This is a genomic window from Acidobacteriota bacterium, assembly GCA_039683095.1.
Classification (GTDB): Bacteria; Acidobacteriota; Aminicenantia; order Aminicenantales; family Saccharicenantaceae; genus RBG-16-66-30.
Genome location: JBDKSB010000012.1, coordinates 54,309 through 110,934, shown reverse-complemented (window position 1 = coordinate 110,934; position 56,626 = coordinate 54,309). Strand labels below are relative to the sequence as shown.

Annotated in this window: 51 protein-coding genes and 1 tRNA gene (1 of these 52 running past the window's edge); 28 read left to right on the top strand and 24 right to left on the bottom strand. The window is 67.8% G+C overall.

The features are described 5' to 3' along the window. Positions 1–41: 41 nt before the first annotated feature. The gene (locus ABFD52_08385) at positions 42–788 is read left to right on the top strand and encodes a SagB/ThcOx family dehydrogenase (protein MEN6560775.1); all 747 of its coding nucleotides are present in this window, start codon (positions 42–44) and stop codon (positions 786–788) included. 46 nt (positions 789–834) lie between these two features. Here the strand turns inward: ABFD52_08385 and ABFD52_08380 are convergent, their stop codons facing one another. The 4 genes from ABFD52_08380 to ABFD52_08365 are packed head-to-tail and all read right to left on the bottom strand — an operon-like array spanning position 835 to position 5,246. Further along, positions 835–2,064: an ABC transporter permease gene (locus tag ABFD52_08380; GenBank protein MEN6560774.1), complete on the bottom strand. Its 1,230-nt coding sequence runs from the start codon at positions 2,062–2,064 to the stop codon at positions 835–837. Then, on the bottom strand, positions 2,061–2,798 hold the full coding sequence (locus ABFD52_08375; GenBank protein MEN6560773.1) for an ABC transporter ATP-binding protein: 738 nt from the start codon (positions 2,796–2,798) through the stop codon (positions 2,061–2,063). Before ABFD52_08375 ends, ABFD52_08380 begins: the two co-directional genes overlap by 4 nt. Position 2,799: 1 nt before the next feature. After that, the gene (locus ABFD52_08370) at positions 2,800–3,954 is read right to left on the bottom strand and encodes an efflux RND transporter periplasmic adaptor subunit (protein ID MEN6560772.1); all 1,155 of its coding nucleotides are present in this window, start codon (positions 3,952–3,954) and stop codon (positions 2,800–2,802) included. After that, positions 3,951–5,246, bottom strand: coding sequence for a TolC family protein (locus tag ABFD52_08365; protein MEN6560771.1), 1,296 nt, complete (start codon positions 5,244–5,246; stop codon positions 3,951–3,953). Before ABFD52_08365 ends, ABFD52_08370 begins: the two co-directional genes overlap by 4 nt. Before the next feature lie 329 nt (positions 5,247–5,575). Between ABFD52_08365 and ABFD52_08360 the strand changes: the two genes are divergently transcribed. After that, the gene (locus ABFD52_08360) at positions 5,576–7,807 is read left to right on the top strand and encodes an NADP-dependent isocitrate dehydrogenase (protein ID MEN6560770.1); all 2,232 of its coding nucleotides are present in this window, start codon (positions 5,576–5,578) and stop codon (positions 7,805–7,807) included. A gap of 211 nt (positions 7,808–8,018) precedes the next feature. Here ABFD52_08360 and ABFD52_08355 read toward each other — a convergent pair whose 3' ends face one another. Beyond that, positions 8,019–8,306 (bottom strand): RNA-binding protein, encoded by a 288-nt coding sequence (locus ABFD52_08355; GenBank protein ID MEN6560769.1) that lies wholly within the window; start codon positions 8,304–8,306, stop codon positions 8,019–8,021. Between the two features lie 332 nt (positions 8,307–8,638). On the opposite strand from ABFD52_08355, the gene ABFD52_08350 reads away from it, so the two are divergent. Then, positions 8,639–9,826, top strand: coding sequence for a transglutaminase domain-containing protein (locus tag ABFD52_08350; protein ID MEN6560768.1), 1,188 nt, complete (start codon positions 8,639–8,641; stop codon positions 9,824–9,826). A gap of 255 nt (positions 9,827–10,081) precedes the next feature. Here the strand turns inward: ABFD52_08350 and ABFD52_08345 are convergent, their stop codons facing one another. From ABFD52_08345 to ABFD52_08330, 4 genes are all read right to left on the bottom strand, one after another. Next, on the bottom strand, positions 10,082–10,648 hold the full coding sequence (locus tag ABFD52_08345) for a nitroreductase (GenBank protein MEN6560767.1): 567 nt from the start codon (positions 10,646–10,648) through the stop codon (positions 10,082–10,084). Between the two features lie 98 nt (positions 10,649–10,746). Continuing rightward, complete coding sequence (locus tag ABFD52_08340; GenBank protein ID MEN6560766.1) at positions 10,747–10,902, bottom strand: hypothetical protein; 156 nt, start codon at positions 10,900–10,902, stop codon at positions 10,747–10,749. A gap of 113 nt (positions 10,903–11,015) precedes the next feature. Next, positions 11,016–12,050 (bottom strand): S41 family peptidase, encoded by a 1,035-nt coding sequence (locus tag ABFD52_08335; GenBank protein MEN6560765.1) that lies wholly within the window; start codon positions 12,048–12,050, stop codon positions 11,016–11,018. A gap of 394 nt (positions 12,051–12,444) precedes the next feature. After that, complete coding sequence (locus tag ABFD52_08330) at positions 12,445–12,720, bottom strand: M23 family metallopeptidase (protein MEN6560764.1); 276 nt, start codon at positions 12,718–12,720, stop codon at positions 12,445–12,447. 115 nt (positions 12,721–12,835) lie between these two features. On the opposite strand from ABFD52_08330, the gene ABFD52_08325 reads away from it, so the two are divergent. From ABFD52_08325 to ABFD52_08305, 5 genes are all read left to right on the top strand, one after another. Then, entirely contained in the window at positions 12,836–13,663 is an 828-nt protein-coding gene (locus ABFD52_08325) for a hypothetical protein (GenBank protein ID MEN6560763.1), read from the top strand. Between the two features lie 41 nt (positions 13,664–13,704). Beyond that, positions 13,705–14,322, top strand: coding sequence for a transcriptional repressor LexA (gene lexA, locus ABFD52_08320; GenBank protein MEN6560762.1), 618 nt, complete (start codon positions 13,705–13,707; stop codon positions 14,320–14,322). 83 nt (positions 14,323–14,405) lie between these two features. Continuing rightward, entirely contained in the window at positions 14,406–15,647 is a 1,242-nt protein-coding gene (dinB, locus tag ABFD52_08315; GenBank protein MEN6560761.1) for a DNA polymerase IV, read from the top strand. 19 nt (positions 15,648–15,666) lie between these two features. After that, on the top strand, positions 15,667–18,708 hold the full coding sequence (locus tag ABFD52_08310) for a PHP domain-containing protein (GenBank protein ID MEN6560760.1): 3,042 nt from the start codon (positions 15,667–15,669) through the stop codon (positions 18,706–18,708). Positions 18,709–18,862: 154 nt separating this feature from the next. Continuing rightward, on the top strand, positions 18,863–19,081 hold the full coding sequence (locus tag ABFD52_08305) for a type II toxin-antitoxin system HicB family antitoxin (protein ID MEN6560759.1): 219 nt from the start codon (positions 18,863–18,865) through the stop codon (positions 19,079–19,081). Between the two features lie 46 nt (positions 19,082–19,127). On the opposite strand, the gene ABFD52_08300 is transcribed toward ABFD52_08305, so the two are convergent. Then, entirely contained in the window at positions 19,128–21,359 is a 2,232-nt protein-coding gene (locus ABFD52_08300) for a glycoside hydrolase domain-containing protein (GenBank protein ID MEN6560758.1), read from the bottom strand. A gap of 76 nt (positions 21,360–21,435) precedes the next feature. Beyond that, positions 21,436–21,810: a hypothetical protein gene (locus ABFD52_08295; protein ID MEN6560757.1), complete on the bottom strand. Its 375-nt coding sequence runs from the start codon at positions 21,808–21,810 to the stop codon at positions 21,436–21,438. A 253-nt stretch (positions 21,811–22,063) separates the two neighbouring features. Between ABFD52_08295 and ABFD52_08290 the strand changes: the two genes are divergently transcribed. Genes ABFD52_08290 through ABFD52_08275 form a run of 4 tightly spaced genes read left to right on the top strand, consistent with a single transcriptional unit; the run spans position 22,064 to position 24,732 of the window. Continuing rightward, on the top strand, positions 22,064–22,552 hold the full coding sequence (locus tag ABFD52_08290) for a sigma-70 family RNA polymerase sigma factor (protein MEN6560756.1): 489 nt from the start codon (positions 22,064–22,066) through the stop codon (positions 22,550–22,552). Beyond that, on the top strand, positions 22,549–23,028 hold the full coding sequence (locus ABFD52_08285) for a hypothetical protein (protein ID MEN6560755.1): 480 nt from the start codon (positions 22,549–22,551) through the stop codon (positions 23,026–23,028). Before ABFD52_08290 ends, ABFD52_08285 begins: the two co-directional genes overlap by 4 nt. After that, complete coding sequence (locus tag ABFD52_08280; GenBank protein ID MEN6560754.1) at positions 23,003–24,385, top strand: hypothetical protein; 1,383 nt, start codon at positions 23,003–23,005, stop codon at positions 24,383–24,385. Before ABFD52_08285 ends, ABFD52_08280 begins: the two co-directional genes overlap by 26 nt. Beyond that, the gene (locus ABFD52_08275) at positions 24,382–24,732 is read left to right on the top strand and encodes a DHCW motif cupin fold protein (protein ID MEN6560753.1); all 351 of its coding nucleotides are present in this window, start codon (positions 24,382–24,384) and stop codon (positions 24,730–24,732) included. The genes ABFD52_08280 and ABFD52_08275 overlap by 4 nt, the downstream gene beginning before the upstream one ends. A gap of 70 nt (positions 24,733–24,802) precedes the next feature. Here the strand turns inward: ABFD52_08275 and ABFD52_08270 are convergent, their stop codons facing one another. Next, complete coding sequence (locus ABFD52_08270; protein MEN6560752.1) at positions 24,803–25,918, bottom strand: uroporphyrinogen decarboxylase family protein; 1,116 nt, start codon at positions 25,916–25,918, stop codon at positions 24,803–24,805. A 131-nt stretch (positions 25,919–26,049) separates the two neighbouring features. Here ABFD52_08270 and ABFD52_08265 point away from each other — a divergent pair, with 131 nt between their 5' ends. Further along, a complete protein-coding gene (locus ABFD52_08265) occupies positions 26,050–26,517 on the top strand; it encodes a redoxin domain-containing protein (GenBank protein ID MEN6560751.1) in 468 nt (155 codons plus the stop codon). 39 nt (positions 26,518–26,556) lie between these two features. Here ABFD52_08265 and lysA read toward each other — a convergent pair whose 3' ends face one another. Together lysA and ABFD52_08255 are read right to left on the bottom strand one after the other, a co-directional pair. Continuing rightward, the gene (gene lysA, locus ABFD52_08260; protein ID MEN6560750.1) at positions 26,557–27,798 is read right to left on the bottom strand and encodes a diaminopimelate decarboxylase; all 1,242 of its coding nucleotides are present in this window, start codon (positions 27,796–27,798) and stop codon (positions 26,557–26,559) included. Continuing rightward, a complete protein-coding gene (locus ABFD52_08255) occupies positions 27,795–28,727 on the bottom strand; it encodes a DUF72 domain-containing protein (protein MEN6560749.1) in 933 nt (310 codons plus the stop codon). The genes lysA and ABFD52_08255 overlap by 4 nt, the downstream gene beginning before the upstream one ends. A 186-nt stretch (positions 28,728–28,913) precedes the next feature. Here ABFD52_08255 and ABFD52_08250 point away from each other — a divergent pair, with 186 nt between their 5' ends. Then, entirely contained in the window at positions 28,914–29,891 is a 978-nt protein-coding gene (locus ABFD52_08250; GenBank protein ID MEN6560748.1) for a threonine/serine dehydratase, read from the top strand. 19 nt (positions 29,892–29,910) lie between these two features. Here ABFD52_08250 and ABFD52_08245 read toward each other — a convergent pair whose 3' ends face one another. Further along, positions 29,911–30,717, bottom strand: a complete 807-nt coding sequence (locus ABFD52_08245) for a hydroxymethylpyrimidine/phosphomethylpyrimidine kinase (protein MEN6560747.1) — start codon at positions 30,715–30,717, stop codon at positions 29,911–29,913. A 90-nt stretch (positions 30,718–30,807) separates the two neighbouring features. Here ABFD52_08245 and ABFD52_08240 point away from each other — a divergent pair, with 90 nt between their 5' ends. Next, on the top strand, positions 30,808–31,101 hold the full coding sequence (locus ABFD52_08240; protein ID MEN6560746.1) for an acylphosphatase: 294 nt from the start codon (positions 30,808–30,810) through the stop codon (positions 31,099–31,101). Positions 31,102–31,128: 27 nt separating this feature from the next. On the opposite strand, the gene ABFD52_08235 is transcribed toward ABFD52_08240, so the two are convergent. After that, a complete protein-coding gene (locus ABFD52_08235; GenBank protein MEN6560745.1) occupies positions 31,129–31,389 on the bottom strand; it encodes a transcriptional regulator in 261 nt (86 codons plus the stop codon). Continuing rightward, positions 31,383–32,486 carry a ketoacyl-ACP synthase III gene (locus ABFD52_08230; protein MEN6560744.1) on the bottom strand — a complete coding sequence of 368 codons (1,104 nt, stop codon included), beginning with the start codon at positions 32,484–32,486 and terminating at the stop codon, positions 31,383–31,385. Before ABFD52_08230 ends, ABFD52_08235 begins: the two co-directional genes overlap by 7 nt. A 166-nt stretch (positions 32,487–32,652) precedes the next feature. On the opposite strand from ABFD52_08230, the gene ABFD52_08225 reads away from it, so the two are divergent. The 3 genes from ABFD52_08225 to ABFD52_08215 are packed head-to-tail and all read left to right on the top strand — an operon-like array spanning position 32,653 to position 35,429. Then, positions 32,653–33,822 carry a CaiB/BaiF CoA-transferase family protein gene (locus tag ABFD52_08225; GenBank protein MEN6560743.1) on the top strand — a complete coding sequence of 390 codons (1,170 nt, stop codon included), beginning with the start codon at positions 32,653–32,655 and terminating at the stop codon, positions 33,820–33,822. 12 nt (positions 33,823–33,834) lie between these two features. Next, on the top strand, positions 33,835–34,461 hold the full coding sequence (locus ABFD52_08220; protein ID MEN6560742.1) for a hypothetical protein: 627 nt from the start codon (positions 33,835–33,837) through the stop codon (positions 34,459–34,461). Further along, on the top strand, positions 34,458–35,429 hold the full coding sequence (locus ABFD52_08215; GenBank protein ID MEN6560741.1) for an NGG1p interacting factor NIF3: 972 nt from the start codon (positions 34,458–34,460) through the stop codon (positions 35,427–35,429). The genes ABFD52_08220 and ABFD52_08215 overlap by 4 nt, the downstream gene beginning before the upstream one ends. Positions 35,430–35,459: 30 nt before the next feature. Here ABFD52_08215 and ABFD52_08210 read toward each other — a convergent pair whose 3' ends face one another. The 4 genes from ABFD52_08210 to ABFD52_08195 form a co-directional block, all read right to left on the bottom strand. Beyond that, a complete protein-coding gene (locus tag ABFD52_08210; GenBank protein MEN6560740.1) occupies positions 35,460–35,978 on the bottom strand; it encodes a flavodoxin family protein in 519 nt (172 codons plus the stop codon). 67 nt (positions 35,979–36,045) lie between these two features. After that, positions 36,046–39,906 (bottom strand): ATP-binding protein, encoded by a 3,861-nt coding sequence (locus tag ABFD52_08205; protein MEN6560739.1) that lies wholly within the window; start codon positions 39,904–39,906, stop codon positions 36,046–36,048. Then, entirely contained in the window at positions 39,906–40,352 is a 447-nt protein-coding gene (locus tag ABFD52_08200; protein MEN6560738.1) for a hypothetical protein, read from the bottom strand. The genes ABFD52_08205 and ABFD52_08200 overlap by 1 nt, the downstream gene beginning before the upstream one ends. A gap of 81 nt (positions 40,353–40,433) precedes the next feature. After that, a complete protein-coding gene (locus ABFD52_08195; GenBank protein ID MEN6560737.1) occupies positions 40,434–40,667 on the bottom strand; it encodes a hypothetical protein in 234 nt (77 codons plus the stop codon). 162 nt (positions 40,668–40,829) lie between these two features. On the opposite strand from ABFD52_08195, the gene ABFD52_08190 reads away from it, so the two are divergent. Genes ABFD52_08190 through ABFD52_08180 form a run of 3 tightly spaced genes read left to right on the top strand, consistent with a single transcriptional unit; the run spans position 40,830 to position 43,713 of the window. Next, complete coding sequence (locus ABFD52_08190; GenBank protein ID MEN6560736.1) at positions 40,830–41,423, top strand: HAD-IA family hydrolase; 594 nt, start codon at positions 40,830–40,832, stop codon at positions 41,421–41,423. Between the two features lie 54 nt (positions 41,424–41,477). Beyond that, positions 41,478–42,623: an alanine--glyoxylate aminotransferase family protein gene (locus ABFD52_08185; protein ID MEN6560735.1), complete on the top strand. Its 1,146-nt coding sequence runs from the start codon at positions 41,478–41,480 to the stop codon at positions 42,621–42,623. Between the two features lie 16 nt (positions 42,624–42,639). Further along, entirely contained in the window at positions 42,640–43,713 is a 1,074-nt protein-coding gene (locus ABFD52_08180; GenBank protein MEN6560734.1) for a DUF362 domain-containing protein, read from the top strand. Positions 43,714–43,727: 14 nt separating this feature from the next. Here the strand turns inward: ABFD52_08180 and ABFD52_08175 are convergent, their stop codons facing one another. The 3 genes from ABFD52_08175 to ABFD52_08165 form a co-directional block, all read right to left on the bottom strand. Next, entirely contained in the window at positions 43,728–44,975 is a 1,248-nt protein-coding gene (locus ABFD52_08175) for an MFS transporter (protein MEN6560733.1), read from the bottom strand. A gap of 4 nt (positions 44,976–44,979) precedes the next feature. Next, positions 44,980–45,339, bottom strand: a complete 360-nt coding sequence (locus ABFD52_08170; GenBank protein ID MEN6560732.1) for a cupin domain-containing protein — start codon at positions 45,337–45,339, stop codon at positions 44,980–44,982. Positions 45,340–45,360: 21 nt separating this feature from the next. Further along, a tRNA-Pro gene (locus ABFD52_08165) sits at positions 45,361–45,435 on the bottom strand. A 141-nt stretch (positions 45,436–45,576) separates the two neighbouring features. On the opposite strand from ABFD52_08165, the gene ABFD52_08160 reads away from it, so the two are divergent. The 7 genes from ABFD52_08160 to ABFD52_08130 all read left to right on the top strand — a co-directional run. Further along, a complete protein-coding gene (locus ABFD52_08160) occupies positions 45,577–48,276 on the top strand; it encodes a calcium-translocating P-type ATPase, SERCA-type (protein MEN6560731.1) in 2,700 nt (899 codons plus the stop codon). 36 nt (positions 48,277–48,312) lie between these two features. Then, complete coding sequence (locus tag ABFD52_08155) at positions 48,313–50,472, top strand: S46 family peptidase (GenBank protein ID MEN6560730.1); 2,160 nt, start codon at positions 48,313–48,315, stop codon at positions 50,470–50,472. Further along, positions 50,469–52,037: an ADP-ribosylglycohydrolase family protein gene (locus tag ABFD52_08150; GenBank protein ID MEN6560729.1), complete on the top strand. Its 1,569-nt coding sequence runs from the start codon at positions 50,469–50,471 to the stop codon at positions 52,035–52,037. Before ABFD52_08155 ends, ABFD52_08150 begins: the two co-directional genes overlap by 4 nt. Positions 52,038–52,135: 98 nt before the next feature. Continuing rightward, positions 52,136–53,506: an aminotransferase class V-fold PLP-dependent enzyme gene (locus ABFD52_08145; GenBank protein ID MEN6560728.1), complete on the top strand. Its 1,371-nt coding sequence runs from the start codon at positions 52,136–52,138 to the stop codon at positions 53,504–53,506. A 22-nt stretch (positions 53,507–53,528) separates the two neighbouring features. After that, entirely contained in the window at positions 53,529–53,951 is a 423-nt protein-coding gene (locus ABFD52_08140; protein ID MEN6560727.1) for a hypothetical protein, read from the top strand. A gap of 55 nt (positions 53,952–54,006) precedes the next feature. Continuing rightward, positions 54,007–55,893, top strand: a complete 1,887-nt coding sequence (locus tag ABFD52_08135; protein MEN6560726.1) for an ABC-F family ATP-binding cassette domain-containing protein — start codon at positions 54,007–54,009, stop codon at positions 55,891–55,893. Positions 55,894–55,971: 78 nt separating this feature from the next. After that, positions 55,972–56,626 carry the 5' portion of a phosphate ABC transporter substrate-binding protein gene (locus ABFD52_08130; protein MEN6560725.1) on the top strand. Its footprint extends 143 nt past the window's final position, so the window shows 655 of its 798 coding nt (coding positions 1–655); its start codon is at positions 55,972–55,974; its stop codon lies off the right edge, out of view.

Here is a 56,626-nt window from a genome sequence, read left to right as displayed (position 1 = left end):
CGTTGTTATAACGAAGCGATAATGGATATGGAGGGAACCTCATGAAAAACCTGTCTCTGACGGCTTCCCTGGCGGCCGTCCTGCTCCTTGTCCCCGTCCTGGTCCGGGGACAGGCCCAGGAGGCGCGGGCGATCAAGCTCAACGAGCCCAACAAGACGCGCGGGCTGCCGGTCATGGAAGCCCTGTCCGTCAGGGCCTCGGTCCGGGATTGGTCCGACAAGGACCTCAATTTGCAGGACCTGTCCGACCTGCTCTGGGCGGCCAACGGCGTCAACCGGCCGGACGGGAAGAGGACGGCCTCTTCGGCCATGAACGCTCAGGACGTAGACATCTATGTCTTCATGAAGGACGGGGCCTATCTATATGACGCCGCCGCCCAGGCCTTGAAACCGGTCCTGGCCGGCGACCACCGGGAGGAGATCATGATGATGAGGCCCGGCGGCCCCGGCCCGAAGCCCGGCCCGAAGCCGGGCGAGAAGCAGCAGGCCCCGCCGCCCGGCGCCAAGCCCGGACCGGGAGGCCCCGGCGGACCCCAAACGCCGGCGCCGGTCCAACTCATCCTCGTCTCGGACATCTCCCGCTTCCGGATGGGGGAGACGTCCCTGAAGCTCGAGTGGGCGGCCATCGACACCGGCCTCGTCTCGCAGAACATCTCCCTTTTCTGCGCGGCGACGGGCCTCGGCACGCGGCCGCGGGCCTCGATCGACAAGGCCAGGATCAAGGAGATCCTCAGGCTGGGCGAGACGCAGTATCCTCTGCTCAACCACCCGGTCGGCTACAAGAAGTGACCCCCGGACCAGCGTTCCCCGGGGAAGGCGGGGACCGAAGGCCCGCTCACTCGTAGTGCAGGGCCAGGATCGGATCGAGGAGCGAGGCCTTGTAGGCCGGATAATAGCCGAAGAAGATCCCGACGATCGCCGAGAAGCCGAAGGCCAGGATGACCGAGGAGGCGGAGATCACGGTCGACCAGCCGGCCAGGGCCGTGATGATCTTCGAGACGGCGACGCCGGCGAGGATCCCGGCGATCCCGCCGATCATCGACAGCGTTAGCGCCTCGGCGATGAACTGCTTGCGGATGGCCCGCGTCTTGGCGCCGACGGCCATGCGGATGCCGATCTCGCGCGTCCGCTCCGTCACCGAGACCAGCATGATGTTCATGATGCCGATCCCGCCCACGAGCAGCGAGACCGAGGCGATGGCGCCGAGCAGGAGGGTCATGACCCGGGACGATTGCTCGGCCGCCTGAAGGAACTGGGTCATGTTCCGGACGGAGAAGTCGTCCTCCTGCCGCGTCCCGATGTGATGGCGCTGCCGGAGGAGAAGGAGGATCTGCTGCTCGGCGGCGGGCATCTGCCCGAGGTCCCGGGCTTCGACCATGATCGTCCGGACCATGCCCGGGAAGCTCGTCCCGAAGACGCGCTTCTGGGCCGTCGTGACGGGGATGAAGGCCGTGTCGTCCTGGTCCTGCCCCACGGCCGATTGGCCCTTGGGGGCCAGGACGCCGACGACCTTGAACGGTATGTTCTTGATCCGGACCACGGCCCCGACGGGGTCCTGGGTCCCGAACAGGTTGTCGACGACCGTCTGGCCGAGCAGGCAGACCTTGCTGGCGCTCCGGATGTCCTGGTCGGTGAAGGGGCGCCCGCTCGAGAGCGGCCAGTTCCTGACCTGCAGCACGTCCGGGGTCGAGCCCTGCACCCCCGTCGACCAGTTGGCGTGGCCGAAGACGACCTGGGCCGCCCCGCCCAGCATCGGCGCGGCGTAAGCGACGGCCGGGCATTCCTTCTTGACCGCTTCCGCGTCGCGCAGGGTCAGGGTCGGCTGCGTCCCGGCGCCCATGCGGGCCCCGCCCGAGGTCGTCGACCCCGGCAGGATGATCAGGAGGTTGCTGCCGACGCTTTGGATCTGCTCGGCGATCCTCCGGCTGGCCCCCGTCCCGACGGCCAGCATGGCGATGACCGCCCCGACGCCGATGATGACGCCGAGCATGGTCAGGGCCGACCTCATCTTGTTCGACTGCAGGGACCGGGCCGCGATCCTGAGCGTCCACAGGAAGTCGATCATCGCGGCGCCTCCCCGGCCCAGGCGGCCTTGGTGCGTTCGTCCCTCGTGCCCTTCGCCGTCTCGTCGCTCCGGATCCGGCCGTCCCGGAAGCGGATGATCCGGCCGGCGAAGGCGGCGATGTCCGGCTCGTGGGTCACGACGATGAGCGTGATCCGCGAGTTCTCGTTCAGACGGGCCAGGAGATCCATGATCTCGACGCTCGTCCGGGTGTCGAGGTTCCCGGTGGGCTCGTCCGCCAGGACGATCGGGGCGCCCTTGACCAGGGCCCGGGCGATGGCCACGCGCTGCTGCTCGCCGCCCGAGAGCTGGTTCGGGTGGTGGGATTCCCGCCCGGCCAGCCCGACGTCCCGCAGGGCGGCCGCGGCCTTGGGGCCGCGCTGGCGCGGCGGGACGCCGTCGTAGAGCATGGGCAGCTCGACGTTCTCGATCGCCGTGGCCCGCGGCAGGAGATTGAACCCCTGGAAAACGAAGCCGATCTTGCGGTTCCGGATGTCGGCCCGCTCGTCGCGGCCGAGGGCGCTGACGTCCAGGCCGTCCAGGAGATAGGCGCCGCTCGTCGGCTTGTCCAGGCAGCCCAGGAGGTTCATGAACGTCGATTTCCCCGACCCGGACGGCCCCATGATGGCCACGAACTCGGACCGCTCGACCGACACGGTCACGCCGTCCAGGGCCCGAACCTGGACATCGCCGACATCGTAGATCTTGACGATGTCCCGGACCTCGATCAGCGCCATCTCAGAACATCCTGAAACCCGGAGTCGCCTGGCTCGTCTTGGCCGCCGATCCGGTGATCACGGGCTGGCCCTCCTTGAGATCGCCGGCGACGAGCTCGGTGAACGTCCCGTCGCTCGACCCGATCCTGACCGGCACGCGCTTGGGCTGGCCGTTCTCCTCGACCCAGACCGCCGAACCCCGGGCGGCGGCGGCCGCCGCCTGGCCCTTGGCCGCGGGCTTGAACCTCAGCGCGGTGTTGGGAACCCGCAGGACGTTCTTGGCCCGCGACGTGATGATCGAGACGTCGGCGGTCATGCCTGGCTTGAGCTTCAGGTCCCGGTTGTCGACCGTCACGACGACGTCGTAGGTGACGACGTTCTGGACCGTGACGGCGGCGTTGCGGACCTGGAAGACCCAGCCCTTGAACGTTTCGTCGGGATAGGCGTCGACGGCGAACTCGACGTCCTGGCCGACCTTGACCGTGCTGATGTCGGCCTCGTCCACCGTCGTGTCGATCTGCATCTTGGTCAGGTCCGCGGCGATGACGAAGAGGGTCGGGGTCTGGAAGCTCGCCGCTACGGTCTGGCCGACATCGACGCTCCGGGAGATGACGACGCCGTCGACCGGGGAGAGGATCTTCGTGTAGTAGAGGTTCGTCCCGGCCAGCCGGAGGGCGGCCGAGGTCTGGTCGACCTGGGTCTGGGCGGCCAGGGTCGAGGCATGGGCCGTCAGGTAGGCCGTTTCCGCCGCGTCCATCTGGCTCCTGGCCGCCAGGTCGCGCCCGAAGAGGTTCTTATAGCGGTCCCAGGTGCGCCTGGCGTCGGTTTCCGTGGCCTGCGCTTTTTCGAGGTTGGCCCTGGCGTTGGCCAGGTTCGCCCGGGCCTGGTCGACCTGGGCCTGGAAAAGGGACGGGTCGATCAGGGCGATGACCTGCCCCTTCGTGACCGGGGAGTTGAAGTCCGCGAAGAGCGTCGTGACCCGGCCCGAGACCTGGGTCCCGACATTGACGCTGGTGACGGCGTTGACCGTCCCCGCCGCCGTGACGGCGGTGGTGATGTCGCCGCGCGTGACGTTCTCCGTCACCAGCTTCTCCCCGTTGCCCTTGCAGGCGGCGGACCAGGCGGCCGCCAGAACCAGGGCCCCGGCGATCGTCATCCTTGAAGCTTGTTTGTTCATCTCAGCCCCATGGCCAGCTCGAGGCTGGCGCGGTAAACCTTGCAGTCGGCAAGGGCCTGGATATAGGCGGTTTTCGCGCTGATCAGCGCGGCGCTCGCGTCGGCGACCTGGATCGGGTCTCCGACGCCCTCCTTGTAGCTTCCGCTGGCGATATCGTAGTTCTCCTGTGCGGCGGTCACGTTGAGCTCGGCCACGGGGACCACCTCCTCGGCCTGCTTGAGATCGAGATAGGCCTTCTGGACCGCCAGATAGACGGCTTGGCGCCCGGCCTCCTCGCCGGCCCGGAGGACCTCGATGTTCGCCCGGGCCTCGTCGACCTGGGCCTTCGTCTGGAAGCCGCTGAAGAGCGAGAGCCCCAGGTTCAGGGACAGGCTCCAGCCGCGCGAGAGCGGAAAGGCGTTGCCGGAGTAATCGTAGGACGCCGCGCCGCTCAGGGCCGGGAAGAACCCCGCCCGGACCCGGGCGACGGCCTTCTCGGCTGCCTCGCGCCGGGTGGCCAGGGCGGCCAGGTCGGGCCTGTTCTTGTAGGCCTGGGCCAGCGCCTCCTCGAGGGTCAGGCCGTAGGCCGCGAAGGCGAGATCGCCCTCGACGCCGTAATCGATATGGCCGGTGAGGCCCATGGCGCCGTTCAGCGCCGCCAGGGCCAGCCGGACGGCGTTCCGGGCATTGATCAGGCTGACCCTGGCGTTCCCGAGATCCACGGAGGCCTTGGTGACGTCGTATTTCGGCTGCAGCCCGACCTCGAAGAGGCCCCGGGCCTGCTCGAGGCGGAGCTCGTATTGCCTGACCGCCTCCTCCGCGACGTCCCTGTTCCGCTCGGCCTGGAGGACCCCGTAGAAGCTCTGCTTGACGTCGAAGACGGCCTGCTGGGAAGCGGTCTCGACGTCCGCGAGCGCGGCGCTGTAGCTCAGCTTGTCGATGCGCACCTGGCCCGAGGTCCTCCCGAAATCGTAGATGTTCTGGCTGAGCGTGAGGCCCGTCGAATAGGAATTATAGGTCACCGCGTCCGTCTGGATGCCGAGCGAGGTCCTGGGCCCGACCGAGGCCCGGCCGATCGAGGCGGACCAGCCGACCTGGGGATAAAAGGCCGACTCGGCCTCGCGAACGACGTTGCGATCCACTTCGGCCGCGGCCCGGGCGGCCAGGATCGCGGGCAGGCGCTCCAGGGCGATCTGGACGCACCGGTCCAGGCTTAGCTTCTCGCCGTGACGGACGATGTCCTGGGCAGTTGCGGCCTGGAACGACAGGAGGACGAGCGCCGCGGCCAAGCCGGCGGCCGCGCCCGCGGACAAGCTCCATTTCCGCTTTGGGGATCGGATCTTGCACCTCCCTTTCATCAAGACTCATTTCAAGAAGCATGCCAAACCCCGCCTTCCCGCTCTCCCCCCGATGCGAGGCCTCTCCGGCAGGCGCATGCCCGTCCAAGGGCAGGATGCATTCAGCGCCACAGGAAGGCGTCCTGAAAAAGAGGATGGCCGCACGTTGACACCCCAGGTCCATTTCGGTTACCTTACCCTCCCCTCCAGGCGACGGGCCTTGACGCCGTCCCTGCGGACGTCGCGCATCAGGCCGTATCGCCCGGCTGGGAAAGCAGAGATTCGCCCGAATCCAAGGAGGAGCCATGACCGCCCGCAAGATCTACTGGACGGAAACCGACGAAGCGCCGTACCTGGCCACCTATTCGCTTTTTCCGATCATCCGGGGATTCACCAAGGGGACGGGGATCGAGGTCGAAAAGAGCGACATCTCGCTCGCCGGCCGCATCATCGCCAACTTCCCCGACTGCCTGACCGAGGCCCAGCGCCTGCCCGACAACCTGGCCTTCCTGGGCGAGCTGGCCCTGAAGCCCGAGGCCAACATCATCAAGCTGCCGAACATCAGCGCTTCGCTGCCCCAGTTGCTGGAGGCCGTCGCCGAGCTCCAGTCGCAGGGCTACAAGGTTCCCGACTATCCCGAGATCCCCAAGACCGAGGCTGAGAAGGAGATCCAGGCCCGCTACGCCAAGGTCCTGGGCAGCGCCGTCAACCCGGTCCTGCGCCAGGGGAACTCCGACCGGAGGGCCCCCGTTTCGGTCAAAAAGTATGCCCAGAAGAACCCCGCGAAGATGCTCCCCCTCGGCCCCTGGACCCAGGAGTCCAAGGCCCACGTCGCCCACATGACCGGCGGCGACTTCTACGGCAACGAGAAGTCCGTGACCGTGGGCCAGGGCGTCGGTTTCCGGATCGAGATCCAGGGCCGTGACGGCGGGGTCAAGGTCCTCAAGGACGAACTGACCGCGCTCGACGGCGAGATCCTGTCCGGGACCTTCATGAGCAAGAAAGCCCTGCGGGCCTTCTACGCCTCCCAGATCGAGGACGCCAGGGCCGGGGGCCTGCTGCTGTCGCTCCACCTCAAGGCGACCATGATGAAGGTTTCCGATCCCATCCTCTTCGGCCACGCCGTTTCGGTCTTCTTCGAGCCGGCCCTGACCAAGCACGCCGCTGCGCTCAGGGAGTGCGGCTTCAATCCCAACAACGGCCTCGGCGACCTCTACGCCAAGATCAAGGCCCTGCCCGAGGCCAAGCAGGCCGAGATCGAGGCCGACATCAAGGCCGTCTATGCCGCGCGGCCCCCGCTGGCCATGGTCGATTCCGACCACGGGATCACCAACCTGCACGTCCCGAGCGACGTCATCGTCGACGCCTCCATGCCGGTCGTCGTCCGCGAGTCGGGGCGGATGTGGGGCCCGGACGGGAAGCTCCATGAGACCAAGGCCATGATCCCGGACCGCTGCTACTCGACGATCTACAAGACGATCATCGAGGACTGCCGGCAGCACGGCGCTTTCGACCGGGCCTCCATGGGCAGCGTCCCGAACGTCGGGCTGATGGCGCAACAGGCCGAGGAATACGGCTCCCACCCGACGACCTTCGAGATCCCCTTCGACGGCACGGTCCGGGTGGTCGCCGCCGGCGGCCGGGTCCTCATGGAGCACGCGGTCGAAGCCGGCGACGTCTGGCGCCTGTCCCGGGCCAAGGACATCCCGATCCGGGACTGGGTCGGGCTGGCGGTCAAAAGGGCCAGGGCGACCGGCGCCCCGGCGGTCTTCTGGCTGGACCGCGGCCGGGCCCACGACGTCCAGGTCATCGCCAAGGTCGAGGAGTATCTCAAGGGCCACGATACGACGGGGCTGACGATCAAGATCATGCCGCCTGTCGAGGCCATGAAGTACTCCCTCGAGCGCATCCGCAAGGGCCAGGACACCATCTCGGTCACCGGGAACGTCCTGCGCGACTACCTGACCGATCTCTTCCCGATCCTCGAGATCGGCGCCAGCGCCTACATGCTGTCGATCGTGCCCCTGCTGGCCAGCGGCGGGCTTTTCGAGACGGGCGCTGGCGGCTCGGCGCCGAAGCACGTCCAGCAGTTCAAGAAGGAGAATTACCTGCGCTGGGACTCGCTCGGGGAGTTCTCGGCCTTTGCCGCCTCGCTCGAGTACCTGGCCGGCGCGTTCAAGAACGACAAGGCCAAGGTCCTGGCCGAGGCCCTCGACGCGGCCATCGGCAAGTTCCTGGACAACGGCAAGTCGCCGGCCCGCAAGGTCGGCCAGATCGACAACCGGGGCAGCCACTTCTACCTGGCCCTCTACTGGGCCGAGGCCCTGGCCGCCCAGGACAAGGACCAGGAGCTCAGGGCCCGGTTCGCGCCGGTGGCCAGGGCCCTGGGAGAGAAGGCGGCCGAGATCGACGCCGGCCTGATCGCGGTCCAGGGCAAGCCTGTCGACATGGGCGGCTACTACCACCCGGACCAAGAAAAGCTCGCGGCGGCCATGCGGCCGTGCGCGGCGTTGAACGCGATCATCGACGCGCTCTAAGACACGGCGTTTTCGCCGGACGTCTGCCGTCGGGGGATAATGGGGACGTTTCTGTTTTTCCCAAAACCCCGATCCGGAAAAAATGGAAACGTCCCCATTTTCCCGGCTCGAAAATATCCCTAAATCGGGAGAAGAATAAAAAAAGGGAGCGGCCGGATGGCCGCTCCCTTTGTGGAGTCGTATGTTTGCGACCCCGGACTCTCCGGGGGTCTTAGTACCGCCGGGCGCCGAAACCGCCGCCGGACCGCGTCGAGCTCGTCCGGGGCTTGGCCTCGTTGACCTTGGCCGCGCGGCCCTTCAGGTCCTTGCCGTTGACCATGGAGATGGCCTTATCGGCCTCGTCCTTGTTCGGCATCTCGACGAAGCCGAAGCCGCGGGATTCCCCGCTGAACTTGTCCTTGATGACGGCGGCCGTCGAGACCGCGCCGAACGCCTGGAAGACTTCCCTCAGGTCGTTCTCGTTGACGGTGGTGGATAGGTTACCCACATAGATGTTCATTCTCGTCTCCTTTCGACGATGGAAAGACTCTCCCGAGCCTTCCCGGTTCTTAAAGATGTTTGAACGCCGTAAAGGAGAGGAGTACGAAACCGATCAGGGCCTCTGGCCCCTTCCTTTAGTCATTCAGGTGTTGATAGCTGAGGTTTCCCTTTGCTAATGAACAGCACCATTATACCACAGTTTCGGGGGCTTAGCCCGGCTTGGCCGGGCCAGGAGCCGCAACTTGCTGATTACAATGATATAAATAGATTTGATAATATCTCGCGGCTTTCCTTCGACAACCTTTTATGGCTGTTCTTCGTTCATAAAGGAGTACCCTTAGAGGAGGTCCCATGCGCCTCGTCGAAAAAATGATCGCAGTTGGCCTGATGTCCGCCTGCCTCTGCCTGGCCGCCGCCGGGCAGGCGTCCCTGGAGGACCAGTTCCGGTCCACGAACGAAGAGCTGGCCCGATGCGTCAAAGCGGGGAACTGGAGCGGGGCCCTTAACGTCCTGGAACGTCAGATGGGTCTCGCGGCGAGCGCCGGGGACCCTCTGATCAAGGCCGGCATCCTTTACAATAAAGCCTGCGTCCTTGCGCTCTCCGGTGAGAAATCGCGCGCCATCGCGGCCGCCCGCGAGGCCGTCGGAGCCGGATACACGGATTACGATAAGTATGCCGCGGATTCCGATCTGGATTCCCTGCGCGCGGATCCGGAATTCAAGGCCTTCCTCGCCGACCTGAAATCCCGATTCGGCCCCCGTCCGCTGGCCTGGGACGAAACTCAGACGCCACCGCCGTTCGATCTGACGTTCGACGGTCCGGAGACCCCGGAATTCGCGGCGATGCGGAAGGAATTCTCGATCGACGCGGTCATCGCCGGTTCCAAGGACGATTACGAGAGACTGCGCCGCCTGACGGCATGGGTCAGCACGCGGTGGGAACACAGCTCGGACCAGACAGCCTCGAAAACCGACCCGCTGACGATCCTCCGGGAGGCCAAGGCAGGCGGCCGTTTCATCTGCCGGGACTACGCCGTCGTCCTGGCCGGAGTCGCCAAGGCCTACGGGATGCCCGCGCGGGTGCTCAACCTGCTCCCCCGGGACGTGGAAACACGGAGCGAGGCCCATTCCGCCGTCGAGGTCTGGCTGGAGCAATTCCATAAATGGGTCCTGGCCGACGCCCAATACGGAACGATCGGAGAGCTCGACGGCGTCCCTCTCAGCGGCCTCGAGCTGCAGGCGGCCTTCGCCGCCGACAAGCCCGTCCGATGCGTTCCGGAAACGGCCGTCTGCGCCGAATGGAAGCCGTTCATCCTGCGGAACGCTTTTTACTTCAAGATCGGCGACGACCAGCGTTCCTACCGCCGCGACTTCAAGCGACAGCTTGTCCTGGTCCCCAAGGGCGCGGCCGAGCCCCATAAATTCGCCGGCGGCAACGAAGGGGTTTTTGAAGGCGCCGTTTATACGTCCAATCCCGGAACCTTCTACGCCCCTCCGAATCGAAGGGTCTTGAAATATTCCGGCGCCCTGACCGAATAAGCGGCCGGCCCCGGAATCTCCGGTCAGGGTCGGGCGGCTTGCTTCGCCGCGAGGCGGAGGCGGCGGCCGCAGTAGGGCTGAGCGTAGGCTTCGAAGTCGGCGCGCGACAGGGTCTCGGCGATTTTCGGAACGCCGTCCCAGACGGATTGCGCCTTTTCGAGGGCCGGGCACAATTCCGGGCCGCATTCGGCGTTTCCCGTCCGGACGCGGATAGATGTCAACACCGGTCTTGGCACCGGTCCGTGCCATCGGCGGCTATTTCCAGAAGATCATCGCCGGGGGATTCCTGGCCTTGGTCGTGAACTCGACGGCCGGATAGCCGGCGGCGATCGCCGCCACGACCTGGTGGTCCTCCGGGATGCCGAAACGCTTCTTGGCCTCGTCGGTCTTGAGGTATGTTCCCACGAAGCCCATCCAGCACGTGCCGAGACCGAGGCTGCGGGCCGCGAGCATCAGGTTCTCGGCGGCCAGGGCGCAGTCGATGTCGGCCGTCGGGCTTGGATTCTGCGTCGAACGGCAGATGAGGACCAGCACGGGCGCGCCGTAGAGGACGTTGAACTCAGGGCTCTCGAACGTCTCCCGGTACCTCGCGAGCGGCGGCACCTGGTCGATCAGGCCGAGCATGTGGGCTTTCGTCCGGCCGGACAGGTCGGCCAGGATCCCGCGGTCCTGGATGACGGCGAACTTCCAGGGCTCGATGCCCATGCCGCACGGCGCCTGCACGGCGGCCTCGATCACCTGCTGGATCAGGCCGCGGTCGACGGGCTTGCTCTCATAGGCCCGGATGGATCGGCGGGTGTAGATGACGTCCTTGATGTCCATGGTCTTCTCGTCTCCTGTGGCGGGGATTGGCGAACAGTCGGAATGTAGCCGATAGCCGGCGGAGAAGTCAAGATGTCGGTTTCGTTGCGGCCCGAGGATCAGAGGACGCGTTTGATCCCGGGGACATGGGTGAGCAGCCAAGCGAGCCCGAACGAGCCGGCCACCGCGGGCGGCGCCACGAAGAGGAACTTGAGCTTCGGAGCGATCGGCAACGGCTGGGCCCGACGCGCGATCGCGCCGGCCACCGGGGTCATCTGCTGAGCCCCCTTCCGGCAAAACTCCGGAAAGCGCGTCCGGACATGCCGCCGTACCGCGTCGTAGGATCGGACATATCCGTGATGTTCCCGCAGCATCGGCTGCAATGTCATTATTTTCGAATCGCGGCGCGTTTATTTGCGTTTAAAAATGCTATTGCCAGGTCAAGAACCCTCTCATGTCCGCCGGCAATATCTTCTTGTGAAATCGTTTGATGAAGATCTGCCGGAATCCCTATTCCTTCCCAACAAAAGCCCGCGGCGTCTTCAATAAGGTTATATGGACACCTAAATGTCCAGCCGTTAGGAAGAATATCCTTATCAACATCAGCAAAAACACCTGAAGTCGCATCCCCAATAACCGTAACCTGAGGCAATGCGCGCATGGCCAAAGTGAAAACCTCGGCTTCACTGACAGAGAAACGATTGATGAGAAGGATCACAGGCTTGGTGTATTGAATAGGTCCTTCCGGTTCCACATACCATTTTTGAGGCGGGCCAAAGTCATTATGCCCATTGCCATTCTTGCAACGCTTCAGCATATACAAACGCTTTTTGTCGGCGAAACGATCGGCGATTGTCTTGCCGACCTCGTCGTCGCCTCCGTAGTTTTCGCGAACATCGATAACAATTCCTTTTGCATCCTTAAACTCATAAAGAATTTGGTCGATGACATCGGAGCTCTGTTCCACGTTCTCAAAATACTGGATATGAAAATAACCGATGGAATCTGTTAACCAACCGGAAAACATGCCAGCAGCACGATCTTTGTACCCATGAAGATATTTGGTTTTGATGAGAGGAAAGAAATCATCCATCGGTGGCATCGCACCCAAAACGCCCGACCGGAAAGAACGATTTGGAGACTCTAACCGGACGTGATTGTCATTCAAGTGGCTAAGCAAGGCGGCCATAATGTCAAAGAGTTCAGTTTCTGAAGTCTGAGAGGATATCTTTGGCCGATAAATCCTGTACAACGCATCCCAGTCAACTCTCTTGGGGACAAATAGAGCATACTTTTTATCGAATGTGTTCCATAAATATTCAAAGTTTATTTCCTGGCTGCTGATCTCTTGTGCTATGGCGGCATCATAAATGGAAGCACTTATCAGGATCCCGAAAATAGCCAAGCAGAGGTTCTTATTCATTTTAGTAACCCTCACTCCGTTTCTTTGGCTAGCCTTCATGCAACCTGCGGCCTCATCCTCTCGGCGCCCTGGCCCAGGCAGGTGATCTGAGAGCCGGCATCGACGCCGGCGACGCCGTCGTTGACGTGGCCGAACAGCATCGCCTCGTGAACCAGATCACGCGGCGTTTCGACGAGATCGTCTTCCTTTCTCCGCTCAGCCCGGATGGATAAGCGGATGTCGATGACATCCTTGATGTCCAGGGCTCTCTGCTCTCCTGTGGCGGGGATTAGCGATGGCCGGAATGTAGCCGATAGCCGGCGGAGAAGTCAAGGCCGTGATTTCCCGGAAAACGTTCAGGCCGCCAGATCACGAATCAAAGACGCCGACGGGTCCCGGTTCGGTCATGGCCGCATCATCTCGTCTTGAGCTCGACGTTGTCGCGGATCCAGTGGGCATCCCACCATTCCACGGGATTGACGAACGTCCCGTGGACGAGCATGGCGAAATGGAGATGGTCGCCGCCGGCCAGGCCCGTGGACCCCGAAAGCCCGAGCGTTTCGCCCCGCGTCACGCCCTGGGACAACGCGACATCGATCCGGCTCAAATGACAATACATACTGAACAACCCCAGGCCATGATCCACGACGACCGTCAGGCCGTGGATGCCCAGCGGGCCGGCGAACACCACCCGGCGCGGCGCGACGCCGGGGAATACCGTTTTCGTGTTCGACGACCGCGGCCGGTCCGTGCGCTCATTTTGCCCTATCGGCCAGGGGCCCGGAGAGGTGCAGAATCCCCGGTTCATGCGGCTGAATGCCGGGGGAGAGATCCCTGTGGTCAGCCTGGGCGGCCGGAAGGTCCTGTTCTTCAATGCGGAGGGGACGGTGGTTCGCGCGGTCGCCCTGCCGGACCTCCTTTTTCCCTTTCCGCACGGCTTCCTGCCGCTCGCCAACGGGGATTATGTCATTGCCTATGTGCGGGTGAAACCGGAGACTCTCGAATTTTCCTCATACGGCGTCGGCCTGTTCGGTCCGGATTTTTCCAGGCGGCGAGAGCTGAAGGCGTATCCCGTTCCGGCCGAGGACGAGCTCAAGACCCCCTTCATCGATTTTCCCCTGGTCGCGGTTTCGCGAACCTCCTTTTTCTTGACGTCCATGGCCTCGAGTCGCGAGATCGAAGTCTATGACTTGAGCGGCCGCCTGATCCGCAAGATCCTGGCGGACTATCCGGCGATCGACGTCCCTCACGGATTCCGTGAGGCCTCCATTCGCTCCCCCCGGACCACCCGTTCTGGAGGAACCTCGCCTTCCCAAGAACATTCCCGCCGTTCCTGGCCCTCCTGGCAGACGATCATGACCGGCTCTGTGCCGTCGGATACGGGCAAAACCAGGCGACAGGCGCCGGCGTCTGCGACATGTTCTCGCCGGGCGGCGTTCGCGTCCTCAGAACAGCCCTGGGCTATCAGAGGCTCCAGCTCGGGCCACCCCTGCGGGACGTCATTATCAAGAACGACCGCCTCTATTGCGTCCGGGAGAAGCCCAGCGGCTTCCCTGAGGTCCTGGCCTTTTCGCTACAATGGACGCTTGACTGATCCCGGGGCATTCTTTCCCTTTCGTTCGATTTCCTCTTGACAAACGCCCGCGGCAGGCTTATTTTTTAAAAGGTGAACAAAATGGTAAACACGCTGAGACGCGAGCTGACCGTCCGGCAGGCCAAGGTCCTCGAGGCCGTCGAGGAGTTCGTCCTCGGGCACGGCTACGCCCCGACCATCCGCCAGCTGGGGGCGGCCCTGAAGATCCCCAGCCCCTCGGCCGTCCTCAAGCACCTCCAGAGCCTGGAGCGCAAGGGCTACATCAGCCGCGAGGACGGCGAGATCCGGGTGAAGGGCCTCCCGGCCCTGGTCGAGAGCCAGGTCCGGGTGCCGGTGGCCGGGCTCGTCCCCGCCGGCGGGCCGCGCGAGTCGTTCGACACGACCGGCGAGGCCATGGACGTGCCGGGCTGGATGGTCGGCCGCCGCCGGGGCAACGTCTTCTGCATCCGGGTCGACGGCAAGAGCATGATCGACGCCTACATCGACGACGGCGACCACGTCCTGCTCGAGCGGACCAACATGGCCAACTCGGGCGAGATGGTCGTGGCCATGCTCGACGACGGCTCGGTCACGCTCAAACGCCTGCGCCGGGCCGACGGCCGGGTCTTCCTCGTCCCGGAGAACCCGGCCTTCCAGCCGATCGAGGCGCCCTCGGCCAGGATCCTGGGCCGGGTCATCGGCGTCATGAGAAAGTACTGAACGGGGGAGACCCCCGAGATCACGCTCCCCTTCGCGGAAGGGGAGAAAAAGGGAATCGGACCGTGCGAGAAAGGGAAGCAGAGGTGTCTTTGTCGAAAGAACGGCCGCGGCGCTACATCGTCCACGTCGACATCGACGCCTTTTTCGCCTCCGTCGAGGTCCTGCTCGACCCCTCGCTCGCGGGCAAGCCGGTCATCGTCGGCGGCCTGGCCCACGAACGGGGCGTGGCCTCGACCTGCTCCTACGAGGCCCGCAAGTTCGGCGTCCACTCCGGCATGCCCCTCCGCGAATGCTATAAGCTCTGCCCCGAGGGCGTCTTCCTCCGCGGCAACTACCAGGTCTACCAAGCCTTCTCCGAGCGCTTCTTCCGCGTCCTCCACGCCGCCACCCCGGACGTCGAGGAGGCCTCGCTCGACGAGGCCTACCTGGACCTCGCCCGCTGCGGCCACATCTACCCCTCGTTCGTGGACGCGGCCCGCGAGCTCAAGCGGCGGGTCGAGGGCGAGATCGGGGTCACGGTCTCGGCCGGGGCGGCGCCGAACAAGATCCTGGCCAAGCTGGCCACCCGCCGGGCCAAGCCGGCCGGCTTCTTCGAGATCCGCGAAGGCGAGGAGCGGGACTACCTCCGCGACCTCGGCATCGAGGCCCTGCCCGGCATCGGCCCCAAGGCCCAGGTCGTCCTGCGGCTGATGAGCGTCCACACGATCGGCCAGCTCTGGGAGCTGCCGCGGGGGACCCTGCACACGCTCTTCGGCGAGGCCGGCGACGACATCTACCTCCAGTCGCGCGGCATCGACAGCCGGCCCCTGGTCGCGCCGACCCTGCCCAAGTCGGTCTCGCGCGAGACGACCTTCCTCGAGGACCTCTGGGACCGCCGCCTGCTCCTGGCCCACCTGGCCTACCTTTGCGACCGGCTGACACTGGCCCTGCGCGAGGACCGGCTCTACGCCCACGTCATCGAGGTCAAGGCCCGCTACGCCGACTTCAAGACCGAGATCAAGCGCCGCCTGATGCTCTCGCCGCTCCAGGAGATGGGCAAGATCTACAAGGTCGCCGAGGAGCTGTTCCTCGAGCTCGTCGAGGGCTCGCGGCTGGCCCTGCGCCTGGTCGGGGTCAAGGCCGCGGACCTGGTGCGCGTCCGGCCCCTGGCCCTTTTCGAGCCCTACTCGGAACGGCCGGAGCGGCTGGGCGGGGCCATCGACAAGGTCCGCGACAAGTACGGCTTCGGCGCGGTGCTGACGGCCCGGGAGAAGATGCTCGACGGCGTCTACGCCTTCGACCCGCGGCGGGGCTACGTCCTCAAGACGGCGTCGCTGACGAAATGAGAGGAGCGGGGGACGCGCCATGTTCACGCCGCTCCGCCTTCATTCGGTCTACAGCCGGGGGAAGGGCAGCGTCACGCTCGAGGAGGCGGCCGCCTGGGCCCGCGGCAAGCGGCTCGCGGCCGCGGCCCTTGCCGATATCGGCAACATCTACGGCTGGGGCAAGTGGAAGCGCATCGCCCCGGCGGCCGGGTTCAGGCCCGTCTTCGGCTGCGAGCTCGAGATCGGGGGGCGGCGGTTCGTCTTCATGGTCAAGGAGCGCGAGGGCTACTCGAACCTCATGGAGATCTTCAACCGCCGGGAGGTCCGCGACGCGTCGGGGCTCATCGCGATCTACGTCCCGGAGGGGGACGCGGGGAACGGGGACGCCGAGGCCGCCATGCTGGCCGACCTGCGCGAGAAACTCGCCCCGGGCGATCTGTACATCGGGGCGGACTTCGGGAACTTCGAGCGGATCCTGGAGAACGGGGGACCGGAAAATGGGGGACACGTCCCCCATTTCCCTTCGCCTTTCGCCGATCTGCCCGTCGTCTGGGCCAACCCGGTCAAGTACCTGACCAGCCCGGAGCGCCTCATCCTTCTCCACGCCATCGAGGACAAGGTCCCGTTCCCGCCGGAACGCGACCGGCTCCTGGGCCAGGTCAGTCTCTTCGGCCCGGACCAGGACGCCCTGGCCGCGCGCCGCTTCGGCGAGGCCGCCAAGGAGGCCCTGGCCCGGACGTTCGAGGTCACCGGGAAATGCTCGTTCGTCTTCGAGAACGTCGTCCCCAGCCTGCCGGCCGATCTCTTTTCCCGGACCCTGCGCCAGGCCGTCACGGAGCGGCTGGCCGCCGCGCCGAGCCTGACCTGGAAGGAGCGCCAGCGGGCCCGGCGCGAGCTGGCGGCGGTCGAGCAGTCGGGCTTCGGGCCGTACTTCCTCGTCGTCCACGACATCGTCGAGTTCGCCCGCCGCCGCGGCATCCTCCACAACCTGCGGGGCTCGGGGGCCTCGTCCTTCCTGGCCTGGCTCCTCGGCATCTCCCACGTCAACCCCCTGGAGTTCGACCTCTATTTCGAGCGCTTCCTCAACCGCGGCCGGCCCGATCCGCCCGATATCGACATCGACTTCGACTCGCGGCGCCGCGACGAGGTCCTGGCCTACGTCCTCGAGCGCTACGGCGCGGGCCGGACCGGCGCGGCCTACGTCTGCTCGCTGAAGGATTTCGGGGGCCGCTCGGCCATCTACGAGACGCTCCGGGCCTTCGGCGCGCCGCCCGAGGAGGCCCGGAGCCAGTCGAAGCGCGTGCCGTATTTCGCCGAGCCGTCGAGCCTGCGGCTGGCCGCCCCGGCCCCGGGCCGGCTCGAGGCCTGGAAGCTGGCCGCGGAGCTCCAGGACGTCTACCACGAGATCTCGCTCCACGTCGGCGGCGTCATCCTGACCCCCGGGCCGGTCGAGCGCTACCTGCCCCTCGAAACCTCGGCCAAGGGCCTGCGCATGACCCACTTCGACAAGGACGCGGTCGAGGACCTGCGGCTTATCAAGCTCGATCTCCTCTCGGTGCGGGGCCTGGCGGCCATCTCGGAGACGAAGGAGAAGCTCCGGCTGGGGAGCCTGCCGCCGGACGACCCGGCGACGTACGCGGCCCTGCGGGCGGCCCGGACGGTCGGCTGTTTCCAGGTCGAAAGCCCGGCCATGATGAACCTGCTGCGGCGCATGAAGCCGGCGGACATCCACGAGATCACCCAGGCCCTGGCCCTGGTCCGGCCGGGGCCGACCGAGAGCGGCATGAAGGAAGCTCTCCTGCGGCGGCGCGGCGGGCGGGGAGCCGCGAGACCCGGGAGTGCTCCCCAGGGCTCCGCGTCCCCGCCGAACGGGCCCTGGCCCGGCGACGACGCCTTCCTGGCCCGCATCCTGCCCGAGACCGGCGGCATCCTTCTATACGAGGAGCAGGTCATGCAGATCGCCGAGCGGGTGGCCGGCCTGCCCCCTGAGGAAGGCGACCTGCTGCGGCGGAGCCTGAAGAAACGGCGGGGCGGCGACCCGGCGCTCCGGGCGAAGTTCGCCCGCGAGGCCGGCGAGCGCGGCTACGCCGCGCCTGACGTCGAGCGGCTGTGGAAGACCATGGAGAAGTTCTCCTCTTACTCCTTCAACAAGGCCCACAGCGCCTCGTACGCCGCCATGGCCTACCAGGCCGTCTATCTCAAGGTCCATCGGCCGGCGGCCTATTTCGCGGCCGTGCTCAACGCCGGCGGCGGCTACTACGAGCTCGCGGAGTACGTCGCCGAGGCCAAGCGGAACGGCCTGCGCATCCTCGGGCCCGACGCCAACCGTAGCGCCGCCGGCTTCGAGGTCGAGAACGGCGCCATCCGCGTCGGCCTGGCTTCGATCAAGGGACTGGGCCTCAAGACGATCGAGCGCCTCCTCGACGAGCGGGCGGCGGGCGGCGAGTACCTGTCGATCGAGGACGTCCTGGCCCGGACGAAGCCCGGCAAGGCCGAGCTCCTGACGCTCATCAAGGCCGGCGTCTTCGACTCGCTCGAGCCGCGGCGGACGCGCCAGGTCCTGCGCTACTTCCGGGGTCTCGAGCACATGGAGGAGGTGGCCGACATCGCCTCGGACGAGAAGCGACGCATGCTCTTCGAGTCCCTCGGCTTCCTGCCGGACGGGGACGACCTCGATCTCTATCAGGGCAAGCGGCCGGACCTCCGGGTCAAGGACCTCAAGGACTGCGCCGGGGCCATGGTCGAGCTTGTCGTCCGGGTCGTCGACGCCCGCCAGCGGCTGACCTACCACCCCCAGCCCGGGGGCAACGGCGGCAGCGGCTGCGGCGCGTCCGGCGGAAATGGATGGGGGACCGGCCGGCACGGCGGCGACGGGGAGCCGGGGCCGGGAGGCTACGGGAGCCAGGGCGGTGCAAAGTATTTTTACATGTTCGAGGACGAGACGGGCCTGCTAGAGGGCGTCGGGGAGACCGGCTGCGTCACCTATGGGACGCCGCCCGTCTGCTTTTTGCGCGGCGAGGTCCGCAAGGACGGGGAGGGAGTCCCCAAGATCACCAGATGCGCTTTCCTGAGGTCCTTCTGATGAGGAGCGGGGCCGCTTTCCCGAGGAACTGGGTCCGGCCCCGGACCAGGGCGTCGGCGGAGGTGAGGAAATGGCACAAAACCGGCACTTTACCGGATCGGACGACAATGAACGCTCGCCAAGACCAGCGGGGACGAGCGGCACGGAGGCCGAGATGAGCGCTTACCGTTTTTCGGCATACGTCATTCGCGACACGGAGGGCTGGGTCGCCTGCTGTCCGGAATTCCCGGACTGCCGGGCCCGCGGCGAGACCTACGAGCTGGCCCTGGGCAACCTCCGCGAGGCCATCCGGATCTGCGTCGAGGACGGCCTCGGCGACGACGAGGCGCCGCCGCAGCACGCCGACCCGTCGTTCACGACGCTCAGCCTCTGAGCCCGGCCGTCAGCCCGTCCCGTTCCCGGCCGTCGCTATAAATCCTTTATCGCCCTGACGCTGTCAGCCTTTCGATGGCCGCGGCGACCCTTTCCCGGCAGCGCAGCAGGTCGAGCGGGTCCTTCGTGTACTCCTGGCCGCTGGTGAAGAGGGCCGGCGGGAAATCGAGCAGCTTGGCGGCCTCGGCAGCCGCGGCCTTGAGCCCGGGCTTGCCCTTGGCCGCCGCGACCGCCTTCTCGAGCAGCACGAAGTATTCGTAATCCTCGATGCCCTCGCGCAGGACCTCCCAGCGGACGGAATCGACCGGACCGCAGAGGTACTTGGTCTTATCCAAGGCCGGATCGCGGTTGGGGGGATAGAGGAAACGGCCGTCGCCGTTTCCCCAGTGGCTGACCTGGCCGAACGGGGTGCCGTAGCCGACCGTGTAGGACATCGGGTCCTGCCACGGGTTCTGGAGGATGCCCGGCGGGAACAGGGTCGGGCTGTTCCAATAGTCGGCCCGCCAGACGAGGATGCCCTTGAGCCCCCAGGCGTAGGACATCCACAGCCACATCCTCATGTTGACCGCCGGGTGGTCGATGAAGAGCGTCACCCAGGGCGCCTTGGGGCCGGTGCAGAGGTAGGACCAGAACTCCCGTCCCTTCGGCGCCAGCTCGGCCACGGCCTTGGGATCGACCCGGTGGAAGATGGTGCAGCCGATCTCCGAGACGTCCATGATCTCCGGCCCGGGCCGGTGCTCGGTGATGAAGCGGGTCAGGCGTGGCGCGTTCCGCCGGATGTCGAGCATGCCCTTGCGGACGAACGGATAGTCCTTGGGATCCGGCTCGTCGAACCAGTAGACGTACTCGCGGCCGAGCCAGCCCTTCGCGGCCAGGTGCTCCTCGACGATCCGGAGATATTGGCTGATGAGCCGGTCGTATTCCGGCGTCCCCTGGCGGAAGCCGCAGAACATCCCTTCCCGGCGGCTGTGGAACGATCCGCTCCCCAGCCCTTCGAGATGGAGGTCATAGGCGTTGAAACCGAGCTCGTCGAGGCCCCTGCGGGCGCCCCGGTCGAACTCGGCGAAATCGACCGCGATCCTGATCCCGTCGAGCGGCATCTCGAGATCGCCGCCCTCCAGGAGGTTTCCGGGATCAGCCGCGGCCGTCTTCGCCGCGCTCCGGAGAACGATGTCGTCGAACCAGGCCGTCCCTTTCATTGTGCCGGCTTCGTCGCGGAAAGTGGGGAAGAGGCTCAGCCGGACGGTCGCGGCATCGCCGGGGAGGGCCGGGATCGCGACCGTCTCCGCCTTCCAGCCCGTCGACCCGTCGAAAACCCGGACCAGGTTCGCGCCTGCGATCCACGTTCCCTCGGGAGTGTCGAACTCGCAGAGGACCGTGTATTTCTGGCCGGCTTCGGCCGTCCGGGCCCAGAAGGCGAGCTCGAGGGGCGCGCGGCCGGCCACGGGGACGGGCGCGTCATACTCGGCGGCGACGTTCTCCGACACGGTGTCGTCCGTGATCCGGAGGGCCCGGCGGCCGCCATGGACGCCCTCGCTGACGAATTCCCCGCCCTTCCAGAAGAGCCCGGTCGTCGCGACCTTCATCGGGTAGAGCTCGAAAGGATCAGTCGGGGCGACGCGGTGCTCGCGCAGGTCCTGGTAATAGAGATCGACGACCTTCTCCAGCTCCTCGCGAGTCTCCAGGTTGTGGTAGGCCTTGATGTCCCCGGTCGGCAGCCCGAACGACGACCGGACGGAGGGCTTCTCCGGCAGGGTGAAGCCCCGGACCGTGAGCTCGACCGGGACCCGGCAAGACCAGCCTCCCGCCGAGAGCCTGACCTCGCCCTTGTAGAGCCCCGGCGCGGCGTCCTTGGGGACGCGGACCGTGATCCAAAGGGGATGGTTCTCGCCTCCGGCCGCCGCAAAGGGCCCGCCGTACGGCGGCAGCGGGTCCGGCCACCAGCCCGCCTTTCCGGCCGAGTCCGTCGGCGTCGTCACCTTGACGTACTCGACGTGGCGGACGGAGATGTCCGCGGCGGCGATGGCCGCGCCCTTATCGCCGGCCAGGGGACCGGCCGCGACGCGGACATCGTCCATCCGGACCGGCGGCCTGAGGACGAGAAGGAACGGCTCGTACTCGTTCCGGGCCGCGGCGATGCGGACGACGCCCTGGATCGCGGCCGGGACCGGATCGTCGCGCATGACCTTGTAAGCGCCTTCGGCCCACCAGACGGCGCACGGCCGGCCTCCCTGGACGAGGTAGCCGTAGCCGGCGTCGCCCGCCTCGGCTGGGAGCACGGAAGCGATCAAACCAAGGAGCAAGCCTGCTAGAGCGACGGCTCCCATGCGAGCGCGAAGAATCATGACATCCTCCTCAATCCAGCTTTTTGACCCGCCGGGCGATGGCTTTCCGCATCTTCTCATTAGCGGGAGGCGGCCCCATGCGGATGGACTTGCCGTCGACGAAGATGGCGTCCGGTTCGCCCCATTCCTCGAAAACGTTCCTGTCGGAAGCATCGACCGCCCTGAATTCGACGCTGTCGCCGAATTCCGCCGCGGCGCGCCTGGCCCGCTCGAAGGCCATGTTCATCCCCGGGCACCAGCCGTTGACGAGCGCGGTGACGGTCACCTTTCCCGGTTCCGCCCCCGGCGCCTTCTTGCCGCGGATCCGGCGGGGCGGCTCGGCGTCATCCGCGAGGCAGACGCAGAATTCGGATTCGCGTTCGGGGGACAAGGAAACGATCTGCATAGCCTACTCCCGTGGCGTCGGCAGCCGCGGAGATCGGGCGCGCATGAAGCCCTTTTTCGCGCGACAGGGCCACATTAGAGAACGCGGCAGGGGATTGTCAAGGGGCCCAGCCCGCGGCGGAACGAATCTGGATGCCAGAGGGCGGCGAAAGTCGTATCATGGGCCCGATCCGGAGGCGGAGGGAAAATTTCCCATGTTCAGACAAATCGGGCCGCCGGCCGGGTCCTTATAGGCGAGATCGAAAAGGCGATCGTTGAACCTCGACGAGCTGTATGAACGCCATGGAGAGAGCCTCTACCGCTATCTTCTCTTCAAGCTCGGATCGGCCGAGGACGCCGAGGACGTGCTCCAGGAGGCCTTCTGCCGCTTTGCGCGCTGCGACTTGCGCTGGCGGCTCGTCCGGGACAAGCGGGCCTTTGTCTTCCGCGTCGCCCGCAACGAAGCCCGCCGGTTCCTCAGGCGCAAGATCGTCCGCCGGCAGGGGGAGAGGATGATCATGAATGGCGGCGCCGGCGTTTTCGCTTCCGTTATGGCTGCTCCCGAGGAGACGGACTCGGTCCTGCTTGTCCGGTGCGCCGAGACGCTGCCGGCCGAGCAAAAGGAGGCCGTCTTCCTGAAGATCTTCGACGGGCTCACGTTCCGGGAGATCGCCTCCGTCTGCGGCGTATCGGCCAACACGGCGGCCAGCCGCTACCGCTACGGGATCGGGAAGCTGCGCGAGGCAGTCGGGGGGAAGACGTGAAGGATGGAAGGATAAGGACGGCCGGGCCGGGCTCGGGCTCGCCGGAAATCGAGCGGGAACTGCGGCGCCTCGCGACAGGCCCCGTGCCGCCGGGGCTGCGCCAGCGGGTCCTAAAGCGCGCCGCCGAAGCCCGGCGGAGGACGGCCCTGGCTCCGTGGATGCGGTTGGTCGCGGCCGGCTGCTCGATCCTGATCGCGGCCGTCCTCCTGGCCGATCCGCCGGCCCGCCGGCATGAAGCGGCCCGCCTGGCCGCCTTGCTCGACGGCCGGACGGCCCCCATGACGGCGGACGGTGAGGCCGGCGTCGTGGCCGAGGCCGTTGGGGGAAGCGAGGGGGCGGCGGAAGCTGCCCGGGCGGTTCGGCTCGGGAACCTGGCCGCGGCCGCGTCACGAAGGGAACAGGAACGTCAGGTCATCGAGGCCCGCAGAGGGCTGAAGGGATGGCTCACCGATGAAGCTGCTGAAGATCTTGAGTAGGATCGGACTGGTTCTCCTGATCGTCGTCGCGGCGGTCGTTGTCTTCCGGGCGATCCTGAACTATACGGAAGGCCGGGCGCTGTCCCGGGCCCTGGCCCGGCTCAAAGCCGAAGGGGTGCCTCTGACGGCCAAAGAACTGGCAACCGCCTGCCCCGACGAAGACAACGCGGCGCGACTTTGGAAAGCCTTCGAGAACATCGTGACGATCCCCGGAAGGGCGGCCGGAAACCAGGCTTCTCGATCCCGCCGGGATAAGGTGGCTGTGGGGAAGCTCATCGGCCGGGCCTGGACCGATTTCACCTCGGGCCGGCCGCTGGCCCAGGCCGACAAGGCCGCGCTCAGGGACGTGATCCTCGAGAACCGGAAGGCCTTCGAGCTACTGACCCAGATGGGGGACAAACCGTGTTTCCTCTACCGGGATCCCGCGGGGCCCCTCCTCGAAAGTCTGACACCGTCCGCGATCCAGTCGATGCAGACGGCCAAGCTCCTCTGCTTCGCGGCCATCTTGAGCGCCGAAGACGGGGACATGGGCGGCGCGGTCGACAGGCTCGTCACGGGGCTGAAGTTCGCGCCTCTCATGGCCCGGGAAGGGACCCTGATCGCCTTCCTCGTCCCGTTGGCCGAGACCCGTCTGCTCGCCTGGTTCGCCGGCGAGGCGGCCCGCGGCCGGGCCATCGGGGAGGCGGACCTCGATCGCCTGATGAACGCCCTGGATCCAGGCCCCTGGCGTGAACGGCTGGCCTGGGCCTTCCGCGGCGAACGAGTCATGTCCGTGGAAATGGGGCAGTACGCTCTCCGGGGCGGTCTGAACGATCTTGGCTCCGTGTATGAAGGACGGAGCTGGCTGAGGAACCTCGGCCTTTGGGTCATCCGGCCTCTCATAATGAGGGATATCCGCTATAATCTGCCGGAATACGGCTTTCTCGAGACGCAAGCGAAAGCGCCCTACTATCGGAGCCGCGAACCCTTGCGGGCCCGCCAGCTCGAGCTCGACCGGCGTCCCTGGTACGCGTACTGGTCCAAGCTGCTGATCGACAATTTCGAAGTGGTCTTCATGAAGGAGGCGCTGACCGAGGCAACGCTGCTGGCCGCCCGGACAGGCCTGGCCTGCCGCCTTTACAGGAGCCGGGTCGGCAGCTATCCCGGGAGCCTTGGGGCCCTTGTCCCGGGCATCCTGAAAGAGGTCCCCGTCGATCCGTTCACCGGCCAGCCATTCGTTTATCGCCGGGACGGGGAGGGATTTATCGTCTATAGCCTGGGCTCGAACCAGAAAGACGACGGCGGCCGCTCGACGTACATGATCACGCAGCTGGTCATGGAGAAGGACGACGACGTGCCGTGGAGGGAAACGAGATGAGCGAGAAGACCATACCCTACCGGGCCATCGATTGGAACGCGGTTCCGCGGACGGAATACGCGGGCGAGACGGGCACGTCCTTCTGGCGGACGGTCCAGATCGGCGAGCTGCGGATCCGCATCGTCGAGTATTCGCCGGGCTACCTGGCCGACCACTGGTGCCGGAAAGGGCACATCGTGCATTGCCTCGACGGCGAATTCGTCAACGAGCAGGAGAACGGCGACCGGACGGTCATGACCAGGGGCATGACCTACGTCGTCTCGGACGGGGCCAGTTCGCACCGCTCGCGGACGGAGGTGGGGGCGACGCTCTTGATCGTCGACGGGGACTTCCTGAAGCCGGAATGACCGCAGGATCAAGTCCTTCGGGACGGACCGGGCTTGACCGCATCAGGGAATCGAGAGCCCCGGCGGAGCGCTAGTAGACGCAGTCCCGGGCCGCCTCGGCGTAGGCCCGGAGGTTCTCCGGCGGCGTGTCGAAGAAGTGGTCGCAGCACGACAGGATGTAGCCGCCGTCGCCGCCGACCTTCTCGAACAGCTCGCGGACCTTCTCCCGGATCCTCGCGGCCGGCCCGGCGGTCAGGACGTTGAACTGGTCGAGGCCGCCGATGAGGGCCAGGCGGCCGGCGATCTTGGCCTTGTATTCCCAGGGCTCCTGGTTGCCGCCGATCGAGACCGGGGCCAGGGTCTCCGAAGCGTCGCAGCCGTTGGCGACGATGAGCTCCTCGATGCCCCTGGTCCCGCCGCAAGTGTGGTAAACGGCCTTGAAGCCGAGCGTGTGGAGGGCGTCGTGCATCCGGCGGTCGTAGGGCAAACAGAATTCCTTGTGGATGGCCGGCGAGATGAGGGTCGACGAGGCCGCCCCGCCGCCGGTCTCGACGATGTCGAAGCGGGCCCCTCGCATCGTCTCGATGAACCGCAGCTTCTTCTCGAGAAGGATCCGGAGCAGCTCGTGGACCCAGTCCGGCTTGTCGAAGGTCCGCAGGATGAGGTCCTGGACGTCGAGGAGGAGCGCCGCATGCTGCCAGCAGCCGGCCTGGTCGCCCCAGACGAAGCCGCGCAGGATGCCACGATCGCCGACCGCGTCGTAGGCCCGCTCCGTGGCGGCGACGTCGAGCGCGCCGACCGGCATGTATTTCTCGATGAGCCGGATGTCGTCGTCGCGCTTGATGAGGAACTCGGTCACCCAGGTCGTCATCCGGTTTCCCTCGGCCGCGTAGGTCAGGACCCCGCCCGGCGTCGTGATCGTATGCCGGACGACCCGGCGGTCGGAGCCGGCGCCCAGCACCGTCGCTTCGTCGCGCCACTCCGGCGACGAGAATCGTCCGAAGTCCGCGTCCCTGAGCCAGTAGTTGCCAAGATCCTGGGAGAACTGGACGGCCGCGTCGAGGCCGGCCGCGGCGAAGGCCTCGAGTTCGCTCGCGCCGCCCATGAACGCATCGAGATGGCATTTCTGCCACTGGTGAACGGTGGCCGGCAGCCGGTCGGGCTTTTCCCGGGCCAGGGCCCGCAGCATCCGTTCCCTGGAGGTCATGGCCGGATTATAGGCGGGGTCCGAAGGCCGGTCAATGCGCCGGCGCCCCCGTCTTGTCTACCCGCCGGGGCTGTGCCATAATGAGCGGGACGATCCGGCCCGGCCGGCGTCAACGGAGGGGAGGCATCTCGATGGGCAACACGAGGACTATCTGGGAAGGGGATATCGCCCCGGACTTCACGCTCAAGGACCACCATAACCGCGACTTCAAGCTGTCCGAGTTCGGCGGCCGGCGCGTCCTGCTGTCGTTCCACCCGATGGCCTGGACGCCGGTCTGCGCCGAGCAGATGAAGGCCCTCGAGGCGCGCAAGGCCGTCTTCGATTCTCTGCGGACGGTCGCGGTCGGCATCAGCGTCGACAGCTTCCCCTGCAAGCATGCCTGGGCCAAGGAGCTGGGGATCAGGGAAACGCGGCTGCTCTGCGATTTCTGGCCGCACGGCGCGGTGGCCCACGCCCTGGGCCTGTTCCGCGAGGAGGACGGCTTTTCCGGCCGGGCCAACCTCGTGGTCGACGAGTCCGGCCGCCTGGCTCTCATCAGGGAATACGACATCCCCCAGCTGCCGGACTTCGACGAGATCATCGCCTTCCTGCGGAAGTGAGCCCGTCCCCGCGCCCGGGCCGGCCGGCCGCGGCGGCCCTCAGATCAGGACCTCGCGGGGGATCTCCCTCAGGTTGAAGCGGGAGGCCATGCTCCGGCAGTAGGCGCCGGCGCAGAGGACGGCCAGGATGTCGCCGGACTCGGGCAGGGGCATGAGACGCTCGCGGCCGAAGACATCGCCGGTCTCGCAGAGGTTCCCGGCCACGGTGATCCGGGCCTTGTGCTGGCCGTCGACGCGGCAGGCGTTGACGATCTCGTGGTGGGCCGTGAGGTAGATCGCCGGCCGGGGCACGGTGTTGAACGTTCCGCCGTCGACGCAGGCGAAGATGTTGCCGTAGCTCTCCTTGACGTACTCGACGCCGAGCAGGAGGACGCCCGCGTCGCCGACCATGTATTTGCCCGGTTCGATGGCCAGGGCCTTCGCCCCGAGGCCGGCCTTGGCCACGGCGCCGCAGATATAGGCGATGTAGTCCTCGACGGGGAAGAGGCCGCGGCTCTTGAGGTAGCGCGGCCCGAAGCCGCCGCCGAAGTCGATGAACTCGAGCGGGAACCCGGCCCGCTCGATCTCCCGGAACTTGCGGACCATGCGGTCGACCGCCGCCTTGACCATGCCGAAATCCTCGCGGACCCAGCCTGAGCCGAGGTGCTGGTGGAGGCCGACGGGCTGGAAGCCCAGCCGCCGGGCCCGCCGGAAGACGTCGAGGACCTTCCTGGCCTCGACGCCGAACTTGATGGGGGTGCCGTTTGACGACCGCTTGCCCGCCGTGATGGCCTTGGCGTCGAAGCCGCGGCCGAGGCCCGGGTTCCAGCGGACCGAGACCCGGATCGTCCGGTCCGGGAACTCGCGCTTAATCTCGCTCATGACCTCGAGCTGCTCCGCGGCGTCGATGTTGATCGTCAGCCCCTCGACGCCGAAGACGAACCGGAGGTCGCTCCGGCTGACGCTCGTCCCTGTGAAGAGGATCCGCTCCGCCGGGAAGCCGACCTTGAGGGCCGTCTCCACCTCGCACGGCGAGACGGCGTCGATCCAGGCCCCCCGCTTCAGGAGGAGCCGGAGGATGCCCCGGTGGGGGTTGGCCTTCATGGCGTAGCAGATGCGGGCCGGGAGCGGCGAGTGGCGGGCGAAGGCGTCGTCGAGGCGGCCGTAGCGCTCGAGGATGCGGTCCTTCCCGTAGATATAGAGCGGCGTGCCGTAGCGCCCGGCCAGGGCGGCCGCGTCGCGGCCGGCGATCTGCAGCCGGTTGCCGCACACGGAGGCGAAATCGGTTTCCCACCAGTTCATGTCGTTTCTCCTTTGTCGTCGGTCCCCGGGCCGCCGTCCTTGTCGAAGAGGTCCCTCTGCCCCGCCTGGATGGCCCGGACGATCTGCCGGAGGACAGGGTATTTCTCGAGCATCGGCTCGGGGACGTCCACCTTCTGGCCCGTGATCATGTTCCGGATCTGCAGGGCGTTGGCCATGGCCTGTCCCCGGTAATGGTTGTTGGTGATGACATAGACCTTGCCGCTCTTCGCGCCAAGCTCCTTGATGCGCGTGATCCAGCCGTCGAGCTCGTCCCGGGCATAGAGGTAGTCGTAGCGGTCGTCGCGGCCCGCTCCCTCCCGGAACCAGTTCCCGGCGTTGCGGCCGTGGAGCCTGACGTAGGCGAAGTCGGGCGTGGTGCTGACCGCCGAGGGCGCGATCGAGTCGTCGAACAGCGGCTGGTCGATATTGCAGAAAGCGGACCCGCGCTCGCGCAGCAGATCGTAGAAGGCCGGCGCGTCCCAGCCGGCATGGCGGACCTCGACGGCCAGGGGATAGCCGGCGAAGAGGTCCAGGAGGCGCCGCAGGTATTCGAGGTTCGCGGGCGAGTTCCGGAAGGACCAGGGGAACTGGACCAGGAGCGCGGCCAGGCGGCCCCGCAGCCGGACCAGGTCGGTCGCCCGGCGGACGTCGTCGACGTCCTTCGCGGTGAAGCCCTCGCGGGCGTGGGTGAAGGCCTGGTAGAGCTTCAGCGAGAGCAGGAAATCCGGCCGGGCCTCGATCCTCCTCAGCCAGGATTGGACCATGGCCGGCGGCGCCGGACGGTAGAAGGTGCTGTTGACCTCGACGATGTCGATGAACCGGGGCAGGTACTCCAGGGGGTGGAAGCCGCGGGGCCTGGGCGACGGATAGACAATGCCCTCCCAGTCCTCGTAGCTCCAACCGGCGGTGCCGACGCAATACTTGGCCATAACAAACTATTCTACCTTCGCCCCGCCGAATTCACAACAAACAACTGGCCATCGCGCTGTTTTCCCCTGCGCGGCGCGCGTTCCGAGCCGCCCGGCCGCCGGTCCGGGCGAAGAAAACGAAATTCAGGAACGTCGCGGTTTTCCCGCGGGATCATGTGTGCTATGGTGGCCCCGGGAGATAGAAGCATGGCCGAGACGGCGATCGACATGGCCGCGAGGATCCGCGAAGCGTACGAGCGGATCAGGAACGATATCCGGAAGACCCCGGTCGAGCGATCGGGGCCGCTGAGCCGGGAACTCGGGGCCGAGGTTTTCGTGAAATGGGAGTGCGACCAGGCGACCGGATCCTTCAAGCTGCGGGGAGCGCTCAACAAGCTCAGGTCCCTGTCGCCCGCGGACCGGGCCAGGGGCGTCGTCTCGGCCTCGACGGGCAACCACGGCCTGGCCATCAGCCAGGCGGCCCGGCTCGAGGGGATCGGGCTCAAGCTCTTCCTGCCCGAGACGGTCGCCGAGGCCAAGAAGAAGAGGATCGAGGCCCTCGGCGTCGACGTCGAGGTCCGGGGCGCCAGCTGCGACCGGGCCGAGGCCCTGGCCCGCGAGACCGCCGCCAGGACCGGCCGGGTCTTCGTCTCGCCCTACAACGACTGGGACATCATCTTCGGCGCGGGCACGGCCGGGCTCGAGCTCGACGTCCAGCTCCCCGGCATCGACGAGGTCCTCGTCCCGGTCGGCGGCGGCGGCCTCATTGCCGGGATGGCGGCCTATCTCAAGGCCGTCCGGCCGGGACTTCGGGTCGTCGGCGTGGAGCCCGAGACATCGGCTTTCATGGCCGCGTCCCTGAAGGCGGGCCGCCTCGTCGAGATCGATGAGCGGCCGACGATCGCCGACGCCGTGGCCGGTGGCATCGAGCCGGGCGCGATCACCTTCCCGCTCTGCCGCGATCTCGTCGACGCCATCGAGGCCGTGCCCGAGGCCGCGATCGTCCGGGCCCTGGCCTTCGCCCGCGAAGTCCACGGCCGGATGATCGAAGGAGCCGGGGCCCTGCCTTTCGCCGCCCTGTTCCATGCCCCGGCCTCACGGTCCGGCCGGAAGATCGTCGCGTTCGTCAGCGGCGGCAACATCGGCCCTGAGCGCTTCAGCGCGATCACCGGCCTCCGCCCCTGAACCCCGGGGCGCCCGCCGGTCATGAGGGCGAGCCGAGCGGCAGCCGGCCCCTCCCCCGGGCGAGGTCGAAGACCCACCGCCCCCCGCCCGCCGGCACGGCCCAGCGGATGGCCTGGACCGTCCGGAAGATGCCCAGCCCGCACGCTTCCTTGAGGGGCCGGCCTTCGGCCAGGTAGCAGAGGATGGCCGACGACAGGAAGCAGCCCGTGCCGTGGACGTCCCGGGCCTCGCGGGGATGCGGGAACTCGGCGAAATCCCGGCCGTCGAAAAGGACGTCGGCGGCCCGGCCCTCGAGATGCCCGCCCTTGACCAGGCAGGCGAGGCCCGATCGGGCGTGGATCCTTTCGGCGGCCTCCTTCATCCCGGCCAGGTCCCGGACCGGGCGCCCGGCGAGGACCGCCGCTTCGGCCAGGTTCGGGGTGATGAGCTCGGCCCGGCCGGCGCAGGCTTCGAGGAGGCGGGGCCAGGCCTTCTTTTCGAGGAGGGGCAGGCCCGAACTGGACCGGAGGACCGGGTCGATGACGCGCGGCCGGCCTTCCATCCGGCCGAGGATCCGGGCCGCGGCGCCGAGGTTGGCCGAGGTGGCCAGCATGCCGGCCTTGATCCCCCCGATCTCGAGCCCTTCCGCCAGCCGCTCGAACTGGTCGGTCACGGCCCGGGCCGGGACGGGGACGACGCGGGCCACCGCCGCCGGGCTCTGGGCGGTCACGGCCGTCAGGACGCCGTAGCCCCGTCTCCCGAGCCGCTCGAAGACGCGGAGGTCGAGAAGGGCGCCCGCGCCCCCTGTCGGGTCCCAGCCGGCGATGGTGATCAGGCTCTTGGTCATGGTCCCGTCCGCGCCCCCGATTCTACCACGGATGCCGGCGCGCTTCTTGACTTTGTTTCGGGCCCTGGAGTATTCACAGGTTAGGAGATCATGGGGAGCGAGCTCGTCAGGTTCCGCGTCTTCGCCGGGGGGCGCGTCCAGGGCGTCGCTTTCCGCTACTTCGCCGAAAAATATGCCTCGCGCCTCGGCGTCACCGGCTGGGTCCGGAACCTGTCCGACGGACGGGTCGAGGTCCTGGCCGAGGGCCCGGCCTCCCAGATCGAGAGCTTCCTCGAGCGGCTTCGCGAGGGCCCGCGCCTGGCCAGCATCGAGAGCTTCGACGTCCGCCGCGAGCAGGCCACGGGCGAGTACACGGATTTCCGGATCGCCTTCACGTCCGATTGACCGCCGGGGCGGGCGCGGGCTCGCCGCTCAGCGGGCCCGGCTCTTGCGGCGGCAGTCCTCGGAGCAGAAGTAGCGCTCGACGCCGTCGCGGACCTCGGTCAGGGCCTCGTCGCGGGGGATGTAGGTGCCGCAGACCTCGTCCTTGACCATTGCGCCCCGGACCCCGCCCCGGGGCCCGGTCCGGGCCTTGGGGCGGAGGTTCTTCAGCCCAAAATAGACGCGGACGAACAGGAACGCGACGTAGGCGATGAACGCGAAAAGAATGAGGCGAAGCAGGGGGACTACCATTCGACCAGCATCGAACCCCAGGTCAGCCCGCCGCCGAAGCTGACCAGGAGGGCCAGATCGCCCTTCCGGAGACGCCCTTCCTCGACCGCCTCCCGGAGCGCCAGCAGGACCGACGTCGAGGAGCAGTTGCCCCGCCGGTCGACGTTGACGTAGAACTTCTCCAGCGGGACGCCCAGCTTCTTGGACGGGAACTCGAAGATCCGGGCGTTGGCCTGGTGGCAGATGAAGAGATCGACGTCCTCGATGCGGTAATCCCGCGTCCGCCCGGGCGTGCGGTTGGCCTTTTCGAGCGTCCGGACGATGAGCTCGGGGATGATGCGCAGGACGAACTTCTGGATCTCGTGTCCCTTGATGGTGACGTTCGGATGGGCGGGCGCGTCGTGATGGCGGGTATCGTGCCCGGTGCTGTAGGCGGTGTCGATGCCGAGGACGTCGGTGCCCGTTTCCATGCAGACGATGCCGCCGGGGCCGTCGGTCCGTTCCAGGACGACGGCCGCGGAACCGTCTCCCCAAAGGTCGGCGTTGGAATCCGAGAAATCGAGAACGCGGCTGAGCACCTCGGTCCCGAGCGCCAGGCCGTACCGCGATCCGGTCTCCCCGAAAAGAAGGTGCTTGCGGACGAGGTCGGCGGCGTAGAGCCCGCTCGTGCAGGCGGCCAGCACGTCGAAGGCCGGGATGCGCATCGCGTTCCGGGCCTCGTTCTCCTTGAGCCGGCCCGCGGCGATCTCGCCCTTGATGGCCTTGTTCAGGAGCATGCAGGCGGTCGAGGGGAAGAGGGCCTCGGGCGTCGAGCTGCCGACGGCCAGGATGCCGATATCCTGCCAGCCGATGCCCGCGTCGGCCAGGGCGGCGCCGGCCGAGACCAGGGCCATGTCCGAGGTGTTGACGGAGTCGGCGACCCAGCGCCGCTCGCGGATGCCGACGAGATCGACGATCTTCTGGGGCGTCAGCTCGTCGGGCCCCCAGGGCCGGTCGGTACCCGGCTTGACGGCGCCGTGGGCCAGAAGGACCCGGACGATCTCCTCGTTGGTGACGACCCTCCCGGGGACGTCGGTCCCCGGCAGGCATTTCCCGGTGCCGGCGATCTTCACTCGCATGTGCTCATCTTCTCCCTTTTTCATTCCTTTGATCCTCAAAAGGCGGGTACGATCTGCAGTTCCCCCATTATTGTCGGTTGAGCAGGGGATGTCAACCCGGGCCGGGACAAGCTCCCGCCGGCCGCCGATTGACCGGCCGCGGCCTTTCTGTTAAATAGGATACGGCATGAAGAAACCTCCGTTGGCAGGCGTCCGCATCCTCGACCTTTCCCGGCTCCTTCCCGGCCCCTTCTGCACCATGATCCTGGCCGACCTGGGAGCCGAGGTCATCAAGATCGAAGACCTCGAAAGCGGCGATTACATGAGGTCCTTCCGCCCCTTCGTCGGCGGCCTGAGCGCCTATTTCCAGGCCCTCAACGCCGGCAAGAAGAGCCTGGCCGTCAATCTCAAGGCCGCCGCCGGCCGGGACCTTTTCCTCCGGCTCGCCGCTTCGGCCGGCGTCGTGGTCGAGAGCTTCCGGCCGGGCGCCGTCGACCGGCTCGGCGTCGGCTACGCCGCGGTCCGGGCCGTGAATCCGCGCGTCGTCTACTGCTCGATCTCCGGCTTCGGCCAGGACGGGCCGGACCGCGACCGGGCCGGACACGACCTCGACTTCATCTCCCGCGCCGGCCTGCTCGGCCTGTGCGGCTGGCCCGAGTCCCGGCCGACCATCCCGCCGGTCCAGATCGCGGACCTGAGCTCGGCCCTGTACGCCGCCGCCGGCATCCTGGCCTGTCTCCGCGAGAGCGAGAAGACGGGGGAGGGCCGCCATCTCGACATCGGCATGCTCGACAGCGCCTTGTCCTGGATGGTCATGCCCCTCGGCGACTATTCGGCGGGGGAGCGCGGCGGCCGGGGCCGCCTGCCGCTCTCCGGCCGGCATCCCTGCTACAACGTCTACCGGACGCGCGACGGCCGGGACATCTCGCTGGCCGCGATCGAGCCCAAGTTCTGGGGCGCCTTCTGCAAGGCCGCCGGCCGGGAGGATCTCCTGCCGCTGCAGTTCTCCGAGAAGCCCGAGGATCTCGCCCTGGTCGAGGCCCTCTTCGCCGGCCTGACGGCGTCCGAATGGACGGACCTGCTCCGGGGAGTCGACTGCTGCTGCGCGGTCGTGCCCGGGCTCGACGAGGTCCTGGCCGACCCCCAGATCAGGCACCGCGGCCTGGTCATCGGCCCTCCGCCGGGCGGCAAGGGCGTGCTGCGCCCCGGCCATCCGCTCCGTGACAGGAACGCCGGGGAGGCCGGGCCTTGCCCCGGCCACGGCCAGCACACCGCCGAGGTCCTGTCCGGGCTGGGGCTTTCGGCCGCCGAACTCGACCGCCTCGAGGCGTCCGGCGTTATCCGCCGGGGCGGCTGAGGCGGGGCGGCCGTGGACGCGTTCCGGACCGAGGCCGAGACGGACTTCCGGCGGCGGGCGGCGGAATACTTTGAACGGATCGCCTGCCCCGGCCGCGGGGACGGCGCCCTGCCGCCCGAAAAGATATGGGCCGACCTCGACGGCGAGGACGTTCCCGGTCGTCCGGACCGGCGGGTGTCCGTCCTCGAAGAAGCCGCGGATCGCGACCCGCGGCTCGGCCGCGCGCTCCTCGATTGGCGCGCTTCGGCCGCCCGTCTCGACCCTCCGGAGGAAACGGCTTGCCGCCTCGGCCGGCTGGCGGGGACGGCGTCCCACGTCCTCCGGGCCGGGACCGCGGCCGCCCGCGAGCGGGGCGACTTCGCCAGCAGCCTGATGGGATGTCGCGAAACCCAGGAACGCCTGGCCAGGCTGGTCTCCCTCGCCGACCTGGCCCGCCTGGGAGCCTGCCGCCTCTGCCGCCTCCTGGACCGCGGGGACGGCGAACGGGCCGGCCTCGAATCGGACCTGCTTCGCGCCCGGGCCGAGGCCCTGGACGCGGACGTCAGGGCGGCGGCCATGGCCCTGCTCGGGGAGGATTGGGTCGCGCGGAACCTGCCCGCCGAACGTCCCAGGCCCGTCCAAGAAAGGATATCGCCATGAACATCGAGACCATCTACCGAAAGGCCGTGGCGGCCGGCATCGCCAACGACCCGCGCGGCCCCGAGGCCGTCCGCAAGCTGCTCGACGAGGAGGCCGAGAAGGCCGGGAAGCTGACCGAGGACGAGCGCGTCTCCTGGGAGGCGGACCGCCTGTTCAACCCCTATGCCGACAGCCGCATCCTGACCGGCGACCCGGCCGCCGAGGCGCGGAAGGTCATCGCCGGCATCGACATGGACGCCTCCGAGATCCTGCTGGCCCATACCCTCAACCGGGATAGGGCCGCGGCGATCGACCTCGTCATCGCCCACCATCCCCAGGGCGTCGCCCTGGCCCAGCTGGCCGACGTCATGCGCGTCCAGTCCGACATGCTGGCCCTTTACGGCGTCAACATCTCGGTCGCCGAACAGCTGCTGGAGAAGCGGATGAGCGAAGTCGAGCGGCGCCTCCTGCCTGGGAACCACAGCCGGGCCGTGGATGCCGCCCGCCTGCTTGGCCTGCCGATGATGTGCCTCCACACGCCGGCCGACAATTGCGTCAACACCTTCCTCGAGCGCCTGTTCGCAGGGGAGAAGCCGGCCCGCCTGAAGGACCTGATCGAGCTCCTGCGGACCGTCCCGGAATACCGGGCCGCCGCGGCCCGGATGGCCGGCCCGAAGATCGTCAACGGCGCGGAGACGGCCCACTGCGGCCGGATCTCCGTCGAGATGACGGGCGGGACCGAGGGCTCTAAGACGATCTACGAGTCCTACGCCGTCTCGGGCGTGAGCACGATCGTCAGCATGCACATCAGCGAGGAGGCCCTCGAGAACGCCAGGAAGGCCCATCTCAACATCGTCCTGGCCGGCCATATCTCGAGCGACACGCTGGGGCTGAACCTGCTCTTCGACGAGATCGAACGGGAGGAGCGGATCGAGTTCGTGGGCGTGTCGGGGTTCGTCCGGACGAGGGCCGCGGACCGTCAACCTTGACCGTTCACGCGTTCTTATGAACGGTCAAGGTCAGAGGCCGCGGTAGTGGCCCTGGGCCCCCAGGGTCGCGATCCAGCGGGCGAAGGCCCGGGCATCCTCGAGGTCGCTCGCGTCGGGGTGGGTCGCCGCCGACGCGGCCATGTCGGCCCAGGCCTGGTGCTCGGGCGACTGCATCAGGATCTCGAGGGCCTTCAGCGACACCTTGCCCCGGCAGGAGAACGTGCCCACCAGCCTGGCCCTGGCGACCAGGATCGAGGCGTATTCCAGGGCCTCCCGGGCGAGGCGGCTGCCCGTGACCGAGCCGTGGGTCGAGAACAAGGCCACCTTCCTGCCCTCGGGGACCGACTTCAGGAAGGCCTCGACGGGATAGGGCACGCTGTGCGTCTGGACGGGGAAGCCGACGAAGATGAGCTGGCAGGACGCCAGGTCGCCGCCCGCCTCGGAGATGGGCTTGAGGACCTTGTCGCCGGCCAGGGCCGCGAAGATGGCTTCGGCGACGAGCTTCGTGTTCCCCGTCTGGCTGAAATAGGCGACAAGCGTCTTGGCCATCGCGGCTGTCCTTTCGGCAAGCGGTACGCCCGCTATTCTGCCAGAATCCGGCCGAAAATGCCACCGGTCATTGGCCGGCCGGCAGCTCGATGACGACCGTCGTGCCCCGCCCCGGCTGGCTCGAGACGCAGATCGTGCCGCCATGCTCCTCGACGATCTTCTTCGTGATCGGCAGGCCGAGCCCTGTCCCGGCGTCCTTGGTCGAGAAGTAGAGGTCGAAGATCCGCTCGGCCGTCTCCCGGCTCATGCCCGACCCGGTGTCGCTGACCGTGACGACGAGGCGGGGGCCGCGCCGGACGACCCCGACCGCGACCTGGCCCCGCGCCCCGATGGCCTCGACGGCGTTGGCGACGACATTGCGGAAGGCGGTCTTGAGCTTGACCTCGTCGCCGTTGGCCCGGAAATCGTCCCCCTCGGCGACGAGCTTGAAGCGGATGCGCTCGGCCAGCAGCCGGCGGTAGGGCTGCAGGACCTCTTCGAGGACCAGCCGCAGGTCGACCGGCTCCTTGCGGACCGTCACGTCCCGGGCGATCTCCATGAACTCCGTGGCGATGCGCCGCAGGTTTTCGACCTCGCTGATGATGTAGGACATGGATTCCCGGAGGGCCTGGTCGAAATCCCCGCGCCGGTCCTCGTAGACCCTGAGGATGTGCTCGGCCGACAGCTGGATCGGCGTCAGCGGGTTCTTGATCTCATGGGCGACCTTGCGGGCCATCTCGGTCCAGGCCACCTTCTTGCTCATCTCGGCCAGCTCCTGCTCGTGGGCCCGGAGGTTCCGGACCATGGTGTTAAAGCCGTCGATGAGGGTCATCATCTCGTCGCGGGAGCGGTGATCGATCTGGACCTCGAGGTTGCCCAGGCCGACCTCCCGGGTCCCGGCCAGGAGCTTGCGCACGGGGACGATGATCATGCTCTTGATGCCCCGGGAGAAGACGAGGACCAGGACGACGAACAAGGCCGAAAGGACGACGAGGAACTCGACGGTCTCCCGGGTGGCCTTGTCGAGCTGCTGACGCTCGAACGGGAAGGGAAGGGAGATGAACAGCGTCGAGGCTCCGGCCTCGTAGGGCACGGTCAGGGTCTGGAACGAGTAGCCGCCCAGCCGGGTCCGCCGGACCGAGTAGGGCTTGCGGTCGTAGACGAGGTCACGGTAGGCCTCCCCGTCGATGATGTCCGGCAGCAATCCGCTCTCGAAGAACTCGCGGCGGCTCGAGGCGCTGACCACGGCGTCCTGGTAGAGGATGACGTCGCTCGACAGGGTCTCGCTGATCCAGAAAGCCAGGTCCTCCTGCGTCGACGGGGCCGGCGAGAGCTCGGTGCCCTGGATGTTGCTGAACGCCTCCATCAGCCCCTGGGCGTAGCTGGCGTGGACAGCGGCATCGTCGACGAACTGCTCGGTGAACAGGCGGTCGAAGAGGTTCCGGGTGAAAACCGTGAAAAGGAGCATGGGGACCACGGCCACGGCCAGGAAGGCGGCGTAGACGCGGCTCGAGAACGACCAGAACGGCCGGCCGAGCGACGCCCGGCCCCCGGCCAGGGCGGCGGCCGCCGCCAGCAGGGCCGCGGCCAGGCCGACGAAGAAGAAGCGCAGGAAGTCGACCGCCTGGGTCCGGAGATTCTTGCGCGGCACGAACAGGCTGTAGGCGCGGCTGCCCCAGCGGAAGAGGTCGGCGTCGTAGACCGTCCCGCCCTCCCGAAACGTCGTCCAGAACGGCGCCGCGCTCCGCCGCAGGCGCTCGAGGTCAGTTGCGGCCAGGCCGGCGGTCAGCTTGCGCGGATTGAACAGCGACCGGCCCCCGAGGTCGAAGATCTCGCAGCCGAAATCGATCTGGCCCAGGGACGGCAGGGAATCGGTCCGCAGCACCTCGAAATAGGGATTGGCGGAGTAGAGGAATGGCAGCATCTCCGGGTCGAGGGAGACATAGAGAAGGACGCGGCCGATGGGCGTGCCGGCCTCGGTGAAGTCCTTATAGCCGACGAGAAAGTCCTTCTCCCGGCCGATGAAGGTCTGGGCGTGGGGGGCGATGGCCCAGTCCGCGGAGAACGGCAGGTCGGGCGAGCTGCCCAGGAACTTGGGCACGTTCAGGGAGAAGCGGCTGTAGAGCTCGCCCTCGGCGTCGCGGACCTCCAGGCTCGAATACCAGTTGGCCCGGGCCACCGGGGTCCCTTCCCAGAGCTCCTGGGCCAGGGCCCCCTTGTCCTTGGGGTCCTTGAGGTAGGCGACGAGCCGGGCCTCGCTGCGGTCGAGGACGGGCAGGGATTCCTCGATGAGGAACTTGGCCCAGCCGGCCTGGCTCTGGACCGTATGGGTCACCGTCGTTTCGAGAAGGCGGCGGGTGCGGGCGTCGTTCAGGCCGTCGACCGAGCGGGTCAGCCAGAGCGCGGCGATGACCAGGCCGGCCACCCAGACCTCGCGCCGCCGCGCGAAACCCGGCCGGACGGCGACCGCGAAGACCCCGGCGGCCAGGACCGCGGTGACGGCCGCGAGCAGGGCCGAGGAGCGCGGAGGGACGGCCAGGACGGCGGCGGCCGCGGCCAGGGCGGCGGCCAGGCCGAAGACACAGTTCGTCCGCAAGCCCCGGAAGGCCAGACGGACGACGACGGCCAGGACGAGGAGCGCCGCGGCCAGGACGGCGAAGAGGCCGAGCTGCAGGGACAGGCGCGAAACGTCGAGATCCCAGCGCAGGAGCGACAGGTTGGAATTGAAGACGACCAGCCGGCAGGCCTCCCGCAGGGCGAGCACGATCCCGGCGGCGGCCGCGGCCGCGACGATGTGGGCCAGGACGGTCAGGGGGACGGACCGGCGGGCCTCCCGGCCCTCGGTCCGCGGGAAAACCAGAGCGGCGGCGCAGACCGCGAGGCCGAGACCGGTCAGGGCGGTCAGGAGGATGTCGATCGGCGATCCGGTCAGGCCGGCCCAGGACGAGAATCCGGCCACGGCCGGCTTGAAGAGGGACAGGGATTGGAGCCGCTCGAGCCGGCCCAGCGGCAGGGCCAGGAGCCTCATCACGACGAGCAGGGCGGCGCCCAGGGCCGCCGGGACGAAGCCGTGCCGCCGCAGGAACCCGGGCGAGGACCAGAAGGCGACAAGGCCCGCGCCGGCGGAGACGATCAGGGCGAGCAGGACCACCAGGCTCAGGCTATCCCGCGCCGCCGAGAGCCGCGAGGTCAGGGACGGCGAGGCCAGGGTGACGGTGGCCGTGATGCGGCCGGCCTCGTTCCGGAGCGGGAAGTAGAGCGTCTGGATCTCGTTCTTCTGCCGGGACTGGCTGGGGAACTCGTCGCCGTGCCGGGTGAAGAACTCCTGGTAGCCCTTGATGTCGTCCCGGAAGTCCCAATAGTCGACGGCCAGCTCGAACGGCGGAGCCGGGCGCAGGGCGTTGTAGGAGCTGATGTAGGAGGACCGGACGGGAGGGTTGAAAGCCAGCAGGGCGAAGTGGAAGAGCATCCGGCCGCCCTCGATCGGCTGCAGGGCGACGAGGTAGACCGAGGCTTTGGACTTGACCAGGACCGAGCCGCCGTCCCGCCCGTGCTCCTTTAGGGCCGCCGGGTCCCACTGGTTCTCGGGGCTCAGAACGTTGCCGTACCAGGCTTGGACATCGCCGCCGACGTCCGTCAGGGCGATGCCTTCCTTCTCCGGATCGAGGCCGGCGGCGCGGAAGATCGCGAAGAAATCCGCGGCCTTGGCGGGAAGAGCCGGCCCGGCGAACCGGGACTTCCGGGCCGCCAGGGAGGCCAGCAGGCCGGAGAACTCCCGCCGGGTGCGGACGGCCTGCTTGCGCAGGGCGGCCAGGCTCCTGGCGTCGAAATCCCTGGCCAGGAAACCGGGCACGAGGAGCGAGAGCCCGACGGCGAGGACCGCCGCGGCTAGGGCCGAGCCGGCCACGACCGGCAGCGGGCCGCGGCGCCGGGAGGCGGGCGCGGACATCAGCGCCTCTCCGCCCGGATCTCGACGATCCGGGAGGTCCCGAACGGCGCCGGGATGCCTGACCGAACGGCCGGGCCCGCCGGGACGACGAAAAAATACAGGCGGAACGAGTAGGACGCGCCCGTCCGCTCGTTGCGGAAGGACCAGCGGGCCCTCAGGATGCCGCCCGGCACGCCGGGCAGCGAGGACATCAGGGGATCGATGGTGAACTCGGTCGTCTTGAAGGTCGCGAAATAGCGGAGGAAGACGAGATAGGTCTGGTCGGGCGAGAGCTGGTCGGCCAGGGCCAGCGGCTCGGGGAGGGAGATTGGGATGGCGCCGTCGGTCGCGAGGACTCGGCGGAGGATGGCCGGCGAACCCTGGAGGAAAGCCGCCTGGACCTGGGTGGCGACGGGGGCCGGGAACGACAGGAGAAGGGTCAGCGGCAGCAGATGAAAAGCGACCACGTTGGCGTCACCATCTTAACACAGCCCTTTCGGGAGTGGCAAGCAGCGATGCCGCCGGCGCGGGCCGGCGGGCGGCGGATCTCAGGCGTCCTTCTTGGCTTCGGCTTCCTGCTCGAGCTTCTTGGTCCTTTTGGCGTCCTTGATGCTGCTGATGCCGGCGATGAGGCAGATGAATCCGCCGAAGAACAGGATGGGCGGGATGAACCCGAGCACGACCTGGACGAAGGCGGCGCGGAAAGTGGCCGAGATGATGACCAGGGCCAGGCCGCCGGCCATGGCGATGAGCCCGCCCACGACGGCGATGATCTTACCCATGATGGAACCTCCCTGAGTTCTTCCGTCGGCGCGGATTATAGCAAAGCCCTCGCCGGGCCGTCAACGCCGGGCGCGATAGAAATCGCCCGTTCTTTCCGCTAGAATGCCAGGGAAGCCCGGGCCGGGAGAGGCCGGGCGGGTCAAGGACGGGTGGACCAAGTCATGAGGCTCAGAGGCGTCATCTTCGACCTCGACGGCACGGTCGTCGAGAACGATTACGACTGGGCCCGTATCCGGGACGAACTCGGCACGGGCGAGATGTCCATCCTGGCCTACCTCGACGCGCTCGTCGAGCCGGAGCGCTCGGCCAAATGGGCCATCCTCGAGGGCCACGAGGCCCGGCAGACCGAGGCCTCCGTCCTGCGCGAAGGGTTCAGCGGGCTCCTGGACCGGCTGCGGGCCCGCAGCCTGGCCGTGGCCCTGGTCACGAACAACTCCCGCAAGAACGCGGAGTTCCTGCTGGGCAAGTTCGGCCTGGCCTTCGACTGCGTCATCACCCGGGAGAGCGGCCTATGGAAGCCGTCCGGGGCGCCGTTCCTCGAGGTCCTGCGAACGCTCGGCCTTGGGCCGGCGGAGGTCGGGGTGGTCGGAGACACGCGCTTCGATGTCCTGGCCGCCCTCGACGCCGGGATCGAGGCCATCTATCTCCTGTCGAACGAGCCGGAGCGCTTTGCCGGCTACCCGGTCAAGGTCCTGCCGTCCCTCGAGGCCCTGGCCAGGGCCATCTGTTTGGGGCCCCTTCCGGACCGTCCTTGATTTCAGGCCGTCGATTGGTCAAAATGGACGGGAGCCCTGTTCGAAAGGATCCCGATGTCCCAAGAGAAGCTCCTCCTCATCCCCGGCCCGAGCCCGGTCGTGCCGCGCATCCTCGACGCCCTGGCCCTGCCGACGGTTTCCCACGTCGGGCCGGACATGGCCCGCGACCTGGCGGAGGCCTGCGAGAACCTCAAGAAGATCGTCTTCTGCGCGAACGGCGAACCCTTCATCGTCGCCGGGGCGGGGACGCTGTCCATGGAGATGGCCCTGCTCAACACCGCCGGCCCCGCCGACCGGGTCCTGGTCGTGTCGCAGGGTTATTTCGGCGACCGCATGGCCCAGATCTGCCGGGCCTTCGGGATCGGCCACGACGTCCTCGAGTGCGAATGGGGCCGGGCCGTCACCCCGGGCGAGCTCGAGCGGCAGCTGAGAACCAGGAGCTATAACGTCGTCGTCTGCACCCATGTCGACACCGCGACCGGCGCCTGCGCCCCGGTCGAGGAATACGCCCAGGCCCTGGCCAGGACCGGGGCGATCTTCGTCGTCGACGGCGTCTGCGCCACGGGCGGCATCCCGGAGCGCATGGACGCCTGGGGCATCGACGTCGTCCTGACCGCGGCCCAGAAATGCCTGGGCACGCCGCCCGGCCTGGCCCTCTGCGTGTTCTCCGAGGCGGCCATGGAGAAGCGCCGCGGCCTGGCCTCGGTCCCGGCCTACTATTCCGACGTCATGCGCTGGCTGCCGGTCATGCATGATCCGACGAAATATTTCTCGACCCCCTGCGTCAACGAGATCCGGGCCTTCGCCGAGGCGACCCGCATCGTCCTCGAGGAGGGGATCGAGGAACGGTTCGAGCGCCACGATCTTCACGGCCGGGCCCTCCGGGCCGGCCTGGCCGCCCTCGGCTTCACCTTCTTCACCGACCCCCGCTTCGCGGCCTCGACGCTCTCGGTCGCGCGCTACCCGGACGGTGTCGAGGACAAGGCCTTCCGGGCCGGCCTCTCCGCCAACGGGGTCGTCGTCGCCGGCGGGCTCGGCCCCACGGCCGGCCGGGTCTTCCGCATGGGCCACATGGGCAACCTGACCTCGGCCCAGGTCCGGTTCGCGATCGACGCCGTCGGGAAAACGCTGGCCGGGCTGGGCCGGGCCGTCGATTCGGGCCAGGGGCGCCGGGCCGTCGACGCCCTGCTCAAAGCCTGAGGCAAGGACAGGACGGATGAAAAGCCGCGTCTATTTCGTTCCTGCCGCCGGCCGCGAGCCGGCCGAGGCCCTGGCCGGCAAGGTCCGGACGGCCTACCGGGCGACCGGCTTCAACGACCGGCTCGGCGAGGAAGATTTTGTCGCCCTCAAGATCCACTTCGGCGAGAACAACAACACGGGCTACATCAAGCCAGCCTGGCTCTCCGGCCTGATCGCTGACCTCCGGGAAAAGACCGCCCACGCCTTCCTGACCGACTCCAACACGCTCTACGTCGGCCGCCGCTCGAACGCCATCGACCATCTCCGCCTGGCCTGGTCCCACGGCTTCACGCCGGAAGCGACCGGCCTGCCGGTCATCATCGCCGACGGCCTGATCGGCCGCGACAAGCAGGAGCCGCGGAGCGCCCAGGCCCGGACGGCCTCCTCCAAGATCGCCAGCGCCATCCTGGACGCGGACGCCCTGATCGGCCTGGCCCACGTCACCGGCCACGTCCAGACCGGCCTCGGGGCGGCCATCAAGAACATCGGCATGGGCTGCGCCTCGCGGGCCGGCAAGCTCGACCAGCATTCCGTGACGCGTCCCCGCGTCAACGCCAAGCAGTGCCGCAACTGCGGCGTCTGCATATCCTTTTGCCCGGCCGCGGCCATCGTCCAGGCCGAGGGCCGCGTCGCCATCGAGCCGGCCAAGTGCATCGGCTGCGGCGAATGCCTGGTCGTCTGCAAGCCCGGCGCCATCAAAATGAGGTGGGACGAGGATTCTTTGCGCCTCCAGGAGAAGATGGCCGAGTACGCCCGGCGCGTCCTGTCGCATTTCGGGGACAAGGCGGTGTTCGTCAGCTTCCTCATCCAGGTGACCAAGGACTGCGACTGCATGGCCCGGAACCAGAAGCCGATCGCCGAGGACATCGGCGTCCTGGCTTCCCTGGACCCGGTGGCCATCGACCAGGCTGCGGCCGACCTCCTGGTCGCCCGGGGCGGGGGCAGTGACCCCCTGCGCGCCGGGTACGACATCGACTGGTCGGGCCAGCTGGCCCACGGCGAGGCGATCGGGCTGGGATCGAGGGCCTACGCCCTGGTCGAGATCCCCTGACCCGCGCGCCGGGCTCAGGCCTGACGGCGCAGGCCAGGCATGGCGATCGTCAGCAGCGAGGCCGCCGCGAGCATCGCACCCGCGGCGATGAGGATGGCCGCCGGCTGGCCCCAACGCTCGGCCGCGAAGCCGATCGCGAGAGCGCCGACGGGCATCATCCCGAAGAACGTCAGCGTATAGACGCTCATGATCCGCCCCCGCAGCCGGTCGTGCGCGTGGGTCTGGACGAGGGCGTTGGCCAGGTTGAGGACCAGGATGTTCGCCAGGCCTGATCCGAAGACGATCAGGAGGGCCAGCGGGGTCCAGCGGACAAGGGCGAAGGCCGCGACGGTGACCGGCAGGGCGAAGGTGCCGAAGGTCAGGAGCTTGCCGCGGAACCCGAACCGGCCGAGCGAGGCGATGAGCAGGGCGGCGACGAGCGCGCCCAGGCCGCGGGCCGACTGCAGGAAGCCGTTCGTCTTGGCGTCGCCGTGAAGGATATTGACCGCCCAGGCCGGGAACAGGGTGACGAACGAGATCCCGAACAGGCTGACCGCGCCCACGAGGCCGATGATCGTCCGGATGAGCGGGTGGCGGACGACGTACTTGAGGCCCTCCTTTAGCTCGGCCGCGGCCGAGAACCTTTCCTGGCGCGGCACGAAGGCCTTGAGCCTCATCCGCAGCAGGGCGGCGATGACGGCGAGGAAGCTCGCGCCGTTGATGGTGAAGCACCAGCCCGGCCCGAGGTAGCCGTAGAGCAGGCCGCCGACCGCCGGTCCTAGGGCCATGGCCGTGTTGAACATGGCCGAGTTCAGGGCGATGGCGTTGGTCATGTCCTCGAAACTGACCATCTCCAGGACGAAGGATTGCCGGGCCGGGGCGTCGAACGAATTGGCCACGCCGAGAAGGAAGGCCATGACCAGGATGTGCCAGGGCCGGATCCAGTGCAGGAAGGTCAGGCCGGCGATGCCGAAGGCCAGGGCCATCATCGAAGTCTGCGTGACGATGAGGATCGTCCGCCGGGACACGCGGTCGGCGATGACGCCGGCGTAGAGCGTGAAGAGCCAGGTCGGGATGCCGGCGGCGAAGCCGACCAGGCCGAGATAGACGGGCGACTTGGTCAAGTCGAAGATGAGGAAGCCCAGGGCCGTCGACTGCATCCACGAGCCGAAGAGCGAGGCCATCTGGCCCCAGAACCAGAGGCGGTAGTTCGGGTACTTCAGCGCGGTGAACGCCTGTTCCCAGCTCATCTGCCGCCGCAGGCGGCTGATCCGGCTCAGCATCTCCCTAGAGGACCTCTTCGCCCGCCGGCGTCCAGGCCGGATCGACGAGGCAGAGGAAGGCCAGGCGGGACGCGCCGGTGTTCTCGATGAACTGGGTTTCGCCGGGCGGGATGTAGACGGCCTGGCCCGCCGCGACCTCGGCCGCCTCGCCGCCGACATGCATGCGGCCGCGGCCCTCGAGGATGTAGTAGACCTCGGAGGCCTGCAGCCGATGGGGCAGGGTCGCGGCGCCGGGGCTCACCTCGGCGTGGGCCAGGCTGCAGCGGAGCGACAGGGGCTCGCGGGCCGGGTTCAGGAGTTCTTTCAGGAAGGAAGCGTCGCCGGCCCTGGATCCGGAGACATCATCGAGCGTCTTGATGAACATCGGTCGAAGGATCACGAAGAATCGGGGAGGTGGGATTTGAACCCACGACCCCAGCGTCCCGAACGCTGTGCGCTAGCCAGGCTGCGCTACTCCCCGACGTGAGCGGCTTATTATACACATTTCCGCGGCCGAATGGAAGGGGGTATCCGCTGCCGTCCCGGAATGTTTGTCGCGACCCGCCGCGACATTGTATAATACTGGTCCCTTTTCCGACTCGGTTCCCGGAGGACATTGGTCATGACCAAGTGGTGGCATCTCGCGATCGAGGAGGTCGTTCGGGATCTCGGCACGGACGCCAAGGCCGGCCTCGCCTCGTCCGCCGCGGCCGGGAAGCTCGTGACGGCCGGGCCCAACGAGCTCCGGGAGAAGAAGGGCCGTGGCCCCCTGGCCATCTTCTTCGACCAGTTCAAGAGCCTTCTGATCGTGGTCCTCATCGGCGCCGCGGTCGTCTCGGGGTTCCTGGAGGAGTGGGTCGACGCCCTGGCCATCCTGGCCATCGTCATCCTCAACGCCGTCCTCGGCCTTGTCCAGGAGTACCGGGCCGAGAAGAGCCTGGCCGCCCTGCGGAAGCTCTCGGCCCCGAACTCCAAGGTCATCCGGGACGGGGCCGCCCAGGTCGTCCCGGCCCGGGACCTCGTCCCCGGCGATCTAATCGAGGTCGAGGCCGGCGACCATGTCCCGGCCGACAGCCGGGTCGCCTGGCACACCTCCAACTTCGCCGCCCAGGAAGCCAGCCTGACCGGCGAGTCGACGCCGGTCGCCAAGACCGATATCGCCCTTGAAGAGGCGGATATCCCCCTGGCCGAGCGGGCCAACATCCTCTATATGGGGACGTCGGTCGTCTCCGGCAAGGCCCGGGCCATCGTCGTCGAGACGGGGATGTCGACCGAGCTCGGCCGCATCGCCGGGCTCATCCAGGGCATCAGGAAGGAGACGACGCCCCTGCAGAGGAAGCTCGAGGAGTTCAGCAAGCTGCTCGTCTATCTCTGCTTCGCCCTCGTCGCCGTCGTCTTCGGCCTCGAGGTCCTGCGCGGCGGCCGGATCCTCGACATGTTCCTGACCTCGGTCAGCCTGGCCGTGGCCGCCATCCCCGAGGGCCTGCCGGCCGTCGTCACGATCGCCCTGGCCCTGGGCGTCCAGCGCATGGTCCGGCGCCACGTCCTGATCCGCAAGCTCCCGTCGGTCGAGACGCTCGGCTGCGCCACGGTCATCTGCTCGGACAAGACGGGCACCCTGACCAAGAACGAGATGACCGTCCGGGCCGTCTGGACGTCGAGGGACGTCTATGACGTGACCGGCACGGGCTACGATCCCGCCGGCGAGTTCCGGACAGCGGCCGGTCCCGTCGACCCGCGCGATCGGGTCGACCTGCTCAAGGTCCTGACCGCGGGCGTCCTCTGCAACAACGCCCGGCTCTCGGTCAAGGACGGGACGACCGTCGTCTTCGGCGACCCGACCGAGATCGCCATCCTCAGCGCGGCGGCCAAGGCCGGGATCTGGAAAGGGGAGGAGGAAGAGGACTACGAGATGGTCGAGGAGCTGCCCTTCGACTCCGAGCGCAAGAAGATGAGCATCGTCCGCCGGGCCGACCAGGAGCTGACGACGTTCACCAAGGGCGCCCCCGACCTCCTGCTCAAGGACTGCCGCAGCATCCTCGAGGACGGCGCGGAGCGCCCGCTCACGGCCGCCGACCGCGAGCGCATCATGAAGGCCAACGACGGGTTCTCGGACCAGGCCCTCCGCGTCCTGGCCGTGGCCTACCGGAACCTCGATGAGGAGCCGCACGCCTATTCGGCCGAGACGATCGAGCGGGACCTGACCTTCGCCGGGCTCGTGGCCATGATCGACCCGCCCCGGCCAGAAGTCCGGGAGGCCATGTCCAAATGCCGGACCTCGGGCATCAGGACGGTCATGATCACGGGCGACCACCGAAACACGGCCGTGGCCATCGCCCGCGAGCTCGGCTTCTACGGCCCGGAGGCCCGGGCCCTGACCGGCGAGGACGTCGACCGTCTCAGCGACGCGGACCTCGACGCCGCCGTCGAGAACGTGGCCGTCTATGCCCGCGTCTCCCCCGAGCACAAGCTGCGGGCCGTTCAGGCCTGGCGCCGGCGGGGAGAGATCGCGGCCATGACCGGCGACGGCGTCAACGACGCGCCGGCCGTCAAGGAGGCCGACATCGGCGTGGCCATGGGCATAACCGGGACCGACGTGACCAAGGAAGTTTCGGACATGGTCGTCACCGACGACAACTTCGCCTCGATCGTGGCCGCGGTCGAGGAAGGCCGGGGCATCTACGACAACATCCGCAAGTTCATCCACTACCTGCTGTCCTGCAACCTGGGCGAGATCCTGGTCATGTTCGTCACGGCCCTGATCGGCCTGCCGGTGCCCCTCCTGCCCATCCAGCTCCTCTGGGTCAACCTGGTGACGGACGGCCTGCCGGCCCTGGCCCTCGGCGTCGACCCGGTCGACCCGAAGATCATGGAGCGGCCGCCGCGCCAGCCCGACGAGCCGGTCGTCACGAGGGCCCGGGGCTGGCTCATGGGGGTCCAGGGCGTCCTCATCGCGGCTTGCAGCCTGGCCGCCTTCCTGTTCGTCCTCTACGAGAAGGAGGACATCGCCACGGCCCGGACCGCGGCCCTGGCCACCCTGGCCTGCAGCCAGCTCTTTCACTCCTTCAACTGCCGGAGCATGCGGGAGTCCCTGTTCAAGCTGAGGATATTCACCAATCCCCAGCTCGTCGGCGCCACGGTCCTCTCGTTCGCGCTCCAGCTGGGCATCATCTACGCGCCCTTCCTGCAGCCGGTCTTCAAGACCCGGGCCCTGAGCCTGCTCGACCTGGGCATGATGATCGCTCTCTCCTCCCTGCCGCTCTGGATCATGGAGATCGTCAAGGCGCTCAACAGGAAGTTCAACTTCTACACTCTATATTGACAGGAACGAACGGGGACCGACCCCGAAGGAGGCAACATGAAAAGATTCGCCCGTTATCTCGCGTTCGCGGCCTTCGCCCTGGCCCTGGTCTTCTCGGCCGGCGCCGACGAGGGCATGTGGATGCCCCACCAGATGAAGGACCTCAACCTCAAGGCCCAGGGCCTGCAGATGGACCCGGGCGAGCTCTATAAGAAGGACGGCACCGGCCTCATGAGCGCCGTTGTCAACCTCGGCGGCGGCACGGGCGAGTTCGTCAGCCCGGAGGGCCTCGTCCTGACCAACCACCACGTCGCCTACGGCGCTATCCAGAGGGCCTCGAGCAAGGAGAAGGACTACATCAGCGACGGCTTCCTGGCCCGGACCAGGGGCGAGGAGATCCCGGCCCAGGGCTACCAGGCCGGCGTCCTCATCGGCTACGAGGACGTGACGGCCAAGGTCAACGCCTACTTCAGGCCCAAGATGACGCCGCGGCAGCGCTACGACGCCTTCGACAAGGCCCAGAAGGACCTCATCGCGTCCGGCGAAAAGGCCGGCCAGGACCTTCGCTGCACGCTGGCCTCGATGTACAGCGGCAACGCCTACTATCTCTATACCTTCAAGCAGATCCGCGACGTCCGGCTCGTTTACGCGCCGCCCCTGGACCTGGGGAACTTCGGCGGCGAGGCCGACAACTGGATGTGGCCCCGCCACACCTGCGACTTCTCGTTCCTGCGGGCCTATGTCGCCCCCGACGGGACGGCGGCCGATTACAGCCCGTCGAACGTCCCCTACAAGCCCAAGGTCTGGCTGAAGGTCTCCCTCGACGGCTTCAAGGAAGGCGACTTCACCTTCGTCATGGGCTATCCGGGACGGACCTACCGCAACTACGCCCTGGCCGAGCTCAAGGCCGACCAGGAGAACATGGCCAAGCGGGTCAAGGACGTCCAGGACCTCATCGGCTTCTACGAAGCCGCCGGCAAGGCCGACAAGGAGGTCGAGATCCGCTACGCCGGCCTGGTCAAGGGCCTCTACAACGGCCTCAAGAATTATCAGGGCAAGCTCGAGGGCTTCGTCAAGTACGACCTCGCGGCCAAGAAGGCGGCCCAGGAGAAGGAACTCCTCGACTGGATCGCCGCCGATCCGGCGCGGGCCAGGAAGTACGGCGCCGCTCCGGCCGCACTCGAGGCCTTCCAGGTCCGCCAGAAGGCCTTCGGGGCCAGGACGGAGCTGCTGAACGGCGTCCTCGGCGGCTCGACCATCATGTCCCAGGCCTACAACATCCTGCGGGCCGTGAACGAGACGCAGAAGCCGGACAAGGACCGCGAGCCGGCCTTCCAGGAGCGGAACCTGCCCCGGTTCAAGCAGGGCCTGCAGCTGGCCGAGCGCGGCTATGTCTTCGCCACCGACCGGGAGCTGCTGAAGTGGACGCTCAAGCGGCTCAAGGCCGCCCATCCCGACGTCGCGGCCTGGCCCGCCTCGCTCCGGCAGCTGGCCGCCGGCGCCGACGCCGACGTGGCCGCCCGGGTGGACGCCATGTACGCCGGGACGGCGCTGGGCGATCCGGCGAAGAGGCTCGAGCTCGTCGGACTCAAGCCGGCCCAGTTGGCCGCGGTCGACGATCCGTTCCTCAAGATCGCCGCCGGCATGGAGCAGGAGCTCAAAGGCGTGCGCGAGGAGAGCAAGGGCTTCTCCCGGGAAGGCGCCGATCTCAAGATGACCTACGAAGCGGCCATCCTGGAGATGAAGAAGGGCACCTATCCGCCCGACGCCAACGGCACCATCCGCTTCACCTACGGCCCGGTCCTGGGCTACCAGCCGCGGGACGCCGTCCTGTACCTGCCGCAGACGACGGTCAAGGGCGTCGTCGAGAAGGATACCGGCGTCTCCCCGTTCCGGGTCCCGGCCAAGATCAAGGACCTCTGGAAGTCTAAGGACTTCGGCCCCTACGCCGACCCCCGGCTCGGGGACGTCCCGGCCTGCTTCCTGAACACGACCAACGTGACCGGCGGCAACTCCGGCTCCCCGACCCTCAACGCCAGGGGCGAGCAGATCGGCATCATCTTCGATATGACCTATGAGAGCGTCATCGGCGACTACTACATCATCCCCGAGCTGCAGCGCTCGATCAGCGTCGACCTCCGCTACGTGCTCTGGGTGACCGACAAGTTCTCCGGCGCGACGCACATCGTCCGGGAGATGGGCCTGGCAGGGAAATGATGAAGGGCCGCCGCCTGGCCTTCGGCTTCGCCGGCCTGATCGTTCTGGCCGGGGCGGCGGCCGTCGCCTGCCGCCCGGCCCCCAGGGGGGCTTCGGCCGCGGGCCCGGGGTCCGAGCTCTCCCGAGCCGGGCTGCTCGACCGGATCAGGGGCGGCTGGGCCGGACAGGTCATCGGCTGCACCTTCGGCGGCCCGACGGAGTTCCGCTTTCCGGGGGCCATGATCGCCGACTACCAGCCCATCCCCTGGGATGACGGCATCGTGGCCCGGCGCTTCGAGCGTTCGCCCGGCCTCTACGACGACGTCTACATGGACCTGACCTTCCTCGAGGTCATGTCCCGCGAGGGCATCGACGCGCCGGCGGCCCGGTATGCCCAGGCCTTCGCCCATGCCGCCTACCCGCTCTGGCACGCCAACCAGGCGGCCCGCTACAACATCCTCCACGGCCTCCTGCCGCCGGACTCGGGCCACTGGAGGAACTCGCCGCACGCCGACGACATCGATTTCCAGATCGAGGCCGACTTCGCCGGCCTCGTCAGCCCGGGCCTGGTCAACGCCGGCGCGGAGATCTGCGACCGGGTCGGCCACATCATGAATTACGGGGACGGCTGGTACGGCGGGGTTTTCGTCGCGGCCATGTACAGCCTGGCTTTCGTCAGCGCCGAAGTCGAGCCGGTCGTCGAGGGGGCCCTGAAGGTCCTGCCGCCGGAGTCCGGGTTTGCCGGCTGCATCCGGGACGTCCTGGCCTGCTACAAGGCCGACCCGGTTGATTGGAAGGCGGCCTGGCTGGCCGTCGAGCGCAATTGGGCCGGGGACGCCGGCTGCCCCGATTTCGTGTTCGATCCCGGGAACATCGACGCCCGGGTCAACGGGGCCTATGTCGCCATCGGCCTGCTCTACGGCCACGGCGATTTCGGCCGGACGCTCGAGATCGCGGCCCGGTGCGGCCAGGACTCGGACTGCAACCCGGCCAGCGCCGGTGGCGTCCTGGGGACGATGCTGGGCTGCGAGGCCATCCCGCCGAAGTGGCGCGACCCTCTCCGGGCCATCGAGGACAAGCCGTTCCCCTATACGGAGATGTCCCTCGACAAGGCCTGCGAGACGACCCTGGCCCTGGCCCTGGAGGCGGTCCGCGCGAGCGGCGGCCGCGTCGAAGGGGAGAGCGTCCGGCTGCCGGTCGAGACCGTCCGGCCGGTGCGGCTCGAGACGAGCTTCCCGGGCTGCTATCCGGTCGAGCGGCGGCGGCTGGGCGCGATCCTCGAAACGCCGGCCCTGATCGAGTTCGAGGGCACGGGCTTCGTCCTGGGCGGCGGGCCGACGAAGATGGCCGCGCCCGGTTCGGACCCGTACGCCTTCGAGGTCGAGCTCACAGTCGACGGCGGGCCGCCGTCCATCATCGCCCTGCCGGTCGACGAGCTCGTCCGCCGGCTCGAGATCGCCTGGGGCTACGGGCTGGCCAAGGGCCGCCACACTCTCGGGCTCAGGCTCCTGAACCCCAGGCCGGGCGGGACGGTCGGCCTCGGCGACCTCATCGTCTACGGCGACCGGCCGGCGGCCTGGAACTGACCGGGGTCCTCCCGCCGGGACCTTGACCTGGTTTCGCCGACTGTTTTAAAATCGCCCTTGCGTCGATCGCATCAACCCATTTCCCGAGGAGGCAGAGCATGAAGAAACCGAGCGGAACCTGGAGCCGGAGAGCGTTCATGAGGTCGGTCGGCGCGTTCGGCGCGGCCGCCGTGGCCTTCGACCCGATGGGACTGCCGCGCATCGCCGAGGCGTCCCAATCGGTCGCGGGCAAGACGGCCGAGGAGGTGGCCAGGGACGAGTTCTACTGGCGCGAGATCCAGCTGGCTTTCAAGCTTGACCGCGAGCTCATCAACCTGAACAACGGCTTCACCTGCCCCATGCCCCGGGTGTCGCTGGATTCGACCTTCCGCTACATGGAGATGATCAACATGCTGCCCGTCCACTACCAGGGCATGGTGGCCGGGAACAGCGAGACCCTGCGCCGGCGCATGGCCAACGAGTTCGGCTGCGACAAGGAGGAGATGGCCCTGACCCGGGGCGCCAGCGAGGCCCTGCAGATCGCCCAGAACGGGCTCGACCTCAAGGCCGGGGACGAGGTCATCACGACCGAGCAGGATTACCCCCGCATGCTGACGACGTGGGACCAGCGGATGCGCCGCGAGGGCATCAAGGTCACCCGGCTCCAGTTCCCGGTGCCGACGACCCAGGACTACCTCTACAATATGTTCGAGAAGGCCATCACGCCGCGGACCAAGGTCTTCCATTTCACCCACATCACGAACCTGACGGCCCAGCTCTTCCCGGTCCGGCGGCTCTCCCTCCTGGCCCGGTCCAAGGGCATCGTCACCATCGTCGACGGCGCCCACGCCCTGGGCCATTTCCCCTTCAAGCTCCATGACCTCGAGTGCGACGCCTACGGGGTGAGCCTCCACAAGTGGCTCCTGGCCCCGCTCGGCAACGGCTGCCTCTGTGTCCGCAAGGAGATGATCCCCCGGTTCTGGCCGCTGCAGGCCGCGCCGGAGCAGCAGGACAACGACATCCGCAAGTTCGAGTCGATCGGCACCCACCCCTGGGCCATCCGGGCGGCCCTCGGCGAATCGCTTGCTTTCCACCAGGCCATCGGGGCCGAGCGCAAGGCGGCCCGGCTGCGCTACCTGAACATGCGCTGGGTCAATGCCCTCAAGCCCTATTCGAAGATCAAGATCCTGACCGAGACGAGCGAGCCGGCCCAGGCCTGGGGCGTCATGGCCGTCAACATCGAGGGCATCGACGTCCGCCAGCTGGCCACCTGGCTCCGCAACAACTACCGCATCATCGTCGTTCCGCTGGTCGGCGGGGCGCCGCCGAACTCGGTCTTCGACTACCAGGCCCTGCGCGTCTCGCCGAACGTCTACACGACGCTCGAGGAGATCGACACGTTCATCGAGGCCATGGCCGAGGCGGCCAAGAGCGGCGTGCCCGAGGCGGCCGACCCGATCCCGGGCTACCCGGCCGAGGTGACGGTCTGAGACGGGGACAAGGAGGCGTCAGATGAAGCGTCAACCGGCGGCACTTTTCGCGGCCCTGGCCATCGTCTTCGCGGCCGGCGCCGCGCCGGCCTTCGCCCAGGCGTCGTTCAAGGCGCCCTTCGCTTTCAAAGCGGGCGGCAAGAGCCTGGCCGCGGGCGAATACGCGGTCGTCAAGGCGGCCGGCGGCGGCCTGGTCCTCAAGCAGGCCTCGACCGGCAAGGAGACTCCGCTGGCGGTTCTCGAGCGGATACCCCAGCCGGCCCCGCCCGTGGCCGGGCCCCGGCTCGTCTTCGACGAGGTCGGCGACTTCGCGCCGTCGTACACGGAGTACATCACGGTGTACGTCCTGGCCGAGGTCTGGCTGCCGGGCGAGGACGGCTACCGCGTCCACGTGACCAAGGGGGCCCACAAGACCAAGACCGTGACCGGGGCGGCGGCCAAGTAACCCGCCGCCCGGTCTGCTATAATAGTCCGTTCGAATTTCGCCCAGGGATCCGTCTATGATCGTCGTCGATAACCTTTCGAAGAGCTTCGGGAAGCAGGCTCTCTTCGACTCCATCAGCTTCAAGATCAACCGCAAGGAGCGGGTCGGGGTCGTCGGCCGCAACGGCCACGGCAAGACCACCCTCTTCCGGATGATCACCGGGGAGGAGGAGCCCGACTCGGGCACGATCACCAGGCCCCGGAAGTACCGCATCGGCTACCTCGAGCAGCGGCCCCGCTTCTCCGAGGCGACCGTCCTGGCCGAGGCGGCCAAGGCCCTGCCCCACGACGCCCAGAACGAGGTCTGGCGGGTCGAGAAGATCCTGGCCGGCCTCGGGTTCGGCGAGGCCGACCTGGAGAAGAAGCCGGCCGAGCTCTCGGGCGGCTACCAGGTCCGCCTCAACCTGACCAGGGTCCTGGTCGGCGACTATCAGATGCTCCTCCTGGACGAGCCGAGCAACTACCTCGACATCACCTCGCTGCGCTGGCTCGAGCGCTTCCTGGCCGCCTGGCCGGGCGAGTTGCTGCTGATCACCCACGACCGCGGCTTCATGGACAACGTTGTCACCCACGTCCTCGGCATCCACCGCCGCAAGGTCCGCAAGATCGAGGGCGACACCGGCAAGTACTACGAGCAGATCGCGGCCGAGGAGGAGATCTACGAAAAGACGCGGCTCAACGACGAGCGCAAGCGCAAGGAGATGGACCTGTTCATCAACCGATTCCGGGCCAAGGCCCGGCTGGGCGGGCTGGTCCAGTCGCGGGTCAAGTCGCTCGAGAAGATGGAGAAGCGGCAAAAGCTCGAGGAGGTCAAGAACCTCGAGTTCGCCTTCGCCGAGAAGCCGGGCTACCACAAGTACTCCCTGGACGTCCGCGACCTGTCCTTCTCCTACACGCCGGACCGGCCGCTCATCCGCCGGTTCACCATCAGCATCGGGGCCAGGGACCGGGTCTTCATCATCGGCCGCAACGGCCGGGGCAAGACGACCCTGCTCCGGCTCCTGGCCGGGGACCTGGCGCCCCGGTCCGGCCGGATCGACGAGCCCCAGTCCGTGACCGCCGGCTACTTCGAGCAGACCCACATCTCGACCCTGTCCGAGTCCAACACCGTCCTCGAGGAGATCACCTCGGGCGATCCCGAGGGGGACCCGAAGCGGGCCCGGTTCATCGCCGGCGGCATGATGTTCGAGGGCGACGACGCCCTCAAGCCCATCAAGGTGCTCTCGGGCGGCGAGAAGAGCCGGGTCCTCCTGGGCAAGCTCATCGCCACCCCGGTCAACCTGCTGCTCCTCGACGAGCCGACCAACCACCTCGACATCGAATCCAACGACGCCCTGCTCGAGGCCATCGACGCCTTCGACGGCGCGGTCGTCATGGTCACGCACAACGAGATGTTCCTCCACGCCCTGGCCGAGCGGCTGGTCGTCTTCGACAACGACGACATCGTCGTCTACGAGGGCGGCTACCAGAGGTTCCTGGACAAGGTCGGCTGGCGCGACGAGGTCATGCAGGGGTCGCTCGCGGCCGTGCCGCCGCCGGCGGCGGCGGGCGAGGCGGCCGGCCGGCCCCGCTGGACGCCCAAGGAGCTGCGCCGGCTGCGCTCCGAGATCGTCGCCGAGCGGTCGCGCGCCCTGCGGCCCCTGGAGGCCCGGATCGCCGAGATCGAGAAGGCCGTCGAGGCCAACGACGCCGCGCTGCGCGATTGCAACGCCCAGCTCGTCCGGGCCTCGTCGGACCGGGATGGAGCCAGGGTCGTCGAGGTCTCCAAGGCCATGCACAAGGCGAAGAAAGAGAACGACGGCCTGCTCGACGAGCTGGAGAAGGTGACCGGGGAGTACGACGCGAAAAAAGCCGGCTACGACAGCCGGATGCGCGATCTCGATGACGCCGAGGCCGGCAACTAGATCGCCCGGCGGTTATCGCCTCCAGGGGGCTTTTAGGGTATAATTCCTGCCCGAGAGCTTTCCACCTGTAATAGGATGATGCGCCACCGGTTTGCCTGCTTCGCCCTGGCCCTGGGCCTCGCGCTTTTTCCGGGCTGCCGCCGGGCCGGATCCGGTTCCGACCTGACCCTGGCCGGGTCGACGAGCATCCAGCCTTTCGCCGACAAGTGGGCCGAGGTGTTCATGCAGGCTCACCGTGACTACGGCGTCAACGTCCAGGGCGGCGGCTCGAGCGCCGGCATCGAGGCCTGCAGGAGCGGGGCCTGCCAGATCGGCATGTCCTCGCGCGAGCTCAAGGGCGGCGAGCGGGACCTCGTCGCGATCGTCGTCGCCCGGGACGGGCTGGCCGTCATCGTCCATCCTTCGAACCCCATCCGCGGCCTCCGGGCGCCGGACGTCAAGCAGATCTTCGCGGGCGACATCACGAGCTGGCGGCCCCTCGGCGGGCCGGACAAGCGGATCACCGTCGTCACCCGCGAGGAGGGCTCCGGCACGCGGGGCGCCTTCCAGGAGCTGGTCATGGGCAAGACGCGGATCTTCCGCGGCGCCATCACCGAAGACTCGAACGGCACGGTCCGGGAGATCGTCGCCCATGACCCCCAGGCGATCGGCTTCATCTCCCTGGGCCTGGTCAACGCCGCGGTCCGGGCCCTGGCCCTCGACGGGGCGGCGGCCACGGACGAGAACATCCAGA

Excerpts from the sequence above, each read along its gene's own strand:
- ABFD52_08385 (MEN6560775.1), top strand. The coding sequence starts at position 42 with ATGAAAAACCTGTCTCTGACGGCTTCCCTGGCGGCCGTCCTGCTCCTT.
- ABFD52_08380 (MEN6560774.1), bottom strand. The coding sequence starts at position 2,064 with ATGATCGACTTCCTGTGGACGCTCAGGATCGCGGCCCGGTCCCTGCAG.
- ABFD52_08375 (MEN6560773.1), bottom strand. The coding sequence starts at position 2,798 with ATGGCGCTGATCGAGGTCCGGGACATCGTCAAGATCTACGATGTCGGC.
- ABFD52_08370 (MEN6560772.1), bottom strand. The coding sequence starts at position 3,954 with ATGAACAAACAAGCTTCAAGGATGACGATCGCCGGGGCCCTGGTTCTG.
- ABFD52_08360 (MEN6560770.1), top strand. The coding sequence starts at position 5,576 with ATGACCGCCCGCAAGATCTACTGGACGGAAACCGACGAAGCGCCGTAC.
- ABFD52_08355 (MEN6560769.1), bottom strand. The coding sequence starts at position 8,306 with ATGAACATCTATGTGGGTAACCTATCCACCACCGTCAACGAGAACGAC.
- ABFD52_08350 (MEN6560768.1), top strand. The coding sequence starts at position 8,639 with ATGCGCCTCGTCGAAAAAATGATCGCAGTTGGCCTGATGTCCGCCTGC.
- ABFD52_08345 (MEN6560767.1), bottom strand. The coding sequence starts at position 10,648 with ATGGACATCAAGGACGTCATCTACACCCGCCGATCCATCCGGGCCTAT.
- ABFD52_08340 (MEN6560766.1), bottom strand. The coding sequence starts at position 10,902 with ATGACCCCGGTGGCCGGCGCGATCGCGCGTCGGGCCCAGCCGTTGCCG.
- ABFD52_08335 (MEN6560765.1), bottom strand. The coding sequence starts at position 12,050 with ATGAATAAGAACCTCTGCTTGGCTATTTTCGGGATCCTGATAAGTGCT.
- ABFD52_08325 (MEN6560763.1), top strand. The coding sequence starts at position 12,836 with ATGCGGCTGAATGCCGGGGGAGAGATCCCTGTGGTCAGCCTGGGCGGC.
- lexA (MEN6560762.1), top strand. The coding sequence starts at position 13,705 with ATGGTAAACACGCTGAGACGCGAGCTGACCGTCCGGCAGGCCAAGGTC.
- ABFD52_08310 (MEN6560760.1), top strand. The coding sequence starts at position 15,667 with ATGTTCACGCCGCTCCGCCTTCATTCGGTCTACAGCCGGGGGAAGGGC.
- ABFD52_08305 (MEN6560759.1), top strand. The coding sequence starts at position 18,863 with ATGAGCGCTTACCGTTTTTCGGCATACGTCATTCGCGACACGGAGGGC.
- ABFD52_08295 (MEN6560757.1), bottom strand. The coding sequence starts at position 21,810 with ATGCAGATCGTTTCCTTGTCCCCCGAACGCGAATCCGAATTCTGCGTC.
- ABFD52_08280 (MEN6560754.1), top strand. The coding sequence starts at position 23,003 with ATGAAGCTGCTGAAGATCTTGAGTAGGATCGGACTGGTTCTCCTGATC.
- ABFD52_08275 (MEN6560753.1), top strand. The coding sequence starts at position 24,382 with ATGAGCGAGAAGACCATACCCTACCGGGCCATCGATTGGAACGCGGTT.
- ABFD52_08270 (MEN6560752.1), bottom strand. The coding sequence starts at position 25,918 with ATGACCTCCAGGGAACGGATGCTGCGGGCCCTGGCCCGGGAAAAGCCC.
- ABFD52_08265 (MEN6560751.1), top strand. The coding sequence starts at position 26,050 with ATGGGCAACACGAGGACTATCTGGGAAGGGGATATCGCCCCGGACTTC.
- lysA (MEN6560750.1), bottom strand. The coding sequence starts at position 27,798 with ATGAACTGGTGGGAAACCGATTTCGCCTCCGTGTGCGGCAACCGGCTG.
- ABFD52_08255 (MEN6560749.1), bottom strand. The coding sequence starts at position 28,727 with ATGGCCAAGTATTGCGTCGGCACCGCCGGTTGGAGCTACGAGGACTGG.
- ABFD52_08250 (MEN6560748.1), top strand. The coding sequence starts at position 28,914 with ATGGCCGAGACGGCGATCGACATGGCCGCGAGGATCCGCGAAGCGTAC.
- ABFD52_08245 (MEN6560747.1), bottom strand. The coding sequence starts at position 30,717 with ATGACCAAGAGCCTGATCACCATCGCCGGCTGGGACCCGACAGGGGGC.
- ABFD52_08240 (MEN6560746.1), top strand. The coding sequence starts at position 30,808 with ATGGGGAGCGAGCTCGTCAGGTTCCGCGTCTTCGCCGGGGGGCGCGTC.
- ABFD52_08235 (MEN6560745.1), bottom strand. The coding sequence starts at position 31,389 with ATGGTAGTCCCCCTGCTTCGCCTCATTCTTTTCGCGTTCATCGCCTAC.
- ABFD52_08230 (MEN6560744.1), bottom strand. The coding sequence starts at position 32,486 with ATGCGAGTGAAGATCGCCGGCACCGGGAAATGCCTGCCGGGGACCGAC.
- ABFD52_08225 (MEN6560743.1), top strand. The coding sequence starts at position 32,653 with ATGAAGAAACCTCCGTTGGCAGGCGTCCGCATCCTCGACCTTTCCCGG.
- ABFD52_08215 (MEN6560741.1), top strand. The coding sequence starts at position 34,458 with ATGAACATCGAGACCATCTACCGAAAGGCCGTGGCGGCCGGCATCGCC.
- ABFD52_08210 (MEN6560740.1), bottom strand. The coding sequence starts at position 35,978 with ATGGCCAAGACGCTTGTCGCCTATTTCAGCCAGACGGGGAACACGAAG.
- ABFD52_08205 (MEN6560739.1), bottom strand. The coding sequence starts at position 39,906 with ATGTCCGCGCCCGCCTCCCGGCGCCGCGGCCCGCTGCCGGTCGTGGCC.
- ABFD52_08195 (MEN6560737.1), bottom strand. The coding sequence starts at position 40,667 with ATGGGTAAGATCATCGCCGTCGTGGGCGGGCTCATCGCCATGGCCGGC.
- ABFD52_08190 (MEN6560736.1), top strand. The coding sequence starts at position 40,830 with ATGAGGCTCAGAGGCGTCATCTTCGACCTCGACGGCACGGTCGTCGAG.
- ABFD52_08185 (MEN6560735.1), top strand. The coding sequence starts at position 41,478 with ATGTCCCAAGAGAAGCTCCTCCTCATCCCCGGCCCGAGCCCGGTCGTG.
- ABFD52_08180 (MEN6560734.1), top strand. The coding sequence starts at position 42,640 with ATGAAAAGCCGCGTCTATTTCGTTCCTGCCGCCGGCCGCGAGCCGGCC.
- ABFD52_08175 (MEN6560733.1), bottom strand. The coding sequence starts at position 44,975 with ATGCTGAGCCGGATCAGCCGCCTGCGGCGGCAGATGAGCTGGGAACAG.
- ABFD52_08170 (MEN6560732.1), bottom strand. The coding sequence starts at position 45,339 with ATGTTCATCAAGACGCTCGATGATGTCTCCGGATCCAGGGCCGGCGAC.
- ABFD52_08160 (MEN6560731.1), top strand. The coding sequence starts at position 45,577 with ATGACCAAGTGGTGGCATCTCGCGATCGAGGAGGTCGTTCGGGATCTC.
- ABFD52_08155 (MEN6560730.1), top strand. The coding sequence starts at position 48,313 with ATGAAAAGATTCGCCCGTTATCTCGCGTTCGCGGCCTTCGCCCTGGCC.
- ABFD52_08150 (MEN6560729.1), top strand. The coding sequence starts at position 50,469 with ATGATGAAGGGCCGCCGCCTGGCCTTCGGCTTCGCCGGCCTGATCGTT.
- ABFD52_08145 (MEN6560728.1), top strand. The coding sequence starts at position 52,136 with ATGAAGAAACCGAGCGGAACCTGGAGCCGGAGAGCGTTCATGAGGTCG.
- ABFD52_08140 (MEN6560727.1), top strand. The coding sequence starts at position 53,529 with ATGAAGCGTCAACCGGCGGCACTTTTCGCGGCCCTGGCCATCGTCTTC.
- ABFD52_08135 (MEN6560726.1), top strand. The coding sequence starts at position 54,007 with ATGATCGTCGTCGATAACCTTTCGAAGAGCTTCGGGAAGCAGGCTCTC.